This is a genomic window from Saccharospirillum alexandrii (assembly GCF_004000275.1).
Classification (GTDB): Bacteria; Pseudomonadota; Gammaproteobacteria; order Pseudomonadales; family Natronospirillaceae; genus Saccharospirillum; species Saccharospirillum alexandrii.
The window spans coordinates 519,043-576,267 of the sequence record NZ_RCIP01000001.1 but is presented as its reverse complement, the minus strand read 5'-3'; the positions used below and the strand labels follow the sequence as shown (position 1 = coordinate 576,267).

Annotated in this window: 60 protein-coding genes (2 of these 60 cut by a window edge); 9 read left to right on the top strand and 51 right to left on the bottom strand. The window is 57.0% G+C overall.

The window, feature by feature from the left end; all coding sequences use genetic code 11:
• The 6 genes from EP166_RS02730 to EP166_RS02705 form a co-directional block, all read right to left on the bottom strand.
• On the bottom strand, positions 1-928 hold the 5' portion of the coding sequence (locus EP166_RS02730) for a protein-disulfide reductase DsbD family protein (RefSeq protein WP_127555268.1). The gene continues 797 nt to the left of window position 1, outside the view; the window shows 928 of its 1,725 coding nt (coding positions 1-928); the start codon lies at positions 926-928; its stop codon lies off the left edge, out of view.
• Positions 929-956: 28 nt separating this feature from the next.
• On the bottom strand, positions 957-1,859 hold the full coding sequence (locus EP166_RS02725) for an FAD:protein FMN transferase (protein ID WP_127555267.1): 903 nt from the start codon (positions 1,857-1,859) through the stop codon (positions 957-959).
• A 72-nt stretch (positions 1,860-1,931) separates the two neighbouring features.
• Positions 1,932-3,176, bottom strand: a complete 1,245-nt coding sequence (locus EP166_RS02720; protein WP_127555266.1) for a DUF3570 domain-containing protein — start codon at positions 3,174-3,176, stop codon at positions 1,932-1,934.
• 9 nt (positions 3,177-3,185) lie between these two features.
• On the bottom strand, positions 3,186-3,422 hold the full coding sequence (locus EP166_RS02715; protein ID WP_127555265.1) for a DUF4266 domain-containing protein: 237 nt from the start codon (positions 3,420-3,422) through the stop codon (positions 3,186-3,188).
• 62 nt (positions 3,423-3,484) lie between these two features.
• Positions 3,485-5,113 carry a DUF1501 domain-containing protein gene (locus tag EP166_RS02710; RefSeq protein ID WP_127555264.1) on the bottom strand — a complete coding sequence of 543 codons (1,629 nt, stop codon included), beginning with the start codon at positions 5,111-5,113 and terminating at the stop codon, positions 3,485-3,487.
• Between the two features lie 11 nt (positions 5,114-5,124).
• On the bottom strand, positions 5,125-7,569 hold the full coding sequence (locus tag EP166_RS02705) for a c-type cytochrome (protein ID WP_127555263.1): 2,445 nt from the start codon (positions 7,567-7,569) through the stop codon (positions 5,125-5,127).
• Positions 7,570-7,844: 275 nt separating this feature from the next.
• Here EP166_RS02705 and EP166_RS02700 point away from each other — a divergent pair, with 275 nt between their 5' ends.
• Positions 7,845-9,041: a DesA family fatty acid desaturase gene (locus EP166_RS02700; RefSeq protein WP_127555262.1), complete on the top strand. Its 1,197-nt coding sequence runs from the start codon at positions 7,845-7,847 to the stop codon at positions 9,039-9,041.
• A complete protein-coding gene (locus EP166_RS02695) occupies positions 9,038-9,382 on the top strand; it encodes a hypothetical protein (protein ID WP_127555261.1) in 345 nt (114 codons plus the stop codon). The genes EP166_RS02700 and EP166_RS02695 overlap by 4 nt, the downstream gene beginning before the upstream one ends.
• On the opposite strand, the gene EP166_RS02690 is transcribed toward EP166_RS02695, so the two are convergent.
• Positions 9,379-9,927 carry a sugar O-acetyltransferase gene (locus EP166_RS02690; protein ID WP_127555260.1) on the bottom strand — a complete coding sequence of 183 codons (549 nt, stop codon included), beginning with the start codon at positions 9,925-9,927 and terminating at the stop codon, positions 9,379-9,381. The two genes, EP166_RS02695 and EP166_RS02690, sit on opposite strands and share 4 nt — an antisense overlap.
• A 142-nt stretch (positions 9,928-10,069) precedes the next feature.
• Here EP166_RS02690 and arsC point away from each other — a divergent pair, with 142 nt between their 5' ends.
• From arsC to EP166_RS02680, 3 genes are read left to right on the top strand one after another with little or no spacing between them, the layout of a single operon-like run.
• Positions 10,070-10,417, top strand: a complete 348-nt coding sequence (arsC, locus tag EP166_RS21235; RefSeq protein WP_181952699.1) for an arsenate reductase (glutaredoxin) — start codon at positions 10,070-10,072, stop codon at positions 10,415-10,417.
• A complete protein-coding gene (wrbA, locus tag EP166_RS21230) occupies positions 10,418-11,017 on the top strand; it encodes an NAD(P)H:quinone oxidoreductase (RefSeq protein WP_181952698.1) in 600 nt (199 codons plus the stop codon). It abuts the gene before it with no gap.
• Positions 11,007-11,420 (top strand): DUF2069 domain-containing protein, encoded by a 414-nt coding sequence (locus EP166_RS02680; protein ID WP_127555259.1) that lies wholly within the window; start codon positions 11,007-11,009, stop codon positions 11,418-11,420. The genes wrbA and EP166_RS02680 overlap by 11 nt, the downstream gene beginning before the upstream one ends.
• Here EP166_RS02680 and EP166_RS02675 read toward each other — a convergent pair.
• Entirely contained in the window at positions 11,417-12,391 is a 975-nt protein-coding gene (locus EP166_RS02675; RefSeq protein WP_127555258.1) for a GlxA family transcriptional regulator, read from the bottom strand. The two genes, EP166_RS02680 and EP166_RS02675, sit on opposite strands and share 4 nt — an antisense overlap.
• A gap of 135 nt (positions 12,392-12,526) precedes the next feature.
• Between EP166_RS02675 and EP166_RS02670 the strand changes: the two genes are divergently transcribed.
• The 3 genes from EP166_RS02670 (at position 12,527) to EP166_RS02660 (ending at position 16,308) form a co-directional block, all read left to right on the top strand.
• A complete protein-coding gene (locus EP166_RS02670) occupies positions 12,527-14,368 on the top strand; it encodes a beta-ketoacyl synthase (RefSeq protein ID WP_127555257.1) in 1,842 nt (613 codons plus the stop codon).
• Between the two features lie 105 nt (positions 14,369-14,473).
• On the top strand, positions 14,474-15,151 hold the full coding sequence (gene trmH / locus EP166_RS02665) for a tRNA (guanosine(18)-2'-O)-methyltransferase TrmH (RefSeq protein ID WP_127555256.1): 678 nt from the start codon (positions 14,474-14,476) through the stop codon (positions 15,149-15,151).
• Positions 15,148-16,308, top strand: a complete 1,161-nt coding sequence (locus EP166_RS02660; RefSeq protein ID WP_127555255.1) for a cation diffusion facilitator family transporter — start codon at positions 15,148-15,150, stop codon at positions 16,306-16,308. Before trmH ends, EP166_RS02660 begins: the two co-directional genes overlap by 4 nt.
• Here EP166_RS02660 and EP166_RS02655 read toward each other — a convergent pair.
• From EP166_RS02655 to EP166_RS02605, 11 genes are all read right to left on the bottom strand, one after another.
• Positions 16,286-16,669 (bottom strand): DUF2914 domain-containing protein, encoded by a 384-nt coding sequence (locus EP166_RS02655; RefSeq protein WP_127555254.1) that lies wholly within the window; start codon positions 16,667-16,669, stop codon positions 16,286-16,288. The two genes, EP166_RS02660 and EP166_RS02655, sit on opposite strands and share 23 nt — an antisense overlap.
• 46 nt (positions 16,670-16,715) lie before the next feature.
• Positions 16,716-17,819, bottom strand: coding sequence for a chorismate synthase (gene aroC / locus EP166_RS02650; protein ID WP_127555253.1), 1,104 nt, complete (start codon positions 17,817-17,819; stop codon positions 16,716-16,718).
• Positions 17,820-17,950: 131 nt separating this feature from the next.
• The gene (prmB, locus tag EP166_RS02645; RefSeq protein WP_127555252.1) at positions 17,951-18,892 is read right to left on the bottom strand and encodes a 50S ribosomal protein L3 N(5)-glutamine methyltransferase; all 942 of its coding nucleotides are present in this window, start codon (positions 18,890-18,892) and stop codon (positions 17,951-17,953) included.
• Positions 18,893-18,999: 107 nt separating this feature from the next.
• Positions 19,000-19,629: a methyltransferase domain-containing protein gene (locus EP166_RS02640; protein WP_246026203.1), complete on the bottom strand. Its 630-nt coding sequence runs from the start codon at positions 19,627-19,629 to the stop codon at positions 19,000-19,002.
• A 64-nt stretch (positions 19,630-19,693) separates the two neighbouring features.
• Entirely contained in the window at positions 19,694-20,515 is an 822-nt protein-coding gene (locus tag EP166_RS02635; RefSeq protein WP_164743781.1) for an alpha/beta fold hydrolase, read from the bottom strand.
• A 1-nt stretch (position 20,516) separates the two neighbouring features.
• The gene (locus tag EP166_RS02630) at positions 20,517-21,320 is read right to left on the bottom strand and encodes an alpha/beta fold hydrolase (protein ID WP_127555250.1); all 804 of its coding nucleotides are present in this window, start codon (positions 21,318-21,320) and stop codon (positions 20,517-20,519) included.
• A 74-nt stretch (positions 21,321-21,394) separates the two neighbouring features.
• Positions 21,395-21,835, bottom strand: coding sequence for a phosphohistidine phosphatase SixA (gene sixA, locus EP166_RS02625; RefSeq protein WP_127555249.1), 441 nt, complete (start codon positions 21,833-21,835; stop codon positions 21,395-21,397).
• Positions 21,832-22,128 (bottom strand): DUF4389 domain-containing protein, encoded by a 297-nt coding sequence (locus EP166_RS02620; protein WP_127555248.1) that lies wholly within the window; start codon positions 22,126-22,128, stop codon positions 21,832-21,834. The genes sixA and EP166_RS02620 overlap by 4 nt, the downstream gene beginning before the upstream one ends.
• Positions 22,128-23,165, bottom strand: a complete 1,038-nt coding sequence (locus EP166_RS02615) for an NAD(P)H-dependent glycerol-3-phosphate dehydrogenase (protein WP_127555247.1) — start codon at positions 23,163-23,165, stop codon at positions 22,128-22,130. The genes EP166_RS02620 and EP166_RS02615 overlap by 1 nt, the downstream gene beginning before the upstream one ends.
• Positions 23,166-23,256: 91 nt before the next feature.
• A complete protein-coding gene (locus tag EP166_RS02610) occupies positions 23,257-23,679 on the bottom strand; it encodes an STAS domain-containing protein (protein WP_246026202.1) in 423 nt (140 codons plus the stop codon).
• 84 nt (positions 23,680-23,763) lie between these two features.
• On the bottom strand, positions 23,764-24,948 hold the full coding sequence (locus tag EP166_RS02605; protein WP_127555245.1) for a response regulator: 1,185 nt from the start codon (positions 24,946-24,948) through the stop codon (positions 23,764-23,766).
• A gap of 132 nt (positions 24,949-25,080) precedes the next feature.
• Here EP166_RS02605 and EP166_RS02600 point away from each other — a divergent pair, with 132 nt between their 5' ends.
• Complete coding sequence (locus EP166_RS02600; RefSeq protein ID WP_127555244.1) at positions 25,081-25,386, top strand: PilZ domain-containing protein; 306 nt, start codon at positions 25,081-25,083, stop codon at positions 25,384-25,386.
• 25 nt (positions 25,387-25,411) lie between these two features.
• Here the strand turns inward: EP166_RS02600 and EP166_RS02595 are convergent, their stop codons facing one another.
• From EP166_RS02595 to fliF, 32 genes are all read right to left on the bottom strand, one after another.
• Positions 25,412-26,206 carry an MlaA family lipoprotein gene (locus EP166_RS02595; RefSeq protein WP_127555243.1) on the bottom strand — a complete coding sequence of 265 codons (795 nt, stop codon included), beginning with the start codon at positions 26,204-26,206 and terminating at the stop codon, positions 25,412-25,414.
• Between the two features lie 9 nt (positions 26,207-26,215).
• Positions 26,216-26,638 carry a hypothetical protein gene (locus EP166_RS02590; protein WP_127555242.1) on the bottom strand — a complete coding sequence of 141 codons (423 nt, stop codon included), beginning with the start codon at positions 26,636-26,638 and terminating at the stop codon, positions 26,216-26,218.
• A gap of 92 nt (positions 26,639-26,730) precedes the next feature.
• Entirely contained in the window at positions 26,731-27,210 is a 480-nt protein-coding gene (locus tag EP166_RS02585; protein ID WP_127555241.1) for a chemotaxis protein CheW, read from the bottom strand.
• Between the two features lie 104 nt (positions 27,211-27,314).
• A complete protein-coding gene (locus EP166_RS02580; RefSeq protein ID WP_220432473.1) occupies positions 27,315-28,202 on the bottom strand; it encodes a chemotaxis protein CheW in 888 nt (295 codons plus the stop codon).
• An 81-nt stretch (positions 28,203-28,283) separates the two neighbouring features.
• Positions 28,284-29,054 carry a ParA family protein gene (locus tag EP166_RS02575; protein WP_127555240.1) on the bottom strand — a complete coding sequence of 257 codons (771 nt, stop codon included), beginning with the start codon at positions 29,052-29,054 and terminating at the stop codon, positions 28,284-28,286.
• Between the two features lie 35 nt (positions 29,055-29,089).
• Positions 29,090-29,908 carry an OmpA family protein gene (locus tag EP166_RS02570; protein ID WP_127555239.1) on the bottom strand — a complete coding sequence of 273 codons (819 nt, stop codon included), beginning with the start codon at positions 29,906-29,908 and terminating at the stop codon, positions 29,090-29,092.
• Entirely contained in the window at positions 29,905-30,639 is a 735-nt protein-coding gene (locus EP166_RS02565) for a flagellar motor protein (protein ID WP_127555238.1), read from the bottom strand. The genes EP166_RS02570 and EP166_RS02565 overlap by 4 nt, the downstream gene beginning before the upstream one ends.
• A gap of 118 nt (positions 30,640-30,757) precedes the next feature.
• Positions 30,758-31,816 (bottom strand): protein-glutamate methylesterase/protein-glutamine glutaminase, encoded by a 1,059-nt coding sequence (locus EP166_RS02560; RefSeq protein ID WP_127555237.1) that lies wholly within the window; start codon positions 31,814-31,816, stop codon positions 30,758-30,760.
• Between the two features lie 165 nt (positions 31,817-31,981).
• Entirely contained in the window at positions 31,982-34,216 is a 2,235-nt protein-coding gene (locus EP166_RS02555) for a chemotaxis protein CheA (protein WP_127555236.1), read from the bottom strand.
• An 11-nt stretch (positions 34,217-34,227) separates the two neighbouring features.
• Complete coding sequence (locus EP166_RS02550) at positions 34,228-35,133, bottom strand: protein phosphatase CheZ (protein WP_127555235.1); 906 nt, start codon at positions 35,131-35,133, stop codon at positions 34,228-34,230.
• A gap of 35 nt (positions 35,134-35,168) precedes the next feature.
• A complete protein-coding gene (locus tag EP166_RS02545) occupies positions 35,169-35,543 on the bottom strand; it encodes a chemotaxis response regulator CheY (RefSeq protein ID WP_425470008.1) in 375 nt (124 codons plus the stop codon).
• A 451-nt stretch (positions 35,544-35,994) separates the two neighbouring features.
• Positions 35,995-36,729 carry an RNA polymerase sigma factor FliA gene (locus EP166_RS02540; protein ID WP_127555233.1) on the bottom strand — a complete coding sequence of 245 codons (735 nt, stop codon included), beginning with the start codon at positions 36,727-36,729 and terminating at the stop codon, positions 35,995-35,997.
• A gap of 22 nt (positions 36,730-36,751) precedes the next feature.
• Positions 36,752-37,576, bottom strand: a complete 825-nt coding sequence (locus EP166_RS02535; RefSeq protein WP_028670051.1) for a MinD/ParA family protein — start codon at positions 37,574-37,576, stop codon at positions 36,752-36,754.
• 110 nt (positions 37,577-37,686) lie between these two features.
• Positions 37,687-39,057, bottom strand: a complete 1,371-nt coding sequence (gene flhF, locus EP166_RS02530; RefSeq protein ID WP_127555232.1) for a flagellar biosynthesis GTPase FlhF — start codon at positions 39,055-39,057, stop codon at positions 37,687-37,689.
• Positions 39,058-39,067: 10 nt separating this feature from the next.
• On the bottom strand, positions 39,068-41,308 hold the full coding sequence (gene flhA / locus EP166_RS02525; RefSeq protein ID WP_127555231.1) for a flagellar biosynthesis protein FlhA: 2,241 nt from the start codon (positions 41,306-41,308) through the stop codon (positions 39,068-39,070).
• A gap of 80 nt (positions 41,309-41,388) precedes the next feature.
• On the bottom strand, positions 41,389-42,525 hold the full coding sequence (gene flhB, locus EP166_RS02520; protein ID WP_127555230.1) for a flagellar biosynthesis protein FlhB: 1,137 nt from the start codon (positions 42,523-42,525) through the stop codon (positions 41,389-41,391).
• Between the two features lie 59 nt (positions 42,526-42,584).
• The gene (gene fliR / locus EP166_RS02515) at positions 42,585-43,361 is read right to left on the bottom strand and encodes a flagellar biosynthetic protein FliR (protein ID WP_246026201.1); all 777 of its coding nucleotides are present in this window, start codon (positions 43,359-43,361) and stop codon (positions 42,585-42,587) included.
• 10 nt (positions 43,362-43,371) lie between these two features.
• Positions 43,372-43,641 carry a flagellar biosynthetic protein FliQ gene (locus EP166_RS02510; protein ID WP_127555229.1) on the bottom strand — a complete coding sequence of 90 codons (270 nt, stop codon included), beginning with the start codon at positions 43,639-43,641 and terminating at the stop codon, positions 43,372-43,374.
• Between the two features lie 11 nt (positions 43,642-43,652).
• Positions 43,653-44,360 carry a flagellar type III secretion system pore protein FliP gene (gene fliP, locus EP166_RS02505; protein ID WP_127556223.1) on the bottom strand — a complete coding sequence of 236 codons (708 nt, stop codon included), beginning with the start codon at positions 44,358-44,360 and terminating at the stop codon, positions 43,653-43,655.
• 31 nt (positions 44,361-44,391) lie between these two features.
• On the bottom strand, positions 44,392-44,904 hold the full coding sequence (gene fliO / locus EP166_RS02500) for a flagellar biosynthetic protein FliO (RefSeq protein WP_127555228.1): 513 nt from the start codon (positions 44,902-44,904) through the stop codon (positions 44,392-44,394).
• Positions 44,901-45,371, bottom strand: coding sequence for a flagellar motor switch protein FliN (fliN, locus tag EP166_RS02495; protein ID WP_127555227.1), 471 nt, complete (start codon positions 45,369-45,371; stop codon positions 44,901-44,903). Before fliN ends, fliO begins: the two co-directional genes overlap by 4 nt.
• Complete coding sequence (gene fliM, locus EP166_RS02490; RefSeq protein WP_181952697.1) at positions 45,364-46,440, bottom strand: flagellar motor switch protein FliM; 1,077 nt, start codon at positions 46,438-46,440, stop codon at positions 45,364-45,366. The genes fliN and fliM overlap by 8 nt, the downstream gene beginning before the upstream one ends.
• A gap of 8 nt (positions 46,441-46,448) precedes the next feature.
• A complete protein-coding gene (locus EP166_RS02485) occupies positions 46,449-46,976 on the bottom strand; it encodes a flagellar basal body-associated FliL family protein (protein WP_127555225.1) in 528 nt (175 codons plus the stop codon).
• 185 nt (positions 46,977-47,161) lie between these two features.
• Positions 47,162-48,706, bottom strand: a complete 1,545-nt coding sequence (locus tag EP166_RS02480) for a flagellar hook-length control protein FliK (protein WP_164743780.1) — start codon at positions 48,704-48,706, stop codon at positions 47,162-47,164.
• 261 nt (positions 48,707-48,967) lie between these two features.
• Positions 48,968-49,333: an Hpt domain-containing protein gene (locus EP166_RS02475; RefSeq protein ID WP_127555223.1), complete on the bottom strand. Its 366-nt coding sequence runs from the start codon at positions 49,331-49,333 to the stop codon at positions 48,968-48,970.
• Positions 49,334-49,493: 160 nt separating this feature from the next.
• Complete coding sequence (locus EP166_RS02470) at positions 49,494-51,221, bottom strand: ATP-binding SpoIIE family protein phosphatase (protein WP_127555222.1); 1,728 nt, start codon at positions 51,219-51,221, stop codon at positions 49,494-49,496.
• Entirely contained in the window at positions 51,218-51,523 is a 306-nt protein-coding gene (locus EP166_RS02465) for an STAS domain-containing protein (protein ID WP_127555221.1), read from the bottom strand. The genes EP166_RS02470 and EP166_RS02465 overlap by 4 nt, the downstream gene beginning before the upstream one ends.
• A gap of 147 nt (positions 51,524-51,670) precedes the next feature.
• Complete coding sequence (gene fliJ, locus EP166_RS02460; protein WP_127555220.1) at positions 51,671-52,120, bottom strand: flagellar export protein FliJ; 450 nt, start codon at positions 52,118-52,120, stop codon at positions 51,671-51,673.
• 44 nt (positions 52,121-52,164) lie between these two features.
• Positions 52,165-53,556, bottom strand: a complete 1,392-nt coding sequence (fliI, locus tag EP166_RS02455; protein ID WP_127555219.1) for a flagellar protein export ATPase FliI — start codon at positions 53,554-53,556, stop codon at positions 52,165-52,167.
• Positions 53,553-55,016 carry a FliH/SctL family protein gene (locus tag EP166_RS02450; RefSeq protein WP_127555218.1) on the bottom strand — a complete coding sequence of 488 codons (1,464 nt, stop codon included), beginning with the start codon at positions 55,014-55,016 and terminating at the stop codon, positions 53,553-53,555. Before EP166_RS02450 ends, fliI begins: the two co-directional genes overlap by 4 nt.
• Positions 55,017-55,080: 64 nt before the next feature.
• Positions 55,081-56,145, bottom strand: coding sequence for a flagellar motor switch protein FliG (gene fliG, locus EP166_RS02445; protein ID WP_127555217.1), 1,065 nt, complete (start codon positions 56,143-56,145; stop codon positions 55,081-55,083).
• Positions 56,138-57,225: the 3' portion of a flagellar basal-body MS-ring/collar protein FliF gene (fliF, locus tag EP166_RS02440; RefSeq protein ID WP_246026200.1), read on the bottom strand. 688 nt of this gene lie beyond the right edge of the window; only the last 1,088 of its 1,776 coding nucleotides appear in the window; its start codon lies off the right edge, out of view — the gene reads right to left on this strand; its stop codon occupies positions 56,138-56,140. The genes fliG and fliF overlap by 8 nt, the downstream gene beginning before the upstream one ends.

Sequence of the window (57,225 nt, the reverse complement as noted above, 5' to 3'; positions counted from 1 at the left end):
TAAAGAAAGTACCGGAGGCACCGGGTTTTTGAGTCAGGGTCTGCCCGGCTCCCATTAACCGCTGGCCAACTTCAACGTAACCGGCCATCGCCAATGCCAGCACGTAGAACAGCATGATCAAGCCGGCAACAAATATCGGCGACTGCAACTGAAAGCCCCAGCCCACCCAGGTTCCAAACTGCCGCAACAACAACAAAACAGCTGCAACAGCCATAAAACTGAGCACCACTCCCAGGGTGTAGATCCAGCCATGCAGGCGCGAATGGTGGGTGTCTTGTCCCCATTGGGCCAGGTGCATTGCCTTGAGTGACAGCACCGGAAACACACAGGGCATGAGATTGAGGACCATGCCTCCAAGCAAAGCAAATACCAGCGCCAGCGCCAGCGACAGACTGGCTACATCGGAGCCGGTCTGCCCTTCGGTATCAAAAGCGCTGCGAGCAGGGGCGAAACCGGCTGCAGTGGTGGAGGTGGCTGCGCCTGAAACCGGTGTAGCCATGGCCTCGCCATTAATATCGAACACCCGGGTTTGGGGTGGGTAACACAAGCCAGCATCGGCGCAGCCCTGATAAACAACCTCTATTACACCCTGGTCGGCCAATACCGCGTACTCTGCCGTCATGGTGTCGTAATAGACCGGCATGATGTCCTTGAACGTATCGTCGTACTTTTCCAACACATTGAAAGAAAGCTGGCCTTCACCGACTTCAGCACCATCACGGGTATTTACCCGGTGCTGATCCCGGTACAGATAGTATTCATCGGCGATGTCCCAGTGCAAATTCAACTGGTCGCCGTTGCGTTCAACGGTTAACTCGAAGGCTTCGTCCACCGGTAAAAACTCCGATGCAACGGCGTTGCCCAGTGTTGCCATGCATACCAGCATGAAAAAACCGAGCATTGAAATTCTGGTCAGGTGCTTAATCATCGGGTAGTAACCTTGAACCTTTTTGCAATTAACAGTGTTTAGGGGTGACCAGCGTACCAGACACACTCATGCCCGCATCACATAGTAAAAAAGGGACTTCCAGCTGCACCAGCCAGCTTTCGGCATCTTTACCTTTGAGCATGGCAATAGTGGCCAGACTGCCGGCCATAATACAGTGGTCGGCAATTACGGTAACAGCGCGTGGTGCATCCGTAACCGGCCAACCGGTGTGCGGGTTCAGAATATGACTGTAACGCACCCCCTCTTGGGTAAACCCCCGCTCGTAATCTCCGCTGCTGGCCAGACCACCCTGGTTCAGCGCAACGCTGGCCATGGCCTGACCGGTACCTAGCGGGTCTCTTACTCCCAACATCCAGGGGCGGTCACCTGGCTGTGGTCCAGTTACAGCAATGTCGCCGGCCAGGTTGGCCATGCCGCAGCATCCGGCTTCGGCCATCAGAGCCACCAAGCGATCGGCGGCAAACTCTTTCACGATGCCACCGAAATCGAGCTCCATCCCGGGTTCCAGTCGCAACTGTTCACCGTCCCACTCAACCCGATCCCAACCGACAGCGGCCTGGGCCGCGGCTATCTCGGCCGGGTCGGGGATGCGTTGTTGCCTGAAGTCCCAGGCCCGCCGAAGAGCACCGGCCGTGACATCAAAAACGCCGTCACTGAGCCGGTAACAATGGTCGGCATAATTCAGTAGCCCTGCGCACTCTGCATCGACAAACTGAACAGCGCCCGCCTTCCTGTTCATATCACTAACCAGGCTGTCTGGCCGGTAACGGGAATAACGCTGTTCCAACCTGACAACTTCGTCCTTAAGTCGCTCCAGCAAACCATCCGGAGCACCAAAAACGGCCAGGTCACAGGGGCCACCCATGCCCTTAAAATGGCACAGTCCGGGCCCTGGCTCAGGTTCTGTCATAACCAAATGCCTGTGTTCATTACTCGACAGCAGTTGAGGTATCGGCTCCTCCGACTTGCCGGTATGAGCCGGTCAAAAACGGAAATCCAAACCCGTAGTCAGCCTCCAAAAGGCTGGCAATCCCGGTGTTTCATCATCGAAGTTAAACCCGTATGAGGGGTTCGCAGCGTAACGTTCGCCGGTGATGGTCCAGGAATAATTTCTAAAATCCGTTTTTAATGCCAGCCCCATGCTCAGCGCCCCATAATTCGATAACCGGGGATCACTGGAATAATAGGTGGTTGTATCGGCTGTGTAGTAAGGGTCTGAGACACCATGATCGGGTATTTCGTAGAAATAGGCCTGAGTCTGCTGGTAGTAACGCAGCGACGGTATCAGCTGGAAATCAACTTCATTGCGCACAAACCAGTCCCAGCCGGGTGCGTAGTTCTGATACCAGGACAGATCGGTTGTTGTCGACCAGATATCCCAGCTGTCAGCCAGAAAACGGAAATCCAGATGCAAGGCGCCATCAATGCCCGGGAAATACTTGCGACCACCCGCCGAGAGCGTTACCAGGGTTCGGCTGTCCGGGCGAATATCGTAAGGAACCTCTGCCCCGGCCCGCTCGCGGTAGGGGTCTGACATGTAGCCGGAACGATGCGTCACACTGACACCCGCCTGAACCACGGTGTTCATATCAATGATCTGGCTGATCCCTTCAAAGATGGATGCCTGCCATTTGGTCTGGTCTTTGGCGGCGAAACGTCCCGGTGTGTTTGCCTGCTGATCGGCCGGATCGGAATAATCCTGGGTGGGGTCCAGGAAATCATACCCTAGCGTCGCTCCGCCACTGAGCGTTGTCATTTGATCATTGATTTGCAGGGAACCATCGATACCGGAACTCAATGCCAGATAATCCTGTTCAACGGATATACCAGCCTGTGCGCCTATATCAGCTTGCGACCAGTAATAGCGGCCCGTCCCATATAAATCGAAACGACGCTCAATGGATGCGCCAGCCATATACACCCGGGTGACGTCCTCGTCATCCAGATAGGTGTAGACCGGAGAGGCACCCGACATGGTTTCGAAGCTGCCTTCGACATCCCAGCTCATGTTGGAGCCATAAGGCATCATCAGGTAAAACTGATGTACCTGAATGGTGTAACGCTCCTGGGCGCCACCGTCGGTGCGGCTTTCTGGGGAATCATCTTCGGTGTAATAGGTGTACTGATACCCTGCTTCGGACTCTGCCGGGGCGGCAGCTTGTGCCATGGATACCAACCCGGGAATGGCCAATGCACTGCGGGCCAACTGCTTTACTGCTTCAGACATCCGTTATCCTCAATTACAACCGCAACCACCACCGGCAGCGGCACCGCCACCCGATGACGCTTCTTTTGAAAAATACACATGGCCGTTCAGTGTCGATTCGAGCCGGTTCGGAGACCAACTCATTTCTTCTTTAGCCAGCACACCGCGCTCCCAGGGTTGAACTGTCGTACAGCCGCCCAGTGCAACGAGGCAGAGCATCACCAACCCACTCGCTTTTGCTGCCTTTACCAAAGTTATGTATGTCATCTGCACTATCCGTTTACCGCAAGCAGTGCGCCCCAGGGCACACTGCCAAAGGATGAATTTTGTTAGCCGAGTATCGGCAGATCTGCGTCAACGTCAATCGGGAAACGTTGCGAAAAGGCATGGTTCTGAATATTACCAGCTGCCCGCAGCTGCCGGTGCAGGTGAGCGGGTGTCATCCGGATACCAATGCTGTTCGAGGCCGTTGGCACAAGTCGGCCACCCTGAACCTGGACATTGCGCGGCCCGACCAGTGCATCCGTCGCATTAACCACGCTGCCTCCGGCCACGTCACGCCCCAGCAACACATAGCTTGTCACGGCCCAGTGATCTTTGCCATTACCGCCGTTGAACCAGGGCGTACGACCGAAGTCCGATCCCAAAATAACGGTTGTCTTATCCGTAATATTGTAGACATCCATCGCCTGCCACAGGTAATGCAAGTCGACCAGGACATCCCGTATTCTCGGAAACTGATTATTGTCATGGTTGTTGTGCGTATCGAACCCACCGAATCCGATTTGCATGGATGAGGCCATGCCCGCATCCATCGCCGCGGCTCCAATGCGCATCTGCCGTTGGCGGTTATTCCGGGCTCGATCATCCAGGGCTTTCTGGGGAGTACCATCGGGTGGCGAGGCTAACTGGGCGGCAACACCAGAGAAAGCAACACCTTCGTCGCGCACCATATACAACTGGCTCTTCAAACGCACCCGTCTGGGCAGTGTTTCTTTTTCGGCCAGCACTTGCCGACGCTGATCCTTCGCCTGTTCGATCAGTGAATCCAGGCCATTTTGCAGATAATTGCCTTCCGGGTTGGCCAGCGCGTTAAATACACCCACATCACTGGCGCTGGACCGTGCGACCAGTCCAGCCGTTTCGTTGTTGCCACCGCCGTTAGTGATATAGGCCAAAGGCATTTCCGCCCCCTTGGCCGCAGCGTACAAGGCACTGAAATCAGGGTAGGACGTATCCATGCTGCCGGTATCCGCAAAGCGGGTGCCGGTATCGTGGCCGTTGGTACGATTATCTACCCCATTTAGCACACGTGCGTGCTGGGCATACAGGCAGAAAAAGGCGTCATAAACAAAGAGGTTAGCAGCCATATTGGTGTTATTACGCACCAGGCCACTAAAGAACCCTGGGGAATCGGCGACCAGGGTGTCAAAATTAACGGTATTGATCGACCCTTCCAGAATGGCGGCGGCGTTACTGCGTATGGTTGCCGCATTAGTGGATTTTTGCGTTTCCCAGCTAAAGCCAGCTTCAGTGTTCGCGGTCAGCACATCGCCCGCGATGTTACCGGCTAGCATCCGCTGAATCATCTCGATAGGCAGACCCGTATTCTCACTACCCTCGTCGTCGTCATTAAAGGTACCAATGTATGGCGCATAGCGCATGTCTTCATCGATACCGGTTTCCAACGCGACATCCACGGCGCGGCGAATGGCCCCTTCACTGTATCGATTGACAGGCGAGCCACCTTCCCTTGCACCCGGGTCAATGGTCTGACGCAACCGGTTACCTTTAGGATCACAGAGGGAGGTTGGATCCCAGCCTCCGCCCAGATGCAGGAATACGAAATACCGGTTTACGGGAGTCGATTCAGCATAAGCCCGTTGCGTCATGACCATTGGACTGCATACGGCCATTCCGGTTGCACTGAGTGTCTTAATAAAATCACGGCGTTTCATCTGGGTGACCCTTATCCGTAAATAAAGCGATAGTCGTTCATCAGATACACCAGCACGGCAAACCAGGCGTGCTCGGCGTCACTCAGTCCGTTACAACCAGACTGAATCCCCTCATTTACAACGGTGCTGAATAATTCAAACGCGATGTCTACATCTTCACTGTTGAGTTCAACCTCTTCATGCAGCAAAGCCAGATAGAGTGACTGAATCGTCGTGCGAATGGCCATGGCTTCGGCGCGCCGGTTGATGCCCGATTCGCTCACCAGATCGGTTGACGTCTCCACCAAACGGAAGAGGTTTCGTTCCGAACGCGGCTGATCGAATTCGTTTTGCACCACATCGCAAGACTCTTCAACCGCCATGGCTTGCGTCAGTGTTGCAATAATTCCACTGGCTGATTCGGCGTCTTCCAATACTTCGCGCGAATCCTTGCCGCCCATAAAGCGACGACCGGTGCGGGAATAGAGATTCACAGTACCATTGTTCCGCCAGCCCCCAGAATTGATGGCACGCAGCTTTTGATTCAGCAAATGAGCCGGAATCAGGCGCGCAGTACCCAGGCTGTCGTATTCATCAGACATACCCGGCTGATACAAACCACGGGCACGGTAATAACCACTCTTGGTAATGGCATACACCAGCTCTTTGATGTCGTAACCGGCCGCTGAGAACTCGGATGCAGCATTGGTAATCAATCGGGCTTGCTGGGCGTAGGCATCACGATAGGCCTGAGGTGAATCAGGATTCGGGGCACCCATAATTGGCTGACCGATCAACCCCCTAACAACTATCTGGCTGATACCCCGGGCATAGGCCGCATCTTGCGCAATGGTTTCACCCAGCCACTGAACTTCGCGACCGTTGTAGTTGTTACTAGTGCTGAATTGATCGAAACCAGCACCCAGCTGCGACCAGCCGACTTCGACGCCTGGCGTCAACGGCACTTCGCCCTGGTCCAGGACCTGCAGTTCTTCATCGGTCTGATACACACCATCGAGACGGAAATGGCTGAAGGCTTCCGCAACCGGATCCATGATCTTGTGGCACACCACGCAGTCGGAATTGGTCTTGGTCGGATCACTCACCCCGACAGAGGTATTAGACGCCTCATCCAGCTCCAGTGCAGCCACGTCGCGGTTACCTTCGATTGCCAATAAATCCTTGCCACCAAAGAACCAGTAGACCATGCGAGCACGATGGCGATGGCGGTTGGTGTCCATTGCAGTGAACTTGTTCAGGAAGACCAGATCCGTCAGAACGCCTGAGTGCGGAATACCGGAATTCTTAACATTGCCACCCACATCGTTGTAGTAAAGCTGTACCGCCCGGATATCACGCGGATCATAAGGAAAGGCTTCCATAACGTACTGGGCAGTGAGATTCCCATTGGTGCGCGTTGAGTTACCATTGGTATCGCGACCGACCAGATCAGCGACATCCAAATAATTGTTCAGCGATTCGACATTCGGCCAGGTTTCCCACTCAGGTTCCGGCAATACCGGTAAAGCGCCGTTATTGGCACTGGCATCGGGGTCAACCGCACGGATGTTGGGCCGGTCGGTATCGCCGGCAAAGGCATACCAGGAGAAGGCGTTGGCAACCGTGTATTTGCCGCTGACCAGCTCACGGAAATCCCGGTTATTGCGGGCCAGGTATTCGACGAACATCAGGGGCTTGCGTGACAGGGCTTCATCTGAAAAATGGCGCAGATAAGCAGAGCTTAACGGAAAATCAGCCATATCGTCGTTGTCGGGATCAAGCACCCGGTCATACCAGTCCATTGCATCAAAAATGTCTTGGTTGTCGTTATCGTTCACATCCCGGTTATAGACTTCACCCGGGTTTCCGCCATTGGAGCGACGGTACTGATCGGTCTGGAAGCTGTCATTAAAGACATCTTTCAACCGCTCATAGAAGTAGTCTTCTTCCATGAACCCGGCTACCACTTCACGTTCGCCTTCCAGACTTTCTGAAAAACGGGTGACCTCTTCGGGTTCAGGCAGGCGACCGGCCAGCTCAAACGCTAACTTGTAGACCGCCTCGCGCGGTGTCAGTGTTGCTACACCGGGAATGGCCCGATCGACACTGCCTCTGGTGGATTCATTGAAGGCGACATAGACATACTCGGCAACATCTTGTGCATTCTGACCACGCAACGGGTTGGACGCACTGGGCATGTCCTTTTTAATCTTGGAAATCAGCGACTCGGTACTGCCACAGGAGGCACAGCCAACCAGTGGGCCGCCAGAGCCCCCCGCGCCACTGCCGCCATGACAGGAGGCGCATTCTTTGGCGTATAGGGACTTGCCGGCCTCGTTCAGGGACCGGGCAGCGGTATCATCACCGTCGAAATCCTGGGCGCAGCCGACCAGCATGGTCAGCAGACCGGCCAGAGCCAATCCACCCAATCGCCGGACCCACCCGGAAACATCACTGTTTGATTGCTGTAATTCCATAATTGTTCGCTCCACCCAGCCGAGGGCTATTGGTAATTCGGCGAACATAGCAATAAAGTCGAAGACGCAAGCGGAACGACTTCACACTCTCTTTACAAATTGCAGTATATGTGATCTCTGTCACACTCTTAAATTTGATCCCCCACTGCAAGAGTGACCCTGTACGTCGCTTATTGCCGCGTTCCCGTCACTAGTCAGGGCATTGCGGGAAAACCGGGTTGGAGGTGGACTCGGCCCGAACTATACTGAAAGCTGAAACTCAAGAGGAAACACGAATGTCCCTGGCAACCGGCCTGCTGCAATGGCAGTGGTGGCATCCACTGGTTTATACCCTGATTCTAACCCACTTCACCATCATCGCTGTTACCGTCTTTCTGCACCGGCATTCAGCGCACAGAGCGCTGCAATTGCACCCAATCGTGAAACACGCTTTTCGGTTCTGGCTATGGCTAACCACCTCAATCAAAACAAAGGAGTGGACTGCTATCCACCGGCGCCATCACGCGACCTGTGAAACCGAACAGGATCCTCACAGTCCGCAAGTGCTGGGCATTAAAAAAGTGCTGCTGGAAGGCTCTGAGCTTTACAAGCAAGCCGCCGACCCCGCGACACTGTCGCGCTATGGCAATGGCACACCGGACGACTGGCTGGAGCGCAAGGTATACAGTCACCCTGTCGGCAATTACCTGGGCATCGCCCTGATGGCTGGCATCAATATCGCCCTGTTCGGCCCCATCGGCTTGACCATCTGGGCCGTGCAAATGCTGTGGATTCCAATCTGGGCTGCCGGTGTCATCAATGGCTTGGCGCACTACTGGGGCTACCGGAACTTTGAAAGCCCCGATGCCGCGCGCAATCTGGTGCCCATCGCCGCCTTCATCGGCGGTGAAGAGTTGCACAACAATCACCACACCTACCCCAACTCCGCCCGGCTCTCTTCGCGCTGGTATGAATTCGACATTGGCTGGCTATACATCCGAACCTTTCAGTTGCTGGGCCTGGCGTGGGACATTCGCCGTGGTCCGGTGGTACACAAGGTGGCCAGCAAATCCCTGATCGACGCCGATACCGCTCTGGCTGCGGCCAACGACCGCTTTCGCATCATGGCCCAGTTCAAGCGGCAGGTGCTGCGTCGCACTATTCGAAGTGACCGCCGCATCAAGGCATCGGCCGGGGCGCATTACCGTGGTCTGGTGCAGTGGCTGTCGCAAAACCAGGAACACTGGGATGACGCACGGCACGACTGGATGAACACTTTCTTTGAAAAACACCCGGAACTGCGCACGCTGCACAGCCTGAAAGAAGAGCTCAATCACATCTGGTCATTGCGCACCCGCTCGAAAGAGGAATTAATGGCAGCATTCAAAGCCTGGTGCGAAGAAGCCGATGCAGCCGGTGTAGAGGCGCTCTCGGAGTTCTCCGCCATGTTGCGTCAATACACCTTGAAGCCGGCCGCGATTGGCGCCCGATGACCGATACCAACGCCCTGCTGCATGTACTGGAAGGCTTGCGCTTACGCCGCATGACAGCCACTTACAAGGTCGTGGCCGAAGCCATTGGCCTCACCCCGCCAGGGCAAATTCAGGCGCTGGCAGCCTTGCTTGAAGCAATACAGGAAGACGACGCCCACCTTGAGCGGCCGCAACGGGCCGCCCTGGTCATACAGAACGGCAAAGATCCGATTCCACGCCCCGGGTTTTTCCAACAACTCACGGCCCTTGGCGTCTATCAGGGTAATGACCGGGGTGCGGAAGCCGCCATGTGGCATCAAAATGAAATAGAGCGCTTGTACGGGCTTGGGCCGGAGGGTTAAGCTGGTAAGTCTTTCACCCAACGGGCCGGGTTGCCCGCCACCAGGGTCCTCGCTGGAACCGATTCCCGAACCACCGAGCCGGCCGCCACTACCGCGCCATCACCAAGGGTAACGCCCGGTAAAATGACCGTCCGACCACCCACCCATACGTTTCGCCCCAGGGTAATGGGGCGGGCAAATTCATCGCCGCGAGCGCGTTCATCAGCATCGAGCGGATGCGACACCGTATAAAAGTGAACGCTGGGCCCAATCAGGCTGCCTTCGCCGATGTCGATCCAGGCGCTGTCGAGCAACACGCACCCGAAATTCAGATACACCCGGTCCGCCAGCCGTATCTGAGTGCCGTAATCGACCTGTATGCCCGGTTCGATAAAGGTGTGTTGACCGCAGGCCTCAAACAGGGCCGTCAGTCGCTTCAGGTTGCCAGGGGTGGGCGCATGCGCAAACCGGGCGCAACGCTCCCTGGCCTGAAAGCGTAACTGCCGAAGCTCAGGGTCAAGCGGGTTAAATACGGCACCGCTGCGCATCTTATCCAGTTCAGTCATTGGGTCTCCTTGAGCCCGGTGGTGTCACTCTGCTGCGTTACTCTTTACAATCCCCGCAGATCTTTCGCCCTGTTTCCTCATTCACGTACCCGAGGGCCCCGGGCCAGAGTCGCCTTTCAAGTTGACTGACAGGATATCCGCCATGACCACCCCCGTCTTGTATCACAATCCGCGTTGTTCCAAATCCCGTGAAGCCAAAGCGTTGCTTGACGACGCGGGCATCGATTACCAGGTCAGACTGTATCTCACCGACCCCCTGTCGGTCGCGGAACTGAAAACCCTGCTGAAACAACTGGGTCTCTCTGCCGCCGATGTACTGCGTCGCAAGGAAGCCGATGCAAAGGCGGCCGGCCTCGACAGCAACAGCAGCGATGAACAGATACTGGATGCCATGGCCCGGTTCCCAAAATTGCTGGAGCGACCCATTCTGGTAACCGGCAAAGGGGCTCGTATTGGCCGCCCACCCGAAGCCATTCGGGAGATTCTGTAAGTGCCCTATTTGCTGATTCTGTATTACAGCCGCCACGGCAGCCTGGCGCAACTGGCTGAAGCCATCGCCTCCGGCGTCGATGAAGTGGCTGGCATCGAGTCGCGACTGCGGACCGTGCCGGCGGTGCGCGCCGATCATGAAGTAACGGGCAGCGACATTCCTGACGATGGCCCCTTGTTCTGCACACTCGACGATCTCGCCAACTGTCACGGTCTGGCACTCGGCTCACCCGGTCGCTTTGGCAATATGGCCGCGTCTCTGAAATACTTTCTCGAACAAAGCTCCTCACTCTGGGTATCGGGCAAACTGGTGGGCAAACCCGCCGGCGTATTTACAAGCACCACGACCCCGCATGGCGGTCAGGAGTCTACCCTGTTGTCGATGATGATCCCCCTGCTGCACCATGGCATGATCATCACCGGGCTGCCATTCACCGAAAAGTCCCTGCACGACGGCTTTCAGGGGGGGACACCCTATGGCAGCTCCCACGTAGCCGGGCCCTCACACCGGCCATTAACCGATGAGGTTCGCCAACTGGCCAGACACCAGGGCAAACGACTGGCTCAACTTGCACTGAAGGTAGGTACTGATGACGAATGAAAAAGGCCAGACGGTTAACCTGAATCGTCGTCTGCGCACCAGCTACTGGCTAATGTTACTGAGCATCTATGCCGGGGCCTTCCTGTATGGACCCGCCTTTGGCAGCATGCCGGTGGGTGAATGGATTGCCTCCTGCCTGGTGGTCGGTTTCTTTGTCAGCCTGCCCTTGCTGCTGGTTGTTTTGGTCGCCCTGCGCCCTACCCCGGGCGGTGTCAGCTGGATGAGCTTTTTGCTGTTGGGTTACCTCATCTACGGCATTGTGCTGATCTTCTCACCCCGGGGTCTGCTCGGTGGCTTGCTGCTCACGGGTACCACGCTCGCCACCTTCATGTATGCCGTTGCCTGGTTACGCCCACTCAAGAAAGCGGCCAAAGCACGCGCGAAAAGCGAAACCTCTAGCTAACCGGCGGCAAACACCTTGCTGCGCACTACCTTGCGATAGGCGCCCGGTGTCAGTGACAGTTTTTGCCGGAAAATCTTGCCGAAATAAGCCGGGTTGCGGTAACCACTGAGCTCGGCGACTTCGGCCACCGTTAGGTTGCTGTCGCGCAGCAATTCACGGGCGTGCTCCAGACGCAGACGTTGCACATACTCCATCGGGCTCTCGCCGGTCGCCTGGGTGAACCGGCGACTGAAATTTCGCGCGGATTGATCAAGCAGGCCCGCCAAAGCATCTACGGTAATCTCCTCCGCCAGATGCTGTCGAACCCAAGCCTGCACTAGGCTGACCCCCTCATCGTGATGAATGGCCCCGCCCGGTTCAAAATACGGCGTTGAAAAGGTGCGTTTCAGCTCATGCATGAACTGGCGTTCCACCAGGGCCAGCGCTTCCTCCCCGAAAGTCTGTTCAATCAGAAACAATACTAGGTCAGTCTGGGCATTGATCGAGCCAGCACAATAGATCCCGTCTTCATGGGTTACGAAATGATGCCCCTCGAAGCGGATAGCAGGATAACGGCGAGCAAAGCGTTCCAGGTAATACCAGTGCGTTGTCGCCACACGCCCAGCCAGCAACCCGGCTTCGGCCAAATGCCCGACGCCGGTTCCGGTCGCAGCCAGTCGCGCCCCGGCCTGATATTGTTTAGCCAGCCAGCGCTGCAGCGGCTGACTGTCCTGCAGCACCGGCCACGGGGTTCCCCACAAGGGGGGCACAAACACAAGGTCAGCCTGGTCGGCCTGTTCAAAGTCGGTATCCGGCACGATGCGCAGGCCACCGGTCAGTACCGTTGTCGTCGCCTCGCCCACCACTTGCAGAGTCAGGTTATCCTGACGCCGGTGACGAACCCGGTGGCGACTGGCGGCGTAAAACATCTCCATCGGCAGTGCCAGCCCCGTCATTAAGGCCTGTTCGCAAACGGCAAAGGCTATTTTCATGACAAACGGCTCTCAATACGCGAATTATGGCTTATAAGTTACATCATTCGGCCTAATTGTAATACCTTAGCGTTGAAACAGGCACTATAGTCATGCGCACTGACTTTTAAGTGAACGAATCACAGGCGCTTAACCATGAGAAAACTTCCCGTCATCACCGGATTTGGAGGCATCAACCCTGCAGGTCGGGTGTCCCTTCATCACGCTTATCGCCGCATGGTGCACGAAGCACTCGATGACCAGAAGATGGCGGCCACCTGGCAAGACCTGTCGCGTCTGATGAAGCTCGACCCGGCCAGTACCGATCATCAGGCATTGCTCGACGGCACTCTGATCCGCCGCATCAACCCCGCCAGTCACTTCGACCCGGATGCTGTGCCCACGCACCGCAAAGCCACCTTGAAGCACCCCGGTGGTCTGCACTTTCAGCTCAAACGATCCCAACTGCCGAAACCCCTGCCGGCTGGCTGGCAGGTTACGGATGCCAGTGCCGACCCGGTTGAGGCTCAGGTCGATCAGTCGATGGCGGTGTTGCTGCCGGAGACCTATCAGTCCAAAGTCTCGTCGGCAGGCATACTGCCTGAAGGCTTTAACCCGGCTGACTACTACAACGCAGCACACCACCCGCGCGGGCTGCAAATGGCAGTTTATGGCGCATCCGATGCAATACGGTCGCTGGGCATGCCCTGGCAGTCTGTGCTCGATCGCATTCGACCGGATCAGGTCTCGGTGTATGCCGGTTCTTCCATTTCGCAAATGGACCAGGCCGGTCTGAAAGGCCTGTATCAGTCGCCGTTAACCGGCAATCGCATCACCTCCAAAATGATGCCACTGTCGATGCCGGAAATGACGGCCGACTTCATCAACAGCTACATACTCAACAGTGTTGGCAATACCGGTTCCAACGCAGGTGCCTGTGCCACCTTTTTATACAACCTGCGCCAGGGTATCTCTGATATTGAAGCGGGCAAGTGCCGCGTTGCCATCGTGGGCAATTCAGAGGCACCGGTCGTCCCCGAGATCATGGAAGGCTTTCGCATCATGGGCGCGCTGGCCGAAGACGAACAGCTCAGGCAGCTCGATAACAGCGATGCCACTGACAACCGCCGCGCCTGCCGGCCATTCTCGTCCAATGCCGGCTTTACCATGGCCGAGTCCAGCCAGTTCGTGGTGCTGATGGACGACGAACTGGCACTGGAAACCGGTGCCACCGTCTATGGCAGCGTCGCCGATGTCTTCGTCAACGCCGATGCCAACAAGAAGTCCATTTCCGGGCCCGGCGTCGGCAACTACATCACTTTGGCTAAGGCCACCTCCCTGGCCCGAGCCATTCTCGGCGATGCCGGGCTACAGCGCACCTTTGTGATGGCACACGGCACCGGCACGCCCCAAAACCGCGTCACCGAATCCCATATCTTTAACGAAGTCGCCAAAACCTTCGGCATCGAACACTGGGCCGTCTCGGCCATCAAATCCTACGTTGGCCATTCACTGGGCCCGGCGGCTGGTGATCAGCTCACTGCGGCACTGGGTGTCTGGGCGGAAGGCTGGATACCCGGCATTCGCACCATTGATCACATTGCTGACGACGTGAACCAATCGCATCTGAATATTCTGATGAACCACCATTACGCCGGACACCAGGGCGCCGACATGCTGGGCACCCTGATCAACTCAAAAGGCTTTGGCGGCAACAATGCCAGCGCGCTGATCCTGTCGCCAGCCAGCACCCTGTCGCTGATGACCGAACGCCATGGCGCACGGGCCGTTACAGAATGGCAACACCGCAACGAAGCGGTGAGCGAGGCACAGCAACAGTACGATGCCGACACCCGGGAACATGGCTTGAAAGTGATGTATTCGTTCGGAGAGTCGGTCATGTCAGACAAGGACCTTTCATTCGGTCGCGACAGCCTGACACTGAGTCAGTTCAAAAACGCGATTGAATTGCCCACCACAAATCCCTTCACCCGATAAACCAGAGCCCCTGAGCGCTGCAACCCTAACCGGCTGCAGCGCTCAAATTCCCCGCGAGACTGAGTTATACTGCGCGCCGAATTTAGCCAGCCCCAACACGACACCATGAGCCGTTCCCGTTTCGACAAATTCAAGACCGTCCTGCAACAGCGCCAGCCCGATATGGCGCTGGTGACCGACCAGGTGCACAAGGCGCAAAACATCTCCGCCATGTTGCGCACGGCCGATGCTGTCGGCATCACCACCGTGCACATGGTGCAACCAGCCCGGGGCCGACTGGTATATCATCATACCGCCGGCGGCAGTTCCCGCTTTGTCACCTCCATTGGCCACCCCAGCATTGAAGCGGCGCTGCAGGCAGCCCGCGACCAGGGCTTAACACTCTACGCCGCCCAATGGTCTGAGCGAGCCATCAGCTACCGCGACGCCGATTACACCCAGCCTTTCGCCCTGGTCATGGGTGCCGAAAAATACGGGCTGAGCGAGACCGCCAGCGCCGCCGCTGACGTGCACCTGACCATACCGATGATGGGCATGGTGGAGAGCTACAATGTGTCAGTCGCGGCCGCCATCATTCTCCAGGAGGCGCTGCATCAACGGCAGGCAGCAGGGCACTACCAGCGCCCGGTGGTTGAAGATGAAGACTATCACCGCACCCTGTTTCGTTGGGCACAACCCAAAATGGCGCGCTATTGTGACCAGAGAGGGCTACCCTACCCGGAACTGGATGAAGATGGCGACATGATCCCGCCTACCGATGCAGCCTACCGGGGACGCGCATGACCACGAGCAACGACCAACCTGTACTGAGCCGCGAAGCACGCAAGAAAGTGATCGACCGCACCAACTGGATTTGCGTTGCCGTCGATGCCATCGCCTTCGTGATCAAGATCGTGGTCGGTGTCAGCGTCAAGTCACCGGCCCTGATTGCCGATGCCATGCACAGCCTCAGCGACCTGGCCGCCGATGTACCACTGATTATTCTGGCCAAGGTGTCCCATCACGATGCCGATGCCGAGCACCCCTATGGGCACGCCCGGTTCGAAACGCTGGGTACCGTTATGCTCGGCGGCTTATTGTTGGCGGTGGCCGCTGGCATCGCCTACGAAAGCATTCATTTGTTTTTTGAAGATAGCCGTCCGGAACCAAGCCTCGCCGCTCTGGTGACCATTCTGATTGCCCTGGCACTCAAAGAAGGACTGTTTCATTACGCTCTGTTTCAATCGCGCCGGGCACGCTCGCCCCTGCTTGAGGCCAATGCCTGGCATGCCCGCTCCGACAGTCTTTCCTCACTGGTGGTACTGGTGGGCGTTGTTGCCACACTGCTGGGTTACCCAACGGTGGAAATCATTGCCGCTGTTGTCGTTGCCGGTTTGATTGGGCATATGGGCATCAGTCTTACCTGGAATGCCCTGCAGGAGCTGGTCGACCGGGGCGTCGACCCGGAACAGCAACAGGCCTTCAAGCAGGTGCTGGCCTCGGTGCCCGGGGTGAAAGACGTTCATATGCTGCGCACCCGCATGATGGGGCCGAGCGTCTTTATTGACGCCCATATTCAGGTGGGCGGGTATTTGAGTGTATCGGAGGGGCATCAAATAAACGAGTGGGCCTTGCGGTCTATCAAGGAGCAGTTCAGCCATGTCACAGACGTTACCCTGCACATTGACCACGAGCAGGACTTGCCCGACGTAACGCCTGCGCCACTGGCCCCGTTACGCCCGGCGATCGAGAACCTGTTGTTCGAGCGCGGCATACGCGGTTATGAACAGCTGAACATTCACTATCACCAGCAAAAAACGACGCTGGAACTGACGGTACTACCCGATCAGCCCACCGACGGTTGGCAGGCGACGTTTGGCGCTATTGTGCGGGAAGTCCCCTGGGTGGATGCCATCACCCTCAGCACGCGGGTCTGTGTTATCGATCAATCAGAACGCTGATGCTGCTGCGGGTCAGGGGGTTGCCCTGGGGGCCGAGCACCTCAACCGTCCAGAGGCCATTCCATTCGGGCACCAGCTCTTTGCTGGAATAAACCCGCCAGCGTGGCCCCTCTACCTGAAAGGTAACGTCCGCCATTATTTGCCCCTCGAACCGCCAGCGGTGTGTCACTTCGGTTCCGGCCATGTCCACCAGTTCGGTGAAGAAGAACAGCGGGGTAATGTTGCTGGCTGTCGTCAGATGATCGACCGGTTCCCGGTCCGTGATGCCCCGGGTGAAATGGCTTCTGGCGACATCGGCCATGGCCGTGCCCGCGATACCCAATGCCAGCACTGCCACCATCAATTTTTTGGTTATTGTCATTCCCAACTCCCGCTTCGTCGTCACTGGGATAGCACCTCAGTGTCGGTCAGTTATCCGCAACCTGCCCCGCTATGGGCGGCAACGGCGGCACCACCTCTGCGTTCTGCGCCCGGTGGCGCAACAGATGGTCCATCAGCACAATGGCCATCATGGCCTCGGCGATGGGCACGGCGCGTATGCCCACACAGGGATCATGCCGCCCCTTGGTGATCATTTCAATTGGCTCGCCACTGCGGGTTATGCTTTTGCCGGGTACGGTAATGCTGGATGTCGGTTTCAGCGCAATGTGCGCCTCAATCGCCTGCCCGGTCGAGATACCGCCAACAATGCCGCCTGCATGATTGCTCAGAAACCCTTGTGGCGACAACTCATCGCGATGATGACTGCCTTTCTGGTTGACCACCTCAAATCCATCTCCGATCTCGACGCCTTTTACCGCATTGATGCTCATTAGGGCGTGGGCAAGATCGGCATCGAGTCGGTCAAAAATGGGTTCACCCAAGCCTGGCATCAAACCGGTAGCACGCACGCTGATGCGAGCACCAATGGAATCACCCTCTTTGCGCAGGGCCTGCATGTAGGCTTCCATTTCCGGCACTTTGTCCGGGTCCGGACAGAAGAAGGGGTTGGTTTCAACCGCGTCCCAGTCAATCCGCTCCGCCCGAATCGGGCCAAGCTGGCTCAGATAGCCCTGAATCTGTATACCTCGTAATGCCAGATACTGCTTAGCAATGGCCCCGGCGGCAACGCGCATGGCCGTCTCCCGCGCTGAGCTGCGACCACCGCCTCGATAATCCCGAAAGCCGTATTTCTGGTCGTAGCCATAGTCGGCATGGGCCGGCCGGTAGGTGTTCATGATGTCGCTGTAATCGTTGCTGCGCTGATTGGTGTTTTCAATCATCAGGCCGATGGGCGTTCCCGTGGTACGGCCCTCAAACACACCGCTTAGAATGCGCACCGCATCGTCTTCCCGTCGCTGAGTGGTGTAGCGACTGGTGCCGGGCTTGCGCCGATCCAGATCGCGTTGCAGTGCGGCTTCATTCAGCTCCAGCCCGGGTGGGCAGCCATCGACAATGGCGCCCAGAGCCGGGCCATGGCTTTCACCAAAAGTTGTGACGGTAAAGAGGGTGCCAAAGGTGTTTCCAGACATGAGCGTGTATCACTCCATAAAAACAGGCCGGTTACCGGGCCATAAAAAAGTGGGGCTGCGGTTGCTGACAACAGGACACGCGGTCAGCGTCATGCGGGCTTGCCCCCGGGTGTTTTAGTTGCCGGCAGTGATCAGGCAAAATGCATCCTGAGTTCAGCCGCTGAGACCAGAAAAACGCCGTGCCCGCCCCGCTCAAAATCGGGCCAGTGCAGGTCCATATCCGGGTAAGCGGTCGTCAGGGCGCCAAAGCTGTTGCCAACCTCACAGACCAGCCAGCCTTCGTCAGTGAGGTATTGAGGCGCTTCGCGCAGAATCCGATGCACCAACTCAAGGCCATCATGACCGGCCGCCAGGCCGAGACGCGGCTCGTGATGAAACTCAGCCGGCATGGTCGCCAAATCGTCTTCATCGACGTACGGCGGATTGGCGACTATCAAATCGTATTGTTCGCCTTCCAGTGTGGCAAACAGATCGCCCTGAAGAACCCGCACCTGATACCCCAGGTCTTTTTGATCCACGTTATCGACCGCAATGGAAACGGCGGCATCACTGAGATCACTCAGGTCAACACGGGCATCCGGGAAAGCACGCGCCATCGCAATACCAATGCACCCACTGCCGGTGCACAGATCCAGAATGCAGGTTGGTGAATGCGACAACCAGGGCGAAAAGCGGGCCTCTATCAGCTCGGCAATGGGCGACCGGGGAATCAGCACATCTGGCGTGACCCTAAACGGCTCGCCACAAAACCAGGCTTCTTCGAGCAGATAAGCCGTTGGAATCCGCTCGAGACAGCGCCTGCCAATCAGTGTCCAGAGCAGTCGGCGCTCTCGTGGAAGCAGGGTAGCCGACAACACCTCTGGCGGTGCATCCCAGTCGAGATCCAGCGCCCGCATGCACAGGAACACCGACTCATCCCAGCCAGAGTCGAATCCGTGTCCGAAAAAGACCTGGTGGGCGTCCATGGCGCTGGCGGCAAACCGCACCCAGTCGCCCAGGCGGGTGAAGTGTTCGATGCAGTCGGTTTGATCGTCGGTACTGGATAAGTTGACCGCGCTGTCGATAAAAGCCATTGAAATTGAGGTTCCGAACGGTGACAAGTAACGCACAGTATACCCTGAGCCGGCCGATAACTTTAACCGGTCTTCAGCATTGGTTGACCGGATGCCGGCATGGCCGGTCAGGCAGGCAGTGAGAAGGTGGCCGTTTGAGTCGGCGCTCCGAGCTCCGGGTCGGTCTCACCGATACCCGCGAACTGCACCGCATAGCCGTTGCGGGCCGCCACCCCGCGGGACCACTGCATGAACTTCTGCCGGTCCCACTCGAACTTGTGATCAGGCTCCCGAAACTCGCCGGGCGCCAGGCCCAACAAGGGGTTGTACTCCCGGTTTGGCGTGGTCATGATCAGGCGATGCGGTCGCATCTGCCCAAACACGGTCTGCTCCACCCGGGACAGATCGTTCGGTTTCACGTGCTCAATGGTTTCCACCATGGCCGCCATGTCAAAACCGGTCAGCGCCGGATGCGGTTCTGCGTAGGAACCGGCGACCAGCCTGAGCCGACCGCTAGCCAGGCTGTCGGCGAACATATTTCGCGCCACTGCCAACCCCACACCGGAGGATTCCAGACCAACAATGTGTGAAAACTGCGGATCGTTGATCAACCGGACCAACAATGAACCGGAACCGCACCCCAGATCCAGCACCCGCCGTGCACCGCTTTGCCGGATACGCTGGTAGACGCTGTCGAGCCGTTCTTCATGCAAAGGCGAGGTTCCGGGTATTGCACTGGAAAGGCCGGCTAACTTCACGTTTCACTCACTCCCGGAGATTCAGGTTTCTGGGCGCCTGGGGGCGCGATGGTAAACAGGTGAGCTAAAGACGCGAACGCACCCATCTGGCCAGCGGCTGTGGGGTTTCCATGTGCGCATGATGCCCTCCGGGAAACCGAGCGACGCTGAGGTTCGGTACGCAAGCCAGCCGGTCGTCGAGCACTGACCCCGCCGCACCAAGCGGGCTGTCATCGAACAGGGCCAGATCCAGTGGGCATTCTATACGACGCAACAGCCCCTGTACCTGATTTTCCGTCATGCGCCAGGCACTGTCCTGACGCAGCCGCCGATCATACCGATGGAACCAGCCGCGGTCATTCAACCCCACGCCCCGGCTTGACAGAACCCGTGCACTGGCCGGTGACAGGGGAAACCGGCCACCCACCCGAACCTGCCACAAGGCATCGGTTGTCGAATAGTAGCGGCGTCCTCCCGGGCTATCCCGTCGTTGCTGATAGCTGCGCTGCATCCGGTCCAGATTGCCTTCATCGGACTCGCTCAGCGGGCCGAGCGCATCCAGGCAGATCAATCGCTCGATCCGGGAATCCACTACTGCCAGCATCTGCGCCAGAATGGCCCCCAGCGAATGCCCGAGCAACGTATAGGTGTCCCAGTTCAGTTCATCCATGACATGCCCCAGTACCGGCAACCACTGGGTAATGGACCACCCCTCGGCCATAGCCAGAGCTGACGAGTTGCCATGGCCGGGCAGGTCCAGCGCCCAGATTTCGACATCCGGCATGGCGGCCGACAGCGGTTTGAAACTGAAAGCGTTATCCAGGAAGCCGTGCAACGCCAGCACAGGTTGCCCCTGCCCCATCACGACAACCTGTACCTGCCCGCCCAGCAGGGAAATGGATTTCATATCAAGCAGCCTGGTGGGAATGCAGTCGATGAATGAGAGACAGCACCTCGACGGCGGTTTCATCCGGGTGTTCCAGCGGGAACATATGACTGCCCGGCAAACGCGACCCAACCAGATTCAGCTTGTGCTTCATGCGCAGATACTGATGTTTGCGCACGGTATCGGTATCCCGTCCGAGAATAACGCCACCAGGCACCTGCAACTGACCGGGCTGCACCCAGAGGGTGTGTGGAACAGTGCGGAAAATGGCCAGCTCGACAGGTACTTCATACGATAATTCTACGCTTCCATCGGCACCGATGCGGGTCGCACAGGCCATATAGTCCCGGATGCAATCGGGATGAAAATGCCTGAAAAGACCTCGAGACTGAAAGTAAGCCAGGGCGTCATCAGCGCTGGGCCAGGTGCGCCGCCGGTGTTTTGACCGGCCGGCCGGCGTCAGGTTGTCAATCAGACCCAGCGCCTTGACGCTACGCACCACCCAGCTTTCGAACCGGCTGAACAGCGGCACATCGAGCATAATGATGCTGGAGAACAAATCGGGGCGCTCTAACGCCGCCATGATGGTCAGGCCGCCCCCCAGAGAATGGCCGAGGCCAACTACCGGCCGGTCGCACTGCCGCTCGATGCTGTCGATCAGTTGCCGCTTCAGGTGTGGCCAGTTGTTGGTCACTGGATACTCCGGGTCGTGACCGATCAGTGGCAGCGTCTTCAGTTCCACATGTGGCGCCAGGCCATCGAGCATGCGACGGTAACTTGCTGAGGGAAAGCCATTGGCGTGTGCAAAATGGAGTTGGGGTTTCATAACAACCAAGGATCAACAGAACATCGACCAATCTACCCGAGTCATCCGGCAAATTCAAACGCTCGTTTGAACCCCTACTTTACCCAGAGCAGTTCAGCGCCGCCGGGCAGGAAGTCGGATACATCCAGGCAGGCAAGATTGGCGGTGCTTAGCGCCACGCCGCCCGGCAAACCGGTCAGTTGGCTCGCCAGTGAACTGAGCAGTGGGTTGTGCGCGACCAGCAATAGCCGCTGTGGTTTTATTGTCTCCAGCCAGGCCATAAGTGCCGCCACCGAGCTGTCGGGCGTCAGCCCGTCATACAGGTGATAAGCCTGCTGACCGGTCGCCGACAACACCAGTTCCGCCGTTTGGCGAGCTCGAAGATAAGGGCTGCAGTAAACCGCATCGACGGGTGCCAGTTCCGCAGCAACCCGGTTAACGGCTTTGGTTCCGGCCGACACCAGCGCTCGTGATGCATCATCGGACGCCCGGCCATAGGGCTCGGCTTCTCCGTGGCGCAGTAAATACAGAATCATGCAGCCTCGTCGAACTCGCTTTGCGGGTCATCCGGCCAGTCCCGAAATGGAAAGGGCTTGTCATTGCTGATGAAGGTGAGGTAATCGAGCAACTGCTTCTGGTAGAGCGCCAGACGGCGGCAAAACGTCGCCAGTTGCGGGTTGGGATCGTCGTCAAACCAGGCCAGCACCCACTGCACAATGGCCAGCACACCGGTAACCAGCATACTGATGCGCAGGACGATCCAGAACAGAATCATGCACAGCGCCCGAATAACCTGATGTTCCTTTTCTTCCCGATTTAACGATGCCATCAGATACCCGCCCCCATGAATTCAACGTCCTGTGCCAGATCACCCGCCATCAGTTGGCCGGCGACCGCGGCTATCGGTTTGTCTTCATAAATAATGGCATAAAGCCCGCTGGCCAGCGGCATGTAGATCCCCATTTCACCGGCTTTTTCATGCACCATGCGCAGGGTGTTAATGCCCTCAGCAGTCTCGCCCACTCGTTTGATCGCCTGTTTCAGCGAGTCACCCTCGCCAATATAGTAGCCGACCCGATAATTGCGACTGAGTTTGGAACTGCAGGTAACAATAAGATCACCGACACCGGCCAGACCCAGAAAGGTCATCGGGTTGGCACCCAGGCGCACCGCAAACCGCGACATCTCGGCCAGCGAGCGGGTAATAATGGCGGCTCGCGTGTTTTCTGCCATCCCCAGCGCAGACGCCAGGCCGGTTATAATCGCATAGATGTTTTTCAGCGCACCGGCCAGCTCGACACCGTAGATATCGGGGTTGCCATACACCCGAAAATACTGGCTGCTCAGCATGGTTTGAACCCGGGCGCGCAGCGGTTGACTATAGGACGCAATCACCGTGGCGGAGATCTGGTGATCGGCAATTTCTTTGGCCAGGTTAGGCCCACTGATGCACCCGATATCGTGCGCCGGTGCCAGATCATGCAGGATCTGACTCATCAGGCGGAAGCTGCCGGGTTCAATGCCCTTGGTCAAACTGACCAGGGCTGTGTGAGGCTGCAACAGCGGCACAGCCTGCTCAACCACCGAGCGAAAGGCCTTGCTGGGAACCGCAACAAAGACACAGTCGGCATCCGATACGGCTTCGTTCAGATCCAGCACTGGGGTCAGGTTGGCACTGAGCGCATACCCCGGCAAGTAACGGCTGTTTTCACCCTGGGTGCGGATGTCCTCCGCCTGTTTCTCACTGCGCATCCATAATCTGACGCGGTGACCATTGGTGGCAGCAATGTTGGCAATGGCAGTACCAAAACTGCCACCGCCGAGGACGGCAATCGTCTGTGGCGACCCTTCATTGGCGTGTGTCACAAAAATGGTTCTCCCTAAACAAAGACGCGCAACGGGTGAGCGTCGCGCGTTCAAGACCTTTTGTACACCGCTGACCGGCCATTACCGGTAATCAGTGCGGCTGGTTTTCCATACACTCAACCAATTCCCGGAAGGTTTGCCGGTTCTGGTCGTTCAGTGACATCAGAATTTTATGCGCTTCCAGCACCCGTTCGTGGGCCGACCACTCATCGAGCGGTTCCTGGCTTTGCTCGCTCAGGGCATCCTGAGCTTCGACATCGGCATTGGGGACAATCACGAACACTCTGTCCCGGAACCCCATGGTATCGACGATCCGGGTGATATCGGCTTTGCTGGAAATCAGCGTTGGCACATGGCCCATCACTGGCGTTGCCAGACGGGAAATTTTTGCCAGAAGTCCGAGACTGGTGCTGTCGATGCCTTCGGCATCGCTAAGATCAACAATCACAGACGTGAAGGCGGGATCTTCAACCATATTTTTCAGGCAGGTATCGAGTGTCGTGCACAACGTCATGCGCACGTCTCCTGTCAACTTAATGACATAAGAGCCCGACTTGTTCGCCATTAAAACGCGACCGGTACTCATCTATTATCCGACCTACTTAACCCTTTCAACCGTAAGGACTGTAATGTCGTCTGAGGCAGACCGGGTTTTCCCCTCGCTCGTCATCTGCGTCAAAACGTGCTGCATAGTATGGGTTGGGTCAGCGCCTAACTCAAGCAAATGCGCCTCCTTTTCTTGCAAAGATACGTCAGCCAGCAACTCGAGAAAGCCATCGGACACGACGGAAAGTCGCTCGAATCCGTCCAGTTTCTGACGCCTGTTTTCAAACATCGCATCGTCGAACAGGCCCACTGCGAGACTTTCAGGTTCGATGGCCCGGCAGACCTCTCGGGTACAGAGTACCGGCGCCGGAAAATGCGCCGCCGAAGCGTAGTCGAGGGTGTTATCTTCCGTATCAATCACCCCATAGAACATGGTGGCGTGCTTGCCGGTCTGGGTGCGAATCAACTCCAGATTGATCTGTCGCAGAACCTGGGCCGGAATCAGTACCACGTCGGACGCATCGTTCTCCATTTCATCACGCAGCCGGTCTATCTGATTCTTGATCAACAAGGTGATCAGGGCGGAACTGGCGCCATGCCCCGACACGTCGGCCATGTAGAACACCAGCTTACCGGGTATGACCTGAAAATAGTCGACCAGGTCACCGCTTAAGTAGTTGGAGGGCACCATCTGGTGGCTGATGCGATAGTGATCGTGAGTCAGGGCAAATTCAGGCAGCAACCGCTGCTGCACGGCTCTGCCCGCTTGCAGATCGAGCTTGAGCCGATCCACGTGGTCCTGCAATTCCTGATTGCGGGATTCCAGCTCAACACGGTAGCGGTAGTTCTCCTTGACCAAAAAGGAACGCTCCAGCGCGCGTTCAACCGAATGCTCAAGCACACCCAGATCGACGATGGGCTTCATCAGGTAATCGCTCGCACCGAGGCGCAGGGCCTCGACCACGTCGGTCATGACACCGGCACCCGATACAACAATGACCGGCACTTCGTCGGTCAGCTCCATAATGCGGCGTAACAATGACAAACCATCCATAACCGGCATACGCAGGTCACAAATGATCAGATCCGGCGACTTCTTCTCGTACAAGGCCAGCGCTTGCTGGCCATTTTCGGCTTCCAGCACGTTATAACCGCTGTCTTCCAGGTAGGCGACAATCGAGTCCCGGATGGCTTGTTCGTCATCAACAACCAAAAGTGTGGCATCTGTGAGTGGCATCTTGTTGACTTCCCCAGGGTAGTGCAGGCAACTTAACGGGGTGGGTCAGCGAACGCAACCACTGAATGGCGTGGTGATCCCGAACAGCTTGTCCAAACCGACGCACGACCAGACCGGGACAGAGAGGTGACTATGAGCACAGCGGACAAAGATTACGGCGAAAAGCGCGATTTCATACGCATGACCCTTAACGCGGAAGCCCTGATACACCTGGCCGATCAAACCCCGCCCCTGACCGCCCAGTGCACCGACCTGAGCGCAACCGGCATCAGCCTGGTGGCCGCACAGCCGCTGGCAAAAGGAACCGAGGTGGGAGTAACGATCGAATCACCCAACGAACAGTTTCGCTCTTTGGATGCCAGGGCCCGGGTGCTGCGATGCGATGCGAGGGATGATCAGAGCTATCAGTTGGGCATGGAAATACTCAGCCTGCGATAACCGCCTGTCGTCGGTTCGGGGTAGCTTAGAACGACTCGTCAATAAAGGCGTCGTCCGGGTCTTCTGCTCCCCCGAAACCACCCTCGTCAACAAAGTCTTCATCTGAAGTTGATGAGCCAACCGGCTCATCCAGAAAGCTGTCGGACACGTTTTTGCCATCAGACACATCGTAATTGCGTTTCGACAAGTAAGCCTCGCGCAGCACCAGATACCCGTCTCCGCTCATCAGCCGATCAGACCCCAGCAGGTCAGCACGGGTTTGTAGACCGTCCAGTGTTGCCAGTCCGCTGCGCTCAACCAGGTTGAAATCGGAGTACTGCAACGGGCTCAGCCAGATATCGCCCAGAAAGCCGGAACTGTCGCGCACGCTGGAAGGTCCAAGCAGGGGCAAAACCAGATAAGGCCCTGGCCCCAGGCCCCAGACCCCCAGTGTTTGCCCAAAGTCTTCGACTTTACGTTCGATCCCGATGTGACGCGCGACGTCGAATACCCCCAGCAAGCCCACCGTAGAGTTGATCACAAAACGTCCGGTTGAGGAGCCGGTTGCACGCCATTTACCCTGCAACAGATTATTGGTCGCGTTACGTACTTCACCAATGTTCTGAAAGAAGTTGCGCACACCCCGCTCCATCGGGTCGGGTGTCACGGTCTGGTAGGTCACCGACAACGGTCTCAATACGGCCTGGTCAAGGCCGTCGTTGACCCGGTATATGACCCGGTTGGTCGACTCGAAGGGGTCATGACTCTGAGCCGCAGCCAGCGGTGTCAATGCTACAAGAGAGAGGCTGGCAGCGATTCGAATAGCCTGGATCAGAGTCAAGGGGTGTCCTTATGCGGTATGTCGGGTGTCGCTCATCCATTGCGCCAGGGCTTGCTCTGCCCGGCTTTGTGAGCGTGCCGGGGCTGGCTTCTCAATTGGCGCCATCTTCGGTTGTGCCTTGGGGCGTTTTGCTTCGGAAACGGGTTCCGGAGTTTTAGCCGATTGCATCAGCAATTGCTCAAACGGACTTGGCTGGGTACGCAACTGCTTTTCCAGATGTTTTACCCGGTGACCCACACCAATGGCGCCCTGCCCCATCATTTTGACTTCCTGGCGCAATGCCTGATGCGTTTGCTCCAGTCGGGCTTCCAGCTGACGCAATCTCCGCCCGTGGCGCCAATGTACCAGAGCCAGTAGGATGATCAAACCGCCAATAACCAGCGTTGGCCCTAGTGAAAACCCCTGTGCGACCCAAAGTTCTGCGAATGCCATGCTATGTTACCCTCTGTCCAGTCAGACTCTTGACGTTTCAGAGGGTTATGCACAAGTTGCGCCATCACGCCTGGTCGGTCAGCCTGCGACGCTCAGAGATCGGCTATTTCCGCCCACTCGCGCTCGGTCAGCAGTTTTTCAATTTCAATAAGAATCAGCAGTTCATCGTTCTTATGGCAGACGCCCTGTATGTAACGGGCACTCTCGTTACTGCCAACGTTGGGGGCGGTTTCGATTTCTGACTGCCGCAGGTAAACCACTTCGGCCACCGCATCGACCATAATCCCGACGACCTGATCCTCAGATTCCAGAATCACAATACGGGTGTTGTCGGTCACGTCGGCCGGTGCCAGACCAAAGCGCTCACGGGTGTCCACCACAGTGACCACGTTACCGCGCAGGTTGATAATGCCGATCACATAACTGGGCGCACCGGGTACCGGCGCTATTTCGGAGTAACGCAGTACTTCACGTACTTGCATCACATTAATGCCGTATGTCTCCTCGCCCAGACGGAAGGTCACCCATTGCAGAATCGGGTCGTTTCCGGTCTTCGCTGTTTGCGCTGTCATAGCTCACCCTCATAAATGCTGTTGCGACTGCGTTTCGTCACTATAGTGTACTCCAGTTGCCCGTCCAGCGCCTGATTCCGATTCGCCGCAAAGCCCCGGTCGGATCAGGCACTGCGAGCCTTGAATGCGGTTCTGGCGAATTCGTGTAAATCCACCAGGGCACACATCCGATCTATGATGGTGCCGGCAAGCCAGGGGCGGCTGGTGCGGGCACTGCGCCATTTGACGGCGTCGGGCTCCAGTGAAATTGAGCCTTCGATCTGATGACAGCCAAAGGCCCAGTCTGAGCCATAGACGCCAACGCCAAAGGCCAGCTCTTCGACACTCTCCGGGCGATACCGCTCCGGCATCACCAGTCGCGCGGTATCCACCACCCTCAGGTTGCGTCCGTTTTGCACGGGCAACAGCCCCAAAAACCACTCGGGCTGATCGAACAGCGGAGTCAGATCCCGGTCCAGAGGGTGAATGTTGCCCAGCAAGATCAGTGGTACGGCCAGTTTCAGACCATCGACCACAAAGACCAGGCAATCAAACCGCTGCTGTGCCCACACCGGCCGCCCATTATCGAGCCAGCGGCTGAGGTCGTTGTTGTCTTCCGACTCCGATTCCGGAGCAGTGATTGCCGCAGAGGCAGGCTCCGCAATCTCAATTGAAGGGACATCGTCCGTCAGGGGTTCGACCTGTGCTGATTCCACCGTCGGTGGCGACGCTTCCCGAGTGCCTAGCTCCGGGAGTTGAGTGTCCACCTGTTCGGTTACTGGCGCAGAGGTCACCAGCGGTGGTGCCACATCGACCTCTGGCGCTGTAACCGGTGGGTCAACGACCGGTACTGGCACTGTCGGTTTCGCCAGCGCCTCGGGTTCCGGATCAGGATCGGGCCAACGAGCGTCGTCTGCCTCCGTCGCGGTATGCAACATGGCATCCAAATAATTGGCCAGTGCCACGTCGGTAGCCGATACTTTTATGTCGGTCGTTCGCGTCGTCTTTACCATGCCAGGCCCCCGTTACCCCTGACTTTCAAGCCAGCAGACGGCACACGGCGATGGGCTGTATCAAAACAGAGACTCATCACCTTACCCCAACGCCATCAGCGACTTCAGCAAGGACTGATAGGCCCGGGCGCCCCTGGAATCCGGCGCTAACTGGTTGATACCAACCCCTTCCCGGCTGGCATCGCGCAGCCGGGTATCTACGGGAATGGCGGATTGCCAGATATGCCCCTCATGCTGCTCACGCAGCGTTCGCAACGCCTTAAGCGATGCCTGGGTCCGCCGATCGAACATCGTCGGAATCACCAGATAATCGAGCGTTCGTTTTTGCGAAGCGGTGACCATGGCAATGGTATGCACCATACGCTCCAGCCCCTTAATGGCCAGAAATTCGGTTTGCACCGGCACCAGCAAGCGTTTGCAGGCCGCCAGAGAGTTGATCAGCAAGACACCGAGAATCGGCGGTGTATCGATGATGGCATAGTCAAAATCGTCCCACAGGTGCGCCAGCGTCTTGGACACAACCAGGCCCATGCCATCTTGCTGGCTGACGTTACGCTCCAGGGTGGCCAGCGCGGTTGAGGCTGGCAACAGGAACAAACCGGGCTGCGAGGTTTCCAATAACAGCTGGCCGGGAAGGTCATCAGCCACCTTGCCCTTGTTCGCAAATAAGTTGAAGGCGCTGTTGTCCATATCGTCCGGGTTATGGCCAAAATAGCTGGTCAGAGATCCCTGGGGATCGAGGTCAAATATCAGTACCCGCTTGCCTTTTTCGGCCAGCATGGCGCCCAGAGAAACCACTGTTGTGGTTTTTCCAACACCCCCTTTTTGATTGGCTACCGACCAAACGTGCATGACAACTCCTCAACCTATTTGCTCAAACTGGCCTATCAATTAGCCGGATCATCATTCACCGGTGCAGCAGTTGGCGGCACCAGAACATTGGACGTATTCAGCCGGGTAATGACGATGCTCACCCGGCGGTTGCGCTCTGCCCGCGCTGCATTGGTTTCATCAAAGCGCGGCTGATATTGGCCAAACCCCAGTGCTGACAACCGCTCAGGGGCGACCCCGCCCTGCTCCAGGTATTCAACGACACTGACCGCCCGCAACGCCGAAAGGCCCCAGTTGCTCAGCTCGTCGTTTCCCGTGGGCGACGAGTCGGTATACCCTTCAACCGCCACCGGGTTTCGCAACGGCGCCAGAACCTTGGCCACTTCGTACAAAACCGCTTCAGCGCTGGCTGTTATATCGGCCGATCCGGGAGAAAATAAAACCGGCTCTTCCAAATTTATCGCCAGCCAGTTTTCCGTGCCACTGACGCTGATCAGCTGATCCTGAATCAGTTGCTGAAACTGCTCGTCAACTTGCTGCCGCACCTGCAGCAAGGTCGATTCCTGCTGGTAGGTTTCCGTATCAGACACGTCTTCTCGGGTCGACGGTATCGGCTCGGGCCGGAACAGGGGGTTGAACACATCGGGGCCCTGCGGGGTCGCGTTCAATTCAATCGGGTCGACGCTGCTCGGTCGCACATCGAATATCTGCAACAGGTTCTGGCTAACCGCCTGAAATTTGGACTCGTCTATTGATGAGATGGCATACAGAAACACAAAGAACGCAAACAGCAGTGTCAGGAAATCGGCGTAGGAAATCATCCAGCGGTGCGTCTGGGCGCCCTGAAACCGGGTACGACGACGGTGACGTCTCACGGCCGGTATTCCTTCAGCCGGCGCTCAAGCACCCGTGGGTTTTCACTATCGGCAATGGCCAGAATACCGTCCAGCACCATGTCTTCGAAGCCAAAACGGGCCTCGGCCATACTTCTCAAACGCGCTGCAACGGGCAGAAAGAACAGATTGGCCAGCCCCACTCCATAGATCGTGGCGACAAAAGCGGTGGCAATACCGGCGCCGAGTGCGGCTGTATCTTCAATCTGGGTCATCACCTGTATGAGCCCCAACACCGCCCCAATGATCCCCATGGTGGGTGCGTAGCCACCCAGAGAATCAAACAAATGAGCAGCCCGGAGGGTACGACTCTCGCGACTGTCCATCGACACCTCCAGGCTGTGACGGATTTTTGTCACGCTTTCGCCATCGACCAGCAACTGCAAGCCAAGGCGGACAAAGTCGTCCTGTTCACGGTTTGAATCCGCTTCCAGTGACAAAAGTCCCTGGCGCCGGGCAATCTGGCACCAGCGAACAAGCTTTGCCTCTGTGGCTTCTGTTTGCCATTGAGCGTGACTGAAAATACCGGGAAAGAGGCGCCAGGCCAGGCGCCAGGTGGCAAAATCGGACTGAATCATGCCCGCCGCCAGCGTCCCGCCCAAAACGATTAGGGCTGCCGGGATATTGGTCAGCGAACCTGCTTGTCCGCCTTCCAGCAAATGACCGCCAAACACGGCGATCCAGGCCAGAATAAGGCCAGCCAGCGCTATCATCTCTACCCCTTTTGTCTGATTGGCGGACGGTATTTGCCCTTTTACATCGATTGCGGAACATAAAGCAATGCCCGCGCCAAGTATCAAATCTGCTCGGCGGAAGAGGAAATTGAACCGGTCAGGTCAGAACCTCGACCAGGCGCCGCGCAACGTCGGACAGTGGAATGATTTCATCGGCCAGGTTCGCCTTGACGACAGCAGAAGGCATGCCGTCAATTACGCAGGTACTGGACTCCTGAGCCCAGACCACCCCGTTGGCCTGCTTGATCAGACGCGCCCCTTCACGACCGTCAGCCCCCATACCGGTCAGTACGACCGCCAGCACATTAGCACCGTAAGACTTAACGGCGCTGCCGAAGGTCACGTCGACCGAGGGCTTGTAATTGAGGCGCTCATCGCCTTCAAATATTTTGATCCGTCCCTTGCCGTTCAGCATCATCTGCATACCACCCGGCCCTAGCAGGGCTTCTCCGGGGCGCAGTGAATCGCCATCTTTGGCCTCGCGGATGCTGAGCGGACACTGGCGGTTCAGCCGCTCCGCAAAAGCACCGGTAAAGGTTCCGGGCATGTGCTGAATCATGAGAATGGGCGCGGGAAAATTCGCGGGTATGTGCGTCAGAATCTTTTGCAGTGCCACCGGGCCACCGGTCGAGGTTCCCAGCATTACCAGATCAAAACGCTGGGTGTACCGCTTGCGGGCACTCGGCCTGACCGGAGGCGCAGGCGTGGGAGCAGGCGCCGGCCTGGACAGTGTTGACGCTGGCACCCGGTGGCGCCGGGCTTGTCCAGCCATGGCCAGAATTTTTTCGCACAAGGCTCGTTTAAGCGCGTTGGGACCGCCCCCGACGTCTTCGTAGCTCTTGGGCAGAAAATCAACCGCGCCAGCATCAAGCGCGTCGAGGGTGACACGGGCACCGGCCTGAGTCAGTGACGAGAACATCAGAATCGGGGTCGGCTGTTTCGCCATGATTTCGCGAACCGCTGAAATACCATCCATCAGCGGCATTTCGTAATCCATGGTCACAACATCGGGCTTCAGGCGGACGGTCTTGTCGACAGCTTCACGGCCATTGGTCGCTTCACCTATGACATTCAATTCGGGGTGGGAATTGATCAATCCGCGAATGCGGGTTCGGAAAAAGCTGGAATCGTCTACGATCAGCACCGAAATGGGCATTTACTTCTCCCTGGAAGGAAGTGTGTCCTGGCGGGCGCCCTGGCATTCCGAGCGGGGTTCCGCCTCTCTTGTTGTATTGGGTTGAGGGTGCGCGGCCGGGGACGAGCCTGCCGTCAGCGCCCCCACTCTACCGCTCGACCATGCATCATGCCAGACTCCCCCAACTCAGGGCCGAGCGTAGGCCTTGAGCAAACCGGGTACATCCAGAATCAGGGCGATGCGGCCATCGCCGGTAATGGTCGCACCGGACATGCCTTCTGTACCCTGCAACATCTGCCCCAGGGGTTTGATCACGACTTCTTCCTGACCAACCAGCTGGTCCACCACAAACCCGACTTTCTGGGTGCCGACCGTCACCACAACAACATGCCCGGCCTCTTCGCCCTCGGGCATCGATTCCCGGGTGAGCCAGCGTTTAAGATAGTACAGTGGGATGGGCTTGCCACGAACCATCACCACTTCTTTACCGTCGACAACGTTGGTACGGGTCAGATCGAGATGGAAAATCTCGTTAACGTTAACCAGAGGCAGTGCAAAGGCCTGGTCGCCCAACATCACCATCAGTGTTGGCATGATCGCCAGCGTCAGCGGTACTTTGATGGAAATGACGGTACCGACGCCCATCTGCGAGTCGATGTCGATCGACCCGTTCAACTGGGTAATTTTGGTTTTCACCACGTCCATGCCGACACCCCGGCCGGAGACGTCAGAAATCTCGGTCTTGGTACTGAAGCCCGGGGCAAAAATCAGATTAAAGCATTCGGCATTACTGAGACGGTCGGCGGCTTCCTGATCCATAACGCCACGTTTAACGGCAATTCCGCGGAGTTTATCCGGGTCCATCCCGCCGCCGTCGTCGCGAATGATCAGCAGGATATGGTCGCCCTCCTGCTCGGCCGACAATACGACCTTGCCGGTGCGGGGTTTTCCGGCGGCTTCACGGACTTCCGGCGTTTCGATACCGTGATCCACCGAGTTGCGTACCAGGTGAACCAGCGGGTCAGCCAGGGCATCCACGAGATTTTTATCGAGGTCGGTTTCTTCGCCAATAAGCTCCAGCACAATGTCTTTTTTCAGGCTACGGGCCAGATCCCGTACGACGCGGGGGAAGCGCCCGAATACCTTCTTGATCGGTTGCATGCGTGTCTTCATGACCGACGCCTGTAAATCGGCCGTCACCACATTCAGGTTACCAACGGCTTTCTGCAAGGTCTCGTCATCCAGCTCGACTCCCAACCGAACCAGACGGTTACGCACCAGCACCAGTTCGCCCACCATGTTCATGATGTCGTCCAGGCGTTTGGTATCAACCCGAACGGTTGTGTCCTGGGCGTTGGCCCGTTCCGGCGCGGCCGGTGCTGGCTCTGCCTTCGCGGGACGGGGCGCCTCGGCTTTAGCCGCCGGTGCAGCTGGTGCAGGCGCCTTCTTTGCGGGCTCGGTTTTGGCGGGCTCGGGTTTCACAGGTTCAGCGCCGGCAGGCTCAGTAGCCTCTGCTTTGTCGCCCGGCGTCTTAGCACTGGCTGCGGCGTCGTCAGCGGGCTGGGCCGCCTTTGGAATCGCCTCTACCTTGAATTGGCCTTTGCCGTGAAGTTGATCCAGCAAGGCTTCAAATTCATCATCTGAGATTTCGTCGTTGTTTGCCGGAGTACCCGCTGACGTCTCCGCTTCAGGCTTTTCAGGCGGCTCAGGAGGCTGTGCGGCAGGCTCGTCTGCGGCAACTGCGGCCGTGCCATCGGCATTGAATTTGCCTTTGCCATGCAGTTGATCCAGCAGTGCCTCAAATTCGTCGTCGGAAATCTCATCGCCATTACCACCGGCCGACTCGGCCGCTGGCTCGGTCGGCGACACGGGCTGGGTCTCCGTGCTGCCTTTGCCGGCCTCCAGAGCATCGAGCAAGGCTTCGAACTCATCGTCGGTAATGTCGTCGCCCGCCGCCGGTTCTGCCGACTGGGCCGGTGCTTCGGGCGCCGGTGACTCATCATCGACTGCACCGATCTGTTCACCCGGTACCTGCGGTGCGGCATACCGATGAAGCAACTCAACCAATTCCGGATCGGCCGGCTCGGGGGCAGCGCCACTGCTGACCTGGGCAAACATGTCGTTGACGGAATCGAGCGCTTTTAACACGGCGTCCATCAGGTCGGCATCGATGGTTCTGTGCCCGTTGCGCAACGTATCAAAGACGTTTTCAGCCGCGTGACAGCAGTCGACCAGTGCATTGAGTTGCAAAAAGCCGGCGCCGCCTTTAACCGTATGAAAACCCCGAAAAATCGAATTGAGCAGATCCCGGTCGTCCGGGCTCTTTTCGAGGTCAATCAGCTGTTCAGACAACTGCTCCAGAATCTCTCCGGCTTCGACCAGAAAGTCCTGTAATATCTCTTCATCCGCTTCGAAGCCCATTGGCGTGCTCCTTAAAACCCAAGACTGGACAGCAGATCATCAACATCGTCCTGATTGGCAACGACGTCTTCTGCAGCTTTGTTGATCTGTGGGCCTTCGCCCTTGAGCCTGTCGTTCTCCTTCTCAGGTTCGCCATCCCTTACTATGCCGGTAATCTCTTCTACCTGGCTGGCCATAAACACCAGATCGACCAGGCTGGCTTCAACTTCTTTGACCAGGCCAGTCACCCGATTAATCACCTGCCCCGTCAGATCCTGAAAATCCTGAGCCATGAGGATGTCAGACAAATGCTGGTAGACACTCTGTGACTGGTCTGAGACCTGATCAAAAAAAGCGTCCACTTCCCAATACAAAGATCGAAACTCGTCGGCGCTTAAATCCCGGTCGACCAGTCTTTTCCACTCTGTTTTCAGCCGAGTCGCCTCAGACGTCAGCCCCGCGACGACCGGCATGCTCTCTTCAACCAAATCAAGGGTTGTGTTCGCGGCCTTTTCCGTCAGCTTAATCACGTACTCAAGCCGGTCGGTTGCATCGGTCATCTCCGACAAGGCCTCAACGCGTTCACTAGGGTCGGAGTCGATGTGAAAATTGGTGATGGCGCTGTGCAAAGCCCGCGTTAAGCGACCCACTTCCTGATACAAGCCGCGATCGCGGGCATCCTGCATCTCTTGTAGGGTCTCGAGCGCTGATTCGACTTCACCCGCTTCAATTCGACGATGCAACTCAGCCGCTTTCTCTTTCAATACCGCTGAAAACTCATTGTCACCGCTGCCCGCCTGACGGGCATGCTGCAAGGTCACCAGCGTTGCGGCCGCTTCATCCATATGGCCATGCTCGACCTGACTTAACAGTACGGGCGCCAGTTCTTTCAGGGCATTTTGGAAATCGAGCGCTATCGGTTTGCGTGCATCAGCCATGGTGGCCTCTTTTGACTACTGGAACGATTACCGACTTAACCGTCGACACGTTCAAAGATTTTTTCGATTTTTTCTTTCAGCGCAGCCGCCGTGAATGGCTTGACGACGTAGCCGTTAACACCGGCCTGGGCAGCCGCTACAATCTGATCCCGCTTGGCCTCTGCGGTCACCATTAATACCGGCGTTCCCTTGAGGCGTTCGTCGGCCCGAATCTTTTTCAACAGATCAATACCGGTCATACCCGGCATGTTCCAGTCGGTCACCACGAAATCAAAATCGCCGTTCTGCAACATCGGCCAGGCCGTATTGCCGTCATCCGCTTCGTGGGTATTGCTAAAGCCCAGATCTCGCAGCAGGTTCTTGACAATGCGACGCATTGTCGAGAAATCGTCCACTACCAGAATTTTCATATTCTTGTTCAAGATGACCTCCTAAAGCCTCTCCCGAATGGTACCGTCCCAGACATAATAGACTCTGACATCCGGCAATCCAGTCCTGTAACCTTAAGTACGGTGAACTACCGCCCTACCGGTCACTGACCTGCTCCCAAAACTGTCTGACAACCAGCCGCTGTCTGCCCAAGGTGACAAGGCAACGGGGCAACACCCATGACACGCTGGTCGGACACGCTCTCCAGGTTCAAAGATGATTGAACATCCGGGCCACTGACGCCGCTCCAGAAGGACCCAACTGGATAGGTTATCGACCGGTGATCACAATAGTTTAGGGGGGAAATTGCCGAACCTGCGTATGAATTCGTCGCTAGTTTACCCCATCGTGAGGGTGGGTAAAGCGCGGTGTGGCTTTCTAAGCCAAGTTGAGCCGCTGCAACAGGCGCGGCGAGTAACCCGGAAAGGCGCGTCAAATTTGGGACGTGTCGGCTTGCCAGTCCCGAAGTTTGGACCGTAACCGCAACGCCGCCTGACTGTGAATCTGACTAACGCGGCTTTCACTGACACCCAGTACCGCGCCGATCTCCTTGAGGTTCAGTTCTTCATCGTAATACAAAGAGAGCACCAGTTGTTCGCGTTCGGGCAGTTGTTTGATGGCCTCTGCCAGATGCTGGTTGAGCTGGTCGTGTTCGACATCCATTGCCGGCAGCGGCGTTTGGCTGTGATTGGCCTGATAGTCCTGCAAATCGCCGTTGCCCTGTTCAATCAGTTCTTCGAAGCTGAACAGGCGCGAGCCGTGAGTGTCTTTGAGCAAGCCGTAATAATCGTCGAGGCTCATGCCCAGCGAGGTTGCCACCTCCTGGTCCTGCGCATCCCGGCCCTCACGCATTTCAATCTCGCGAATTGCATCGGCAATTCTTCGCGAATTGCGGTGTACACTGCGGGGAATCCAGTCACCTTTGCGCACTTCATCGAGCATGGCGCCGCGAATGCGAATGCCCGCGTAGGTCTCGAAACTGGCCCCTTTGGCGTTATCGTAGTTCTGGGCCGCCTCGAACAGACCGATCATTCCGGATTGAACCAGGTCATCCAGTTGCACGCTGTCTGGTAACCGCGCCAGCAAGTGGTGCGCGATGCGTTTGACCAGAACGGCGTGATCCTCGACCAGTCGATTGTAATCAACCTTTTTTTCGGTTTGATACATAGTGTACTGCTGCACCGACATCTCAGGCGACTCCCGCTCCGTTGACGAGTCGCTCAACAAAAAACTCCAGATTCCCTCTGGGAGTGCTGGGCAATGGCCAGGTGGCCACTTTCTGGGCAATCGACCGGTAAGCTACCGACGCTTTTGAACGCGGGTAAGCTTCGATTACCGCCTTTTGCCGCTGAACCGCCTTGCGCACCGATTCATCCATCGGTACCGACCCCACATACTGCAGAGTGACATCTAAAAAGCGGTCCGTCACTTTAGACAATTTGTTAAACAGGTTTTGCCCTTCCGACGGCGTACGCACCATGTTAGCCACGACGCGGAAGCGGTCGACCTGGCAATCCCGGTTAAGCACCTTGATCAGAGCATACGCATCGGTGACCGAGGTAGGTTCATCGGTCACGACAATAATCGCCTCCTGGGCGGCCCGTACGAAGTTGGTGACCGTCTTGGAGATACCCGCCGCCGTATCGACGATCAGCACATCCATCTGATCACCAAGTTCACTGAAAGCGGCAATGATACCGGCATGCTCACGCTCACCGAGGTTGGCCATTTTCTGGGTTCCGGACGAAGCCGGGATGATCTTCACCCCACCCGGGCCAGGCACGAGTATGTCCCGCAATTCGGCGTTGCCATTGAGTACATCGCTGATGTTACGACCAGCGGAGATGCCCAGCAGAATGTCAATGTTGGCCAGACCCAGATCGGCATCCAGCAACACGACACGTTTGCCAAGCTCAGCCAGGGCGACCGCCAGGTTGACCGACATATTGCTCTTGCCAACACCACCTTTACCGCCGGTGACGGCAATCACTTGAATAGGATTCAAACCACTCATTCGATTCTGTTTCTCCAGTCTTGCCACAGTATAGGCAAATAGCGTCACTTTGTCGGTGCTTGTGTTCAGACCAGGCCGTTAGCGCCAGCGACGATGCTCAACCCCGGTGGTCAACTGGCGTATGCCAGTTTGGTTTTAGTCTCACTTAAGCCTTTGACCAGCCGCTTTACCAGCGAAACAGGATCACCCAGGGCGATATCAGCCGGGATGTTCTGTCCGTCGGTGGTGTACCACAGCGGCCAACGATGCCTGAGGATAGCGTCAAAAATTCCGCCAAAACAGGGGGCTTCGTCGAGCTTGGTGACGACAACGCCATCAATCCGCCGCCCCGGGAAGCCGTTAATGTATTGGCTAATGCCATCGGCATGCGCCGTCGCGGGCAATACCATCACGGTCTGAAGCCGCTGATCCAGACCCGTATCGATCACCTGTTTCCGCCAATGAGCCAGTGCCTCGCGACTGCCGCTGGAGTCAATCAGCACCAGATTACGATCGGACAGACCGGCCAGCACCTCAGTCAGCGACTCGTCCTCTTGCAGACCCACAAAATGAACGCCCAGTATCCGGGCGATGTTGGCCAGCGCATCCTGGGCGCCCATCTGAAAAAAGTCGGTGCTGACAATGGCAATGCCCGCGCTGCCATGGTGTTTGACATAGCGGGCCGCCAGCTTGGCCAGCGTCGTGGTTTTGCCCGCACCGGTGGGACCGCAAAGCGCAATATGGCCACCCTGTACAACCGGGTCAAATACCGGCGCGGTCATACCCGCCGCCAGGCGTCCCATTACCCGGCGCCAGTTGATATCCAGGCTGGTTTCGCTATCAAACTGACGCAGCAGCGAACGTTGCACCGGAGCACTCAGCCCCAGGGTCTGCAACCGGGCTTCGAGCCGCTCTCGCTGTGGCGACATCGCCGAGGGTGTTACCGACTGCAGATGTTCGGTTTGCTGTATCAGCAACTGGCGCAGGCTATCGATCTCTTCGCGCATGACCCGCACCCATTGTTTGTCGTCTGCACTGCGCTCACCGGCTGCCTCGCGCCGCGCCTGATGATCCGCGCCCCAGCGCTCAACAGGCACTGGCTCGGGCTGCTCGGGTCTGGTGGCCGCGGGCACTGGTCTGCTCAGTGCCGATGCAGCGGCCTCGGTACGCTCCGGGGCAACGGGGGCCGGTGCGGCTTCAGTACCGGCAAAGGCAGCCCGTGTCTGGGGTGCCAGCGCTTCCAGCAAATGCTGCATCGACGCCGGGTCCAGTTTGCTGGAACCGTTGCGCTCGCCAGATGCTTTGATGATGGCTTGAGGGTCAGCGGCAGTTGGCTGGCTGGCCTGATACTCCGCCAGTTCGGCTTCGTCGACTCCGGCTACGATCTCCAACCCGCTGGCCAGCTTCTTATTCGATAAAATGACCGCACCCGGCCCCAGGGCTGCGCCTATCTGCTTCAGACCAACCTGCATGCTGGGCACCACAAAGCGTTTAACTTTCATCGACGATTCCTCACTGGCCACCTACAGACGCAACAATGGTAATGTGTTTGTTGTCCGGAATTTCCTGAAAACTCAGGACTTTAAGATTGGGAACACCATGGCGTACAAAACGCGCCAGAAGCATTCGAACCGATGCCGAGACCAGCAACACGGCTGGTTTGCCCTCCTGCTCCAGGCGTGAAACGGTTTCCTGTAGCGATTGCTGCAACCGTTCAGCCATGCCTGGTTCCAGCGACACCCCGTCAAGATTCCCATCATTTCCGGCTTGTTGAACTGTCTTCTGCAACAACTGTTCCAACGAGCGATCTAACGTGATAACGGGTATCTCTCTGTCGTTCCCGACGATGCCCTGCACGATCAGCCGGGACAACCCCATCCGGGCGGCGTTGGTCAATTGGCCGATATCCTGGGTCTTGGGCTGCAAATTCGTCAGCGATTCAGCAATGCTGCGCAAATCACGAACCGGTACCTGCTCTATCAGCAGGTTCTGCAGCACCTTCAGTAACTGGCTCAGCGAGACCGTGTTCGGAACCAGCTCTTCGGCCAGCTTCGGCGATTTCTTCGACAGCAGGTCGAGCATTTGCTGGGCTTCTTCATGGCCAAGCAACTCATAGGCGTGTTGTTGCAACAAATGATTGACGTGTGTGGCCACCACGGTACTGGCGTCAACCACGGTGTAGCCCAGCGTCTGTGCACGCTCTTTCTGGGTAGCTTCAATCCAGATGGCTTCCAGTCCGAAGGCCGGATCTGTCGTTTTGGCGCCCTCCAGCGGTCCGAATACCTGCCCCGGGTTGATGGCCAACTCCCGGTCGGGATACACCTCGGCTTCGGCGATGCCGACCCCCATCAGCGTCAGCCGATAGGCATTGGGCATTAGATCCAGGTTGTCGCGAATATGAATCGATGGCACCAGAAACCCCAGTTCCTGAGACAGTTTCTTGCGAATCCCCTTAATCCGCCCCAGCAATTGCCCCCCCTGGGAGCGGTCAACCATCGGAATCAGCCGGTACCCGACTTCCAAACCGACGATATCGACCGGTTGCACATCATCCCAGCTCAGCTCCCGGGTTTCGCTTTCGCTGGCAATCGCCGGCGCTTCCGTACCCGCCAATTCACCTTTCAGTGGCTTCCCAGCCGGCCCGGTTTTTCCGGGTCCTTTGGAAGGCTTGTCGGGCATGCCGGGAAAGAAGTTCTCCCCATCGGCCTGTTTTTGACGAAAGACAATGAACAAGGCACCAAGCCCCGCCAAAAACGCCAGCGTCAGAAACACGGTGTGCGGCATGCCCGGCAAAATACCCATGACGAACATCATAAAGGCCGCAATGCCCAACGCCTTGGGCGTGGAAAACATTTGCGCCATGATTTGGTCGCCCATCTCCTGGCTGTTGCTGTTGCGCGTCACCATAATGGCGGCCGCGACCGACAGCAGCAGCGACGGTATTTGAGCAACCAGGCCATCGCCGATCGTTAACAGGGCATAGACTTGCAGTGCCTGACCGAAATCCAGGTCATGCTGCATCATGCCGATGGCGAGCCCGCCGAAAATGTTGATCGCCAAAATCAGGATGCCGGCAATGGCATCACCGCGAACGAATTTGGAGGCACCGTCCATCGAGCCATAGAAATCGGCTTCCTGCGCAATTTCCGAACGCCGGGTCTTGGCGGTTTCGGCATCAATCAGGCCGGCGTTTAAATCCGCATCGATGGCCATTTGCTTGCCCGGCATCGCATCGAGAGTAAACCGCGCGCTGACTTCAGAGACACGGCCCGCGCCCTTGGTCACCACAACAAAGTTGATGATCATCAGAATGGCGAACACGATAAAGCCGACGGCGTAATTACCCCCAATCAGCACTTCACCGAAGGCCTCAATCACCTTCCCCGCTGCATCGCCACCTTCATGGCCATAGAGCAATACAACCCGGGTAGACGCGACATTCAAGGCCAGTCGCAGCAAGGTGGCAACCAGAATGATCGAAGGAAAAACGGCGAAATCGAGGGGTCGCAATACGTATATAGCAACCAGCAAAACAACGATGGACAGCGCAATATTGAAGGTGAAAAAAGCGTCGAGCAATATGGGCGGCACGGGCAGCGTCATCAGCCCCAGCACCATCAGCATCATAAATGGGATGCCGAGCACCCGTTGTGTCATCATTTTGGCATTGCTGCGCGTGCTGGTCAGAACCGCGCCACGGTCCAGAGAGCGGACCTGTGTACCAAAACCTTTGATGTTATCGAATAGGGCCATCTGTCAATTTTCAGGCGAATGCAGGGAGTTACAGGAGGTATCGCAAGGATTGGGCCAAAGACGCCCATTCAGGACCGAAACTAGTCGTCGGCTTTCAGATCATCAGGAATATCGACCGACGGTTTGCGTTCAGGTTTGGGCGCCCGGCCTTTCTTCCATTGGTCGGTCTGGAAGACAAACGCAAGAACCTGGGCAACGGCCACATAAAGCCCTTCCGGTATTTCCTGACCGATCTCGGTATGGTGATAGATCGACCGGGCCAACGCCGGCATTTCGAGAACCGGAATCTTATACTCACCGGCAATTTCCCGAATTTTCAGAGCGGTTTCATCAACCCCTTTTGCCAGCAACATGGGCGCGGGCATGCCTTGTGGGTCGTATTTGAGTGCGACCGCGTAGTGAGTCGGGTTGGTGATCACCACATCGGCATCCGGAACGTCGGCCATCATGCGGCGGTTTGCCATTTCACGCTGCAGCTGCCTGATTTTGCTTTTAACTTCCGGTTTCCCTTCGGTATTTTTGTACTCCTCCTTAACTTCCTGCATCGTCATTTTCAGCTTTTTGGTGTGACTGTAAATCTGAAACGGAATGTCGACGATCGCGATGATGATGGTGCTGCAGCAGATCAGCAAAAATGTCCACGCCAACACAATGGCAGCATGTTGCACTGACGGTATGGTGGGTTCAAAGACCATACTGATGAAATCGTCTTTCAGACCAACCAGCACCAGCACCGCCACACTGCCAACGATCAGTACTTTGCCCCAGCCTTTCAACAGTTCCACCAGAGCGTTCATTGAAAACATGCGTTTGAGGCCCGACAGAGGGTTCAGGCGGCTGCCTTTGGGGGCGATGGCTTTGGTTGAAAAATTCCAGCCACCCAACCCAATCGGGCCAAAAAAGGCGGCGACCAGCAACAACAGAAACAGCGGCAGCAAAGACCACATGGCCTCAACAAACGAAATTTCCAGATACCCCAAAGCGACCCTGGTATCCCAGCTTGCGTTAGGGTCAAAACTGAAGCTGAACTTCATAATGTCCAGCAAGTTACCCGCCATGGCCGGCCCGAAAATCAACAGGCCCACCGCGGCCGCCACCAGAATGGCAGAAGTGTTGAGTTCTTTCGAGCGGGCAATGTTGCCCTCCTCCGCGGCTTTTTCCTTTTTTCGCGCCGTGGGTTCTTCTGTTTTTTCCTGGGAGCTGTCTTCTTCAGCCATAGGAAGGCTTCTCCTGCATTACCCGGTCACACTCACTGGAGTTCCACCGGCTTACCCTCTCAGGGTTGTTGAAGAATCTGCATCATAAAGTCGAGATGCACATCGAGCAGTTGCTGCACCATCGGCAAGGCCACCCAATAACTGGCCCAGACGATGACCAACCCGGCCAGCATGGTCACCGGGAAACCCAGAGCAAAGACATTTAGCTGAGGTGCAGCACGCGTCATCACACCAAAGGTCAGGTTCACCAATAGCAAGGCTGCAATGGCCGGCAATGCCAACATCAGTGATGCTTCAAACAGCCAGGCACCGAACTGGGCCACCGACATGAACACACTCTGACTAAAGGCCGACTCGCTAACCGGCATCAGGAAAAAAGACTCCGCCAACACTTCAAGCACGATCAGGTGGCCGTTAATCGACAGAAACACCAGCGTCACCAGCACCTGATACCACTGGCTTAACACCGCAACCGATACACCATTGGCCGGGTCGACCATGGACGCAAACCCCAGACCCATTTGCATCGAAATGGTTTGCCCTGCCAACACGAACACCTGAAGAATCGTGAGCACAACGAACCCCAGGGTGAGTCCGATCAACAGTTGCATCGCGATGATCACCAGGCTTTGCAAACCGGTTACTTCAATGACTGGCATTGGGGGTAAAACCGGATAGAGCGCGACCGTCATGGCAAAGGCCAACCCCAGCCGGATGCGCGCAGGCACGACCTGGGCGCCGAAGATGGGAACAATCATAAAAAAAGCGCCAATGCGGAAAAACGGCCAGAAAAAATCGCTGACCCAGCTCGCAACTTGCGCGTCGGTAATGACCAAGGCTCTGCCTCTACCCAATCAGAATGGGAATGTTGTAGATAAGCGTATTGGTGAAATCCACCACCATGCCAACGATCCAGGGGCCAGCAAAAATCATCATCATCAGCGTGACCAGCAGACGCGGTAGAAAACTCAGCGTCTGTTCGTTGATCTGAGTCGCCGCCTGAAAGGTGGCAACCACAAGGCCTACCACCAAACTCGGAACGATCAGTATCGACACAATGGCGACCACAATGAACAGAGCTTCGGAAAACAAATCGGCGATGTTAATGGCATCCATCGGATGACTCCCTACGCAAAGCTGCCAGCGACTGAACCCATGATCATGGCCCAGCCATCCACCAGAACAAACAACATGATTTTAAACGGCAAGGATATGATGATGGGTGACAACATCATCATGCCCATGGCCATCAGCACAGAAGCGACCACCAAATCGATGATCAGAAACGGAATAAACAGCAGAAATCCAATTTGAAACGCCGTCTTGAGTTCACTGGTCACAAAGGCCGGAACCAAAACATTCAGCGGAGTGTCCTGCGGCGTTTCAATTTCGTTTTCCATGTCCGCCAGTCGAATAAACATGGCAATGTCCGTTTCCCGCGTTTGTGCCAGCATGAAAGTTTTCATCGGGGCTACGGCTTCATCGATGGCTTCAAGCGGCAGGATTTCTTCGTTGATGTAGGGCTGAATGGCGTTTTCATTCACCTCGTTCAATACCGGCGTCATGATAAAGAACGTCAGAAACAGAGCCAGGCCAATCAACATTTGGTTCGATGGTGTTTGCTGCAAGCCGATGGCCTGTCGCAGAATCGCGAAAACAACGATGATGCGGGTAAAGCTGGTCATCATCATCAACGCGGCGGGAATAAAGGTCAGCGCTGTCATCAGCGCCAGAATTTGCAGGGTTACCGAATAGGTCTGACCACCGTCAGCATCGCTCGTCAGAGTAATGGCGGGTATCCCGCGGGCCTGGGCAACAGCGCCCAGTAGCAGCATCGCAGTCAACGCGATGCGAGCAAGACAGCGGTTACGACTGGGTGTCCGAATCGCCTGCGGTTTTCTGAGTGTTTTTTCTGTGTTTGGCCAGAGGGTCACTGTCCAGTCCTTTCAATAAGCCTTTCATTCGATCGGCGAATGGACTGGGTTGCATCGCGTCTGTCAGATCGAGCGGGCCATCGAAGCGGTGCAACGTTGAGATGGATTGTGCGGTTACCCCGATCAGCAGGGTTTCATCAGCCGCCTTGACCAACATCAACTTTTCGCGCGTACCCAAAGGCATCACTGACAGTACTTTGATGTGGCGGTTATTGAAGCCTGAGCCGCCAGCCATTCGTCGTACTAACCAGCCACACGCAAAGATGAGGCCAACAATGAACAGCAGGGTTAAACCCAGGCGCATATAGTCACCACCCCCGCCAGGCACAGCGGAACCGGCGCTGGCAAGCACCCGGTTGACAGGCAGCAGCAGAAGCCCGCCGGTGGCCGTTGCACCGGCAGACGTCAAAGTTTTGTTGGCAGCGTCAAAGAACGGGAAGCTCATCGTAACCGCTGTATCCGTTCCTGCTGACTGACAACATCAGTCAGTCGAATACCAAACTTCTCATTCACCATCACCACTTCGCCATGCGCGATCAGGGTTCCGTTAACCAGAACATCCAGCGGTTCACCCGCCAGTCGATCCAGCTCGATCACACTCCCCTGGTTCAGTTGCAGCAGGTTTCGAATGGGAATCTGGGTGTTGCCAACCTCCATGGAAATCACCACGGGAATGTCGAGAATCACGTCCAGATTTGGCGAATCGCCAGGAGAACCGACCGATGTGGCCGCACCGAATTCCTCAAGCGGGGCCCGGGTAGGGTCACTCTGGGCGTCATCATTGTCATCGCGCTCGTCATCACCGGATTCCGACATGGCGGCAGCCCATTCATCGGCCAGCGCCTGATCGTCCTGATTGCTTTCTTCGCCCGCGTCTGTTTCGTCTTCCGGTGGCAGGTCATTATCACTCATCGTTACTCTCCTCTTTCACCGTCTGGCTGATCGCCTCGACCGCATATTCTTCACGTTTGCGCCGTCGCTGCCCCAACAAGCGGGATTTCAGGTCACCCACATCGCGTTTGGCCATGGGTGACGGGCGTATCACTTTTAACGCCAGATTTTCACCGGACTGACCCAGCGTGCATTCAAACAACGGCACCTTGTTCGCCGCCAACGTCAAGGTTTCCGGCAAATCGATGGGAATGATGTCCCCGGCTTCCAGATCAACCAGGTCGCGCAGCTTGATATCGCGCTCGACTACCGTGGCGTTGATGGGTACCTTGGCGCGCAGAATGTCGTGACGCAGGGAATCGACCCAGCGATCATCAATTTCATCGACATCGCTTTGCACACCGGCATCGAGCACTTCGCGTACCGGTTCAATCATTGAATAAGGCATGGTGACATGCAGGTCACCACCGCCTCCATCCAGCTCTACGTGAAAGGTGCTGACCACCACCACTTCGCTTGGGGAAACGATGTTGGCCATCGCCGGGTTCACTTCGGAAGAAACGTATTCGAAGTCCACGTCAAGTACGGCGCCCCAGGCCTCTTTCATATCCTGAAAGACCTGCGACAACACCATTTGAACCACGCGAATCTCGGTCGGGGTAAACTCGCGACCTTCAATCTTGGCATGGCGGCCATCACCACCAAAGAAATTGTCGACCAGTTTGAACACCAATTTGGCGTCCAGAATAAACAGCGCTGTGCCGCGCAGTGGCCGCACTTTAACCAGGTTCAAGCTGGTCGGAACATACAGCGTATGCACGTATTCGCCAAACTTGAGTATTTGTATGCCGCCGGTCGCAACGTCGGCACTGCGACGCAGGAAGTTGAACATGCTGATGCGGGTATAGCGGGCAAAACGCTCGTTGATCATTTCCAGCGTAGGCATACGACCGCGCACAATGCGGTCCTGACTGGTTAAATCGTAGGATTTAACGCCATTGGCGTCGCCGGTGTCTTCCTCTTCAACGGCACCGTCATCGATGCCGTGGAGCAACGCATCAATTTCGTCTTGTGACAGTAAGTCCTGCACGGCAGCCCCTATTGCATGACAAAGCTGCGAAACAACACGGTTTCAAAACCGGGCCGACCGAGCTTTTCTTCTATCGTTGCCTGGACCGTTGCTGTTAGCGACGCGACCAGCTGTTCTTTGCCTTCTACCGTCTTCAGTGTTTCAAAATCCTGTTCTGCCAGTGTTTGCAACAAGTTGTTGCGTAACAGTGGCATGTGCATGTTGGCAGTATCGATCGCCTCACCATCGCGAGACACCAGCGACAACTCCAACTGCAAGAAGCGGGTTCGGCCTGCTTCGTTGAAATTGACCACAAAGGCCGGCTGCATGGCCAGGTAGTTGGCCGGGCCAGTGTTCATGGCCGCGTTCATCTCTTCTTCCGACATCTCCGTTTCACCCTCAGGGTCGTCGGCCCCCGGGCTCAACAGGAACAGCGTGCCACCGACCGATAGGCCTGCCACCACCAACACACCGACCAGGATCAGCAGCATCATTTTCAGTTTCTTTTTGCCCGAGCCCGTCGCTTCCTCGACATCTGCTTGCTGTTCTTCCGCCATGCGTTACGTCCAAATTCCTGGTAGGTCGGCAGCCCTGTCGGGACACCTTCGTTTAATTGATACTCGCTTGCAGTGTCCGGGTGTCAAAACCGCCTGTGTCTCTGCTTTGGCTAGCAAGGGTTGCGCCAAGAGTCAGATCTGCTCAGCACTGGCACCCGGGCGATACTGCCAACAGTCTAGTCGGGTCAGACGAAATGGTCGACCAGTCCCTGCCCCCAGGCTACGCTGGTGACTGACTCACCGGTACCTTCGTCATCACCCGTTGCCAAGCCGTGGGTGTCGCCGCTTTCGTCGCTACCCTGTTCGCTGCCTGCTTGCTGATGCCCGGACGATTCCTCCCGGATATCGAGTTTCGCCAGCGACAAACCCTGTTGTTCCAGGAATTCACGCAACCGGACACTTTGACTTTCCAGAGCCTCGCGAACCTGTGGGCTCTGCACAACGATCTGCACCTGAGTCTGATCATTCTGAACCGTAATTCGGACATCCATCATGCCAAGCTCAGGCGGGTCAAGGCGAATCGTGGCTTGCTGTATATCACCCCTGACCATCAAGGCCAGCCGTTCACCCAATTGCCGGCCCGCTTCCCCGGCCAGCACCGGTTGTTGCAAGCTACGCTGTATGACCGCATTAGCGGCATCAGCCTTCTCGGGAATCGGTTGCCCGCCCAGCAGTGGCTGCCTCGCCTCATCGGCCACAGCTGCTGCCAGCGGGGTCAGACGAGCCGCTGCCAATGAATCTGAATGGTCAGGGCCGGTTCCACCCGTCTGCAACAACTTACTGAACAAAGTATCGGCGGTGGGAGCCGGCTTGTCGCCAACCAGAGCCGTCTCCTGGGCTAACAGCGTATTTTCGGGGCGCGATTGGTCAAAAGTCGATGGCAGACTGCCCCCGGCCGCCGTATTGAGAACGGCCCTGACACGCTCGGCGATTGAGGTTACCAGTTGCGACAACCCGCCTTGCCCGTCATTCAGTGCCTGAGACCATTGCTGCAATGTTTCGAGCATGGTGCGATCACGCGGTGCCGTTCCAGCGGAAGTGCTGCCGATCAGGGGAAAGCCTGTGTTCATAAGTTCGGGGGTATCGGCCTCTTGCGACAAGGCAGCGAGTTCGCCCTTGGCCAAAGCTAGCGACGCATCCCCTGCCAACTGAGCGACTTGCTGGTACCACTGGTTTACATCAGCCTCCAGTGACGCCAGCGAATCACCCATTGCCTGAACGGTCAGCAGCGCTTCAGGCCCGAGATCAGCCAGAGCTTCCGCGCTCATGGCAACCGTTGGCGGCTCAGCAACCCAGGTCTGCAGGGTGTTAATAAAGTCCGCAGCGGCCTCATCGGTCAAACCCAACCGGCCAACCAGCAATTCAGTAAGCGGACCCGTCTCACCCTCGGGCGCGTCTTGCTCAAGCTCAAGCAGATCCTCCAGCGTTGCCGTCAGCCCTTCCAGGGTATCTGCCAGATTGTCCAGCGCCAACTCCGACTCGCCAAGCTGCCCGGTATCGCTTTGCCGCTGCGGCAATAATTGGCCAGAGAGCCCACTGGGTATGGTTTCAGAAGAGCGGGACGAGGCGAGCCTGGGTGCCGCTGATGCAGAGCCTTCTGATCGATGGGTATACTCGCTAAAAACGCTTTGAAAGCCCCGCTCAGACAAGGCGGGTGCCTTGGCATCCGCATCGGCGACGACGGCTTCCCGGGTACTGCTGACGGCAAACTGAGACGACAATAACTGCATGGTGCCCTTTCCGACATAGGAGGTGTTCTGGATCAATTGCAAAGCCCGGGCCATTCAGGCCAAAAGCAAGTTACATCGAGCAAACAGGGGGTGAGATTGAAAGACTATCGGGGCTGCTATTTCGACCAGTTACCAACGCCCCAGCAAAGAGACCGGTCTAAACAGCGACTTTTCAAAAAAGGTTTTACTGAAATGATTCACATTGCAGTATCCAACGGCGGTGTCTACCGACAGGCCTGACCGAATCTGCAGGTGACCATTCTACAGGTAAGAATCGCGCATCAGTTGCTCGACCTGATTCAGCTCGACTTCGATCCGGTCAACCAGGCCTTTGGATCCCTGGGTCCGACCGGAGCGAGCCAGATCTTCAAGCTCCCGACACAGGCTGGACAATTGCTTGGCCCCGACATTAAGCGTACTGCCTTTGAAGCTGTGCGCAGACTGACGAATGTCTTCCGCGACACCAGAATCTACAGTGCGCACCAGTTCACGGACGCGAATCCGGGCGTCGCTTAGAAAAGTGTGAATCAAATCCGGAAAATCGTCTTCAAGCAGTGTCTGCAACTCACCCAATATGGTTACATCCAGATGATCGTCTATCTGAATTGGGGTTTCGGAATCAGACATGGCAGCCTCGCGTTGGGTGTTTGAGTTGTGCACCGTCCCTGGGGCTCCGTAAATCGGTTACTGGCCTTCATAATAGGCGTTATCGGCTGAGTTTTACAGCCGGACAGTCACGCCGTCTGACCCGTTAACGGGAATGAGCCAAAAACCTCTGCGCAAATGCTCAGTTTCGAGGCCAGCGGACGATGGCCCTGACCGACCGACCGCCGTCGAGATAGGTCAGTTCGTCGCTTAATTGCCGGATCAGAGTGATACCACGCCCGCTGTAATCCCATTGAGCGCTGGGTTGCGGGTCGGACTCTGGTTGTTCGTCTCCGAAGTCGGCAAAGGGGAACCCGCTCCCGGTATCCGTGACCTCCATGATCAGCTCGCCGCCAATCTCCAGCGGCCGATGGGTCAGCGTGAGCCGGACACTCCCATCCGACAGCGATGCCAGCGCCTGTTCGCGCTGCAAATAATACTGCCCGAAGCCCTGGGGGCCTGTCTTCAACCCGGAATCCAGTTCCAGCACGCCGTGTTCCAGCGCATTGCTGAACAATTCAGCCAGCAGGGTGTACAGCTGACCTCCCAACGGCCGCAGCCCTTCCACTTCCATCAACAGATTCATGACCAGCGGCAAGGGGTTAAATGCCGCCAGGCTCTGCTCGTGCAGCGCCAGGCTCAGGGTCCAGTTGACCGGGCCGCCTATAGAACCCTTGCTCGATTCGTAGGTGGTCATGCCGATGTCTTCGATATCGACCATTTTGGCCGTTACCAGGGTGATGTCATCGTCCCGGTCGCTGCCGCCCATAAAGTGGTCGACCTGATCGAGAATCGCCTGAAAAATCCGGTCCGGGTGGTCGGTGCGCGCAAACACCTGATTGAGCCGCTCTTCACCAAACATCTCGTCAGCCGGGTTTCGGCTTTCGATAATGCCGTCTGACCACAAAAACACCCGATCGCCATTGTGCATCACCACATCCAGACTGTGTGGATCGAACTCATAGGGGTCGAGCACGCCCAGCGGCAAGTGCGCACTGGCGAACCGCTCAACCTGTCCGCTCTGCCCACGGTAGAGGTACACATCGGGCACTCCGCCAACCCAGACCCGGGCCGACTTGTTGTGAAAATTCAGCTCCACCATGGCACCGCAACAGAATACCCCGACCGGCAGTATTTTACGCAGCTTGCTGTTTACCTCGCGCAACACCTCTTCCATCGAAAAACCCTTGGAGGTCATTCCATAGAAAATTTCCGCCAGCGGCATGGCACCAATGGCTGCGGGCAACCCATGGCCGGTGAAGTCGCCCAGAAACAGCAACATGCCACCATCGGGTTTGCGTTCGGCCAGAACGGTATCGCCATTAAACACCGCCATCGGCGACAGGGAGTGCTGAATATTAGGCAGATTTAAGCAACCGGAGTGTGCCACGTTGTCAAAAACGGTTTTGGCGACCTGTTGTTCCAGCAGCATTTGGCGGTTATGGCGTTGCAGTTGCGCGTGCATGGCCCGCATTCGACTGAAGGCGTTGATTTTTGCCTTGAGGATGACCCGGTTGTAGGGCTTCGACATAAAGTCGTCGCCGCCGCTGTCGAGGCACTCGGCCAGGGATTCGGCATCCTGCAGGGAGGTGAGAAAGATGATGGGGACCAGGTCGCTCTCTGCAAGGGCTTTGATCGCACGGCTGGCTTCAAGACCGTTCATGACCGGCATCAGGGCGTCCATCAAAACGATGTCGGGCGCGTGCTGTTTGAACTGTTCGACGGCTTCACGGCCATCGGTCGCCAGCAAAACTTCATGCCCTTCTCGCCTTACGATGGCCTGAAGGATCATGCGGTCGGACTGATTGTCATCTGCGATCAGTATCCGCAGCCCCTGCCCTGGAGGTTGCGCAGTCGGATGGGTGATCATTCGATCCTGAACAACTGTCCGAAATTGGAAATGGTCAGGATTTTTCGAACGTCCTCATTGCAATTGACAATGCGGATTTCCGAATGGTCGCCTCCGGCATGATCCCGAAGCAACAGCAACATGCCCAGCGCCGAGCTGTCCAGATAGGTGGCATCGCACATGTCGATGATATACACCTTGATATCCGGCGAGGCGTTCTCATAGATCTGGCGAAATTCCTGGTGCGAACTGAAATCAAACCGGCCGGTAATCTTGATGGTCATTTCGCGCCCGTTGTCGCTGGGAATTGCCGACACTGTCATAGTAAATCCTCTGTGGTGTATTGGGCTCTGGGATGGCCGCCCTGTGTTATTGTAGACGGCTTCAAAGAGGATAGCGCCTCCTGACAATCTGGCCCGCTGTCAGTTACTTTACTGGTTGCAAGGGCGGGCTGGCAAGCCGTACCCGGGTTATCGGCCCGGTCCTGAACGCTGCGCCATTTGCCCGACCAACTCATCCAGTACTTTTTGCTCTTGTTTGTCCGCCTCAATCGCTTCCTGCAGCGAGAGTTTGTCGACCAGCTGGCCAATACTCTTGCGTCGCTGATACAGTTTTTGCCATTGCATCAGCACTTGTTGCTCTTGGCGTTGCCATTGCTTTATGACCCCTTCCTGCTGACCGATCACGCCACCCAACTGATCGATAAAACCCTGGGTACGACGCCATTGCACTATAGACAACCCTGCGCTCCCCTGAGTTTCCAGGTAGCCAAGGTATTCACCCCGATACCCTTCCAATTCAGTCAGTTGAGCCTGCTCCTGCTCCAGGCGCTGACGCGTTTGGGCCAGTGCCTGGGCTGCCTGGTCTTCCCGTTGCCGGGCCAGCTTCTCGATCAATTGCATGCGCTGCGAACGTTTCATGGCGTACTGCCTGCCTGGTTCATGGTGCGATCATTGCGCGACATTTACGGGGCGCGTTGCGGCCGAGCCAAAGGCCGGCCTTTTTTCATCGCTGAGGGAGCTGGCGCAGTCTGGCCGGGTGTCAGCGATTGCAATTGGGCGACGCTTTCCTGATACCGCACTTGTTCGTTTAACCCCTGCTGCAAAAACCCCCGAACGACCGGAAACAGTTGTATTGCTTCATCGATGTCTTTGTCCGACCCCGAATTGTAGGCACCAATGGCGATCAAATCCCGATTCTGGTGGTATCGCGCCCAAACTTGCTTGAGCGTTTGCGCCTGTTTCATGTGAGCCGCGGATACGACTTGCGGCATCGCCCGACTGATGCTCTGCTCGATATCGATGGCCGGGTAATGGCCCTCTTCCGCCAGGCGCCGGTTCAACACAAAATGGCCATCCAGGATGGCGCGGGAAGCATCGGCAACCGGATCCTGTTGGTCATCGCCCTCGGTCAGCACAGTATAGAAAGCTGTGATCGATCCGCCACCGGCCTCGGCATTACCGGCCCGCTCCACCAATTGTGGTATGCGCGCAAAGACCGAAGGCGGGTACCCTTTGGTGGCTGGTGGTTCGCCGATGGCCAGCGCGATTTCGCGCTGGGCCTGTGCATATCGGGTCAGGGAATCCATCAGCATCAGAACGTTCTTGCCCTGGGCCCTGAAAAACTCGGCAATACTGGTAGTGTACTGAGCCGCACGCAATCGCAACAGGGGCGCGTCATCGGCCGGTGATGCCACCACAACGGCACGGGCCAGCCCCTCGTCACCAAGAATGTCTTCGATGAACTCCTTGACCTCCCGGCCACGTTCGCCGATCAGCCCGACCACGATAATGTCAGCCGTGGTAAAGCGGGTCATCATGCCCAGCAGCATCGACTTGCCCACACCCGACCCCGCAAACAAGCCCAGGCGTTGGCCCCGACCCACCGTCAGTAAGGCGTTGATGGCACGAATGCCGACGTCGAGCGGCTCGCGAATGGGTTGTCGGTGCAAGGGGTTAATCACCACTCCGTTCAGGCTTTGTTCCACCCGGCAACTGAGTGGCCCTTTGCCATCGATCGGCTCGCCAAAGCCGTTGACGACCCGGCCCAGCAATTCATCGCCAATCACCAATTCACTGGCGCTTTCCAGCGGCACCACCCGGGCACCGGATCGCAGCCCTGAAATGGGTTGCACCGGCATCAAAAAGGCCTTGTCGTCCTGAAAACCCACCACTTCGGCTTCGATCCGGTTTTGCCGGTCGATCACCAGACACCGCTCCCCCACAGTGGCGTTCAGGCCAATGGCCTCCAGCGTGAGCCCCACCATTCGGGTCAGTTTGCCTTCAACAATGACCGGACTGCGCTCGGGGATCCAACGCTGACAGTCCTGGAGAAACAGGCCCAGGTTTTTACTCATGGCTCGTTACCATCAGGTTCCAAGGGTTGCTGCTGATCGGGTGATTCATCGTCACCGGATGCTTCGCTCTGTTCAGCTTGGGGCACCTTGTCTTCCGACTGCACGTCTGCTCCGGCCGTATCCGGCTCTTTCGAAGCCTGCTGTTTCGGCTCGGTACCGGCCTCTTTGACTGCATCCAATTCGTTTGCTGCAGGCTCTGAGGAGTCTTCGACACTGGCGTTAACATCATCGACTGCAGACCCGGGCATGTCGTCCTGCACGCGCGCGCTGTCAACTGCCTCGTGCAGCTCGGCACCGGCCTCTTCGACTGCATCCAATCCGCTTGCTGCAGGTTCTGAGGAGTCTGCGACACTGGCGTCAACATCATCGATGGCTGACTCAGGCCGGTCGTCCTGCACGTGCGCACTGTCAACCGCTTCGTCCGGCTCATTATCCGCCTCGACGTCCTGCGGCGTGCTGTCGCCTGACCCATCAGCTTCGGGTTCCGTCGGGTCGTCAGCAGCGAACCCTGCGTCGTCTTCAGGCTGGGTTTCGCCCGTCGGCGCAGCGTCGTCCAACGCCGCTCCGGTCGCCTGCTCGGCATCCGGCTCCGCGGGCGGCAAGGGCCAGGGTGACTCCATGGCAGCCAGTTGCTCGCTCAGCCCGGCATGTGCCAGCAAGTTGCTAACCTGCTGGCGATAGCGATGCTCAAGGGTGTAATCCACATAGCTGAAGCGGGTTCGAATCACACAACCACCACGGCTGATTGAGGGTGTGGGCACCAGGTTCCAGTGCGGCTCGGCAATGGGTTCCACGTATGCCGCATCATCGGGGTTGATTTCTAGCGTGAAGCGCTCGTCAGCGTTAGGCAGCGCCTGCACGGCGGCATGCACCAAGCCCTGAATGTGTTCCGGTTTCAGTGTCAGTTCGGCATCGATTACGTTACGGGCAATTCGCACCGCGAGCGCAACCAGGCCCGTTTCGAGATCATCGGTTTGTTGTCCCAGCACGGCTTTGATCTGATCAAACAACTCGCTCAGCGGTGCCAACTCGGCGTTGATGCGCTCCGTTTCTGCTTGCTGAGCAGACAGCATACCGGCTTTATGGCCCGCACTCAGGCCCTCCTGCTCACCGCTGTCATATCCCGCCTTGTAACCTTCCGTCTGGCCGGTAGCCTGACCCTGCTTCATGCCCTGTTCGAAGCCGGATTCAAAGCCTTCGTTGTAAGCGTCTTCGTGGATCTGGCGAATGTCTTCTGCCGTCGGAGGGCTCAGGCTCTCCGGCTGGACGTCTTCGACGGTGCTGGTATCGGCCTGGCGACCTTTGGGTTGGGGTACCGGCTTACCCTGGGCATCCCAGCGTGGCAGTTGATAGGGTTCTACGTTGGGGGCATCCTGTCCGGACGATGCGTAACCCGTCGCGCCTTTTTTGGGCGATCCCGCAGCGCTTCTGGTTGGCCCACCGGCATTATTTGGCATCATCGTGACAGGCCTTCTGGTACCGCCAGGAGAACGACGCCTGGGTTGCTCCGCTCATAACCGGGCGTCATACCATTGCATCGCCTGCGGAGCCACCCAGTACGATCTCTCCGGAGTCGGCCATTCGCCGGGCGATGTTGAGAATTTCCTTTTGCGCCGATTCGACATCGGTCAAACGTACTGGCCCCATGGCCTCCATATCGTCTTTGAGTATCTCCGCTGCCCGCTTGGACATATTGCCGAGAATTTTCTCCTGCAAATTCTGGTCGGCACCACGCAGAGCAACCTTGAGTGTGTCGGTGGCGATTTCTCGCAGCAAGGTTTGAATGCCCCGATCGTCGACTTCGGACAAGTTGTCGAACACGAACATAAGATCGGCAATCTCAGTCGCCAGGTCTTCGTCGACCTCCTTGATGCCGTCCATGATCTCGGCCTCGACGCCGGATTCCAGAAAGTTCATGATCTCCGCCGCCGTCTTCACGCCACCCAGAGACTGGGCCTGGGTACCTGCACTGGACGAGAATTGCTTCTCGAGGATGGAGTTCAGTTCCGACAGTGCCGCCGGCTGCACTGTCTCCAGCGCCGCTACGCGCATGATGATATCGAGCCGGACTTTTTCACTGAACTGGGCCAGAATTTCAGACGACTGATCCGGGTCTAGGTAAGCAATCACAATGGCCTGAATCTGGGGGTGTTCATTGCGAATGATGTCGGCCACGGCCCGGGCTTCCATCCATTTCAGGGTATCCAGGCCAGTGGTATTGCCACCGAGCAAAATACGGTCGATCAGACCCGAGGCTTTGTCGGAACCCAGTGCCTGGGTCAGCATGTTACGGATGTAATCATTGGCGCCGATGCCGAGACTGGTCTGACCGCCCACTTCTTCGAGGAAGAGCCTGACCGATCCTTCCAGTTGCTGCTGACGGACTTCAGACAAACCCGACATCGCTGTACCGACCCGCTGCACTTCTTTGGGCCCTAGGTGTTTGAGCACTTCGGCGGCGTCGGCTTCACCGACACTCATCAGCAGAATGGCGGCCCGGTTAAGCCAGGGAATGCCATCCAGGGCGCGCTCGGCGTCTTCTTTACTATTCTGCTTGGGTACCGGCAGATTCGGGTTCTGTTCAGTCATTGCTCATAATCCAGCGTTTCAGCACCAGCGCGACCCGACCCGGGTCTTCTGCTATCAAGCCGCGCAGGGCATCCAGTTGCCGTTCAAAACTTTCGGACGGGCCCGGCAATTGATACTCGTCGACCGTGCTCAGGGTGACTTTGTCGTCGGTGATGGAGTCTTCGTCCATATCCAGTGAGGCCAGCATGTCATCCTCCCCTTCCTGCTCGGCTTCTCCCCGGTTCATCAGGTTCCTCAGTGCCGGACGCAAGATGCCAAACACCAGTATCAGGACGAACAGGCCTGCCAGAATCTGCTTGGCGATGTCCCAGAACCAGGGTTGAGTGTACCACTGAGGCACCTCTACGGCGTCATCAGTCCCCATAAAGCTGGAGTTGATCACGTTAATACTGTCGCCCCGGGCCGGGTCATAGCCTACGGCATCCTGAACCAGCAAGCGCAACTGTTGCAATTGTGCTTCTGTCCATGGCTCGCGAGCGGCTTCACCGGTCTCCGGATCAGTACGCATCACGTCATCTACCACAACAGCAACGGTCAGGCGGCGTACCCGCCCCTGCTGGAACTGAGTGTAGCTGAGGGTTCGGTCAACTTCATAATTACGGGTCGCCTCACTACGGCTTGACGTGGGAGGTTGCACCGGCTGCCCGTCTCCATCCAGTTCCTCGGGAGCCTCAGCCAAGCCCGGCGGCTGATTGTTGAGTGCGCCGGGGATGTCACCCTCGGCCTCACCGGTGCGTTCTTCGTCGATGGTTTGTTCACTGCGCAAGGCGATCAGATCGGGGTTGTACAATTCTTCAGCCTGCTCCACTCGCGTAAAATCGATGTCGGCCGACACCTCAGCACGAAACTGCTGATTCCCCACAACCGGGCTGAGAATGGAGTTGATGGCATTGACCATGCGGTCTTCAACGCGCTGGGTGTAGGCAAACTGCCGATCGGTCAATTCTTCGGCGGCGGTCTGGGTATCGTCAGACAACAGCCGACCACGCTGGTCAACAATGGATACATTGGACGGTTGCAGTTCGGGAATTGAACCGGCTACCAGGTTACGAATGGCGTTGACGGAATCCCGATCCATTT

Bases quoted from the DNA above. Each gene is read 5' to 3' on its own strand.
- EP166_RS02545 (WP_425470008.1), bottom strand. From the start codon at position 35,543: ATGAAAATTCTGGTAGTGGACGATTTCTCGACAATGCGTCGCATTGTC.
- EP166_RS02725 (WP_127555267.1), bottom strand. From the start codon at position 1,859: ATGACAGAACCTGAGCCAGGGCCCGGACTGTGCCATTTTAAGGGCATG.
- EP166_RS02605 (WP_127555245.1), bottom strand. From the start codon at position 24,948: ATGCCACTCACAGATGCCACACTTTTGGTTGTTGATGACGAACAAGCC.
- flhF (WP_127555232.1), bottom strand. From the start codon at position 39,057: ATGAAAGTTAAACGCTTTGTGGTGCCCAGCATGCAGGTTGGTCTGAAG.
- EP166_RS02600 (WP_127555244.1), top strand. From the start codon at position 25,081: ATGAGCACAGCGGACAAAGATTACGGCGAAAAGCGCGATTTCATACGC.
- EP166_RS02700 (WP_127555262.1), top strand. From the start codon at position 7,845: ATGTCCCTGGCAACCGGCCTGCTGCAATGGCAGTGGTGGCATCCACTG.
- EP166_RS02620 (WP_127555248.1), bottom strand. From the start codon at position 22,128: ATGGCATCGTTAAATCGGGAAGAAAAGGAACATCAGGTTATTCGGGCG.
- EP166_RS02465 (WP_127555221.1), bottom strand. From the start codon at position 51,523: ATGACAGTGTCGGCAATTCCCAGCGACAACGGGCGCGAAATGACCATC.
- arsC (WP_181952699.1), top strand. From the start codon at position 10,070: ATGACCACCCCCGTCTTGTATCACAATCCGCGTTGTTCCAAATCCCGT.
- fliJ (WP_127555220.1), bottom strand. From the start codon at position 52,120: ATGAAACGTTCGCAGCGCATGCAATTGATCGAGAAGCTGGCCCGGCAA.
- EP166_RS02710 (WP_127555264.1), bottom strand. From the start codon at position 5,113: ATGAAACGCCGTGATTTTATTAAGACACTCAGTGCAACCGGAATGGCC.
- EP166_RS02580 (WP_220432473.1), bottom strand. From the start codon at position 28,202: ATGGTAAAGACGACGCGAACGACCGACATAAAAGTATCGGCTACCGAC.
- EP166_RS02690 (WP_127555260.1), bottom strand. From the start codon at position 9,927: ATGACTGAACTGGATAAGATGCGCAGCGGTGCCGTATTTAACCCGCTT.
- EP166_RS02485 (WP_127555225.1), bottom strand. From the start codon at position 46,976: ATGGCGGAAGAACAGCAAGCAGATGTCGAGGAAGCGACGGGCTCGGGC.
- trmH (WP_127555256.1), top strand. From the start codon at position 14,474: ATGAGCCGTTCCCGTTTCGACAAATTCAAGACCGTCCTGCAACAGCGC.
- flhA (WP_127555231.1), bottom strand. From the start codon at position 41,308: ATGGCCCTATTCGATAACATCAAAGGTTTTGGTACACAGGTCCGCTCT.
- EP166_RS02660 (WP_127555255.1), top strand. From the start codon at position 15,148: ATGACCACGAGCAACGACCAACCTGTACTGAGCCGCGAAGCACGCAAG.
- EP166_RS02610 (WP_246026202.1), bottom strand. From the start codon at position 23,679: ATGACGTTGTGCACGACACTCGATACCTGCCTGAAAAATATGGTTGAA.
- EP166_RS02590 (WP_127555242.1), bottom strand. From the start codon at position 26,638: ATGGCATTCGCAGAACTTTGGGTCGCACAGGGGTTTTCACTAGGGCCA.
- flhB (WP_127555230.1), bottom strand. From the start codon at position 42,525: ATGGCTGAAGAAGACAGCTCCCAGGAAAAAACAGAAGAACCCACGGCG.
- fliO (WP_127555228.1), bottom strand. From the start codon at position 44,904: ATGAGCTTCCCGTTCTTTGACGCTGCCAACAAAACTTTGACGTCTGCC.
- EP166_RS02535 (WP_028670051.1), bottom strand. From the start codon at position 37,576: ATGAGTGGTTTGAATCCTATTCAAGTGATTGCCGTCACCGGCGGTAAA.
- EP166_RS02635 (WP_164743781.1), bottom strand. From the start codon at position 20,515: ATGAAATCCATTTCCCTGCTGGGCGGGCAGGTACAGGTTGTCGTGATG.
- EP166_RS02575 (WP_127555240.1), bottom strand. From the start codon at position 29,054: ATGCACGTTTGGTCGGTAGCCAATCAAAAAGGGGGTGTTGGAAAAACC.
- EP166_RS02675 (WP_127555258.1), bottom strand. From the start codon at position 12,391: ATGAAAATAGCCTTTGCCGTTTGCGAACAGGCCTTAATGACGGGGCTG.
- EP166_RS02450 (WP_127555218.1), bottom strand. From the start codon at position 55,016: ATGATGCCAAATAATGCCGGTGGGCCAACCAGAAGCGCTGCGGGATCG.
- EP166_RS02550 (WP_127555235.1), bottom strand. From the start codon at position 35,133: ATGGCTGATGCACGCAAACCGATAGCGCTCGATTTCCAAAATGCCCTG.
- EP166_RS02510 (WP_127555229.1), bottom strand. From the start codon at position 43,641: ATGGATGCCATTAACATCGCCGATTTGTTTTCCGAAGCTCTGTTCATT.
- EP166_RS02475 (WP_127555223.1), bottom strand. From the start codon at position 49,333: ATGTCTGATTCCGAAACCCCAATTCAGATAGACGATCATCTGGATGTA.
- EP166_RS02670 (WP_127555257.1), top strand. From the start codon at position 12,527: ATGAGAAAACTTCCCGTCATCACCGGATTTGGAGGCATCAACCCTGCA.
- EP166_RS02470 (WP_127555222.1), bottom strand. From the start codon at position 51,221: ATGATCACCCATCCGACTGCGCAACCTCCAGGGCAGGGGCTGCGGATA.
- EP166_RS02565 (WP_127555238.1), bottom strand. From the start codon at position 30,639: ATGATAGCGCTGGCTGGCCTTATTCTGGCCTGGATCGCCGTGTTTGGC.
- fliP (WP_127556223.1), bottom strand. From the start codon at position 44,360: ATGCTGCTACTGGGCGCTGTTGCCCAGGCCCGCGGGATACCCGCCATT.
- EP166_RS02585 (WP_127555241.1), bottom strand. From the start codon at position 27,210: ATGACAGCGCAAACAGCGAAGACCGGAAACGACCCGATTCTGCAATGG.
- prmB (WP_127555252.1), bottom strand. From the start codon at position 18,892: ATGGCTTTTATCGACAGCGCGGTCAACTTATCCAGTACCGACGATCAA.
- EP166_RS02695 (WP_127555261.1), top strand. From the start codon at position 9,038: ATGACCGATACCAACGCCCTGCTGCATGTACTGGAAGGCTTGCGCTTA.
- aroC (WP_127555253.1), bottom strand. From the start codon at position 17,819: ATGTCTGGAAACACCTTTGGCACCCTCTTTACCGTCACAACTTTTGGT.
- EP166_RS02560 (WP_127555237.1), bottom strand. From the start codon at position 31,816: ATGCCCATTTCGGTGCTGATCGTAGACGATTCCAGCTTTTTCCGAACC.
- EP166_RS02630 (WP_127555250.1), bottom strand. From the start codon at position 21,320: ATGAAACCCCAACTCCATTTTGCACACGCCAATGGCTTTCCCTCAGCA.
- fliI (WP_127555219.1), bottom strand. From the start codon at position 53,556: ATGAGTAAAAACCTGGGCCTGTTTCTCCAGGACTGTCAGCGTTGGATC.
- EP166_RS02655 (WP_127555254.1), bottom strand. From the start codon at position 16,669: ATGACAATAACCAAAAAATTGATGGTGGCAGTGCTGGCATTGGGTATC.
- EP166_RS02555 (WP_127555236.1), bottom strand. From the start codon at position 34,216: ATGGGCTTCGAAGCGGATGAAGAGATATTACAGGACTTTCTGGTCGAA.
- EP166_RS02680 (WP_127555259.1), top strand. From the start codon at position 11,007: ATGACGAATGAAAAAGGCCAGACGGTTAACCTGAATCGTCGTCTGCGC.
- fliN (WP_127555227.1), bottom strand. From the start codon at position 45,371: ATGAGTGATAATGACCTGCCACCGGAAGACGAAACAGACGCGGGCGAA.
- EP166_RS02540 (WP_127555233.1), bottom strand. From the start codon at position 36,729: ATGTATCAAACCGAAAAAAAGGTTGATTACAATCGACTGGTCGAGGAT.
- EP166_RS02720 (WP_127555266.1), bottom strand. From the start codon at position 3,176: ATGTCTGAAGCAGTAAAGCAGTTGGCCCGCAGTGCATTGGCCATTCCC.
- EP166_RS02480 (WP_164743780.1), bottom strand. From the start codon at position 48,706: ATGCAGTTATTGTCGTCTCAGTTTGCCGTCAGCAGTACCCGGGAAGCC.
- EP166_RS02715 (WP_127555265.1), bottom strand. From the start codon at position 3,422: ATGACATACATAACTTTGGTAAAGGCAGCAAAAGCGAGTGGGTTGGTG.
- sixA (WP_127555249.1), bottom strand. From the start codon at position 21,835: ATGATTCTGTATTTACTGCGCCACGGAGAAGCCGAGCCCTATGGCCGG.
- EP166_RS02705 (WP_127555263.1), bottom strand. From the start codon at position 7,569: ATGGAATTACAGCAATCAAACAGTGATGTTTCCGGGTGGGTCCGGCGA.
- fliG (WP_127555217.1), bottom strand. From the start codon at position 56,145: ATGACTGAACAGAACCCGAATCTGCCGGTACCCAAGCAGAATAGTAAA.